The following is a 55,503-nucleotide window of genomic DNA, read 5'->3' as shown; positions in this document are numbered from 1 at the left end:
CGGTGACTCAAGTAGCAGACTGGGATGCACTGGTACAGCTCGCCCAGGCCCGAGGCCTGCTGCTGATGGAGGCAATGAAGGTGATGTGCTTCCCCGCCATGCGCGAATTGCTGCGGCGACTCGGCGCCTTGCCTGCCCCCAATCGGCTGCAGGCGGCCTTCGGCTCGGTGCAGGAGAGATCCGGCAAACTGTTTGATCCCGCCTTGGCCGGGGGCGCTGCCTGGGATGTGGGTGTCTATCCGCTCTGGCTCTACGCCGCCATCTGTCACCAGCTGGGGCTGGCTGCGGGTGAGCCGCAGGTTGCTCTTTCCCGCCAGACGGGCGAGGTGGACGAGGCTGCCAGCTTCCGCTTTGCCGGCTCCCTCGCGGCCGACTTGGATGCCTCCATCGTCCAGGATCTCGACAAGGCGGCGTATCTGGGCGGCGAGGGCTGGGCCCTGCAACTGGTCGGCAAGTGGTGGAACCCCCAGCAGGTACGCTGGGTCACGGGGGATCCCTTGCCCGCCTGGCCGGGAGACATAGAGGCGCAGGTAGCAGGCGGTGGCATGCAGCACGAGGCGGATCATTTCGCCGCCTGTGTCAGGCAGGGATTGAGGGATTCCCCCTGGGTGCCGCAGGCCCTGACCAGACAAGTGCTGGGGTGGGTCGAGCGCGGTTTGCAACCCGCACCCTGATAACGGATAGACAGAGAGGGCGCCTGGGCGCCCTCTCTTTTTTCTCTGCGCAAGGGGGAGTCCGATCATCTTATTGAGATTTTGTCCGAGTGGTTATGTCCGCCAGGGGTTGAGGCAGGGCCCCCTCTTGTGCGCGGCAAAACTGCAGAAAGCGGCGCAAGGTGGCGGAGTGGTATTTCTGCCGGTGCCAGATGAGGGAGAGCTGGCGGGGAAAACGCCGGGCAAGGGAGAAGGCCACCAGACGACCGGCCTGCAACCGATCCGACACCGCCAGGCGGGAGATGAAGGAGATCCCCAGCCCCTTTTCAACCGCCAGCATCACGGCCTCCAGGGTGTTGAGCTCCAGCCCTACCTGCCAGCGAGGCAGCCCGGGCTGGATCTGTTGCTCGAATTGCTCGCGGCTGCCTGACTGTGGTTCGCGCAGCACCCAGGTTTCATCGCTCAGCTGGCTGAGCGACAGGCGGCTGCGCCGGGCGAGGGGATGATCGGGATGAGCCACGATCAGCATCTCGTCATTGAGCCAGGGTTCACTCACCAGATCAGCATGGTGGTTCTGCCCCTCTATCAAGGCCAGATCCAGCTCGAAGTTGGCCAGCAAATGGCACAGCTGGTGGGTGTTGGTAATGGTGACCCTGGGGGGCAGGCCCAGCTCCTGTTTGCTGCTGGCCAGCAGGGTGGGGAGCAGGTAGTTGCCTATGGTCTGGCTCGCTCCCAGGCGCAGCTGGCCGCTCGGCTCGGTATCGGGGCTGAACAGGGTTTCGATATCCTGCATCCGGGTCAGCAACTCTTCGGCGGCCGGTTGCAGCAGGCGCCCCTCGTTGTTGAGCTGCAATCTGGGGTGGATGCGATCGAACAAGGGGGTGGCGAGCTGGCGCTCCAGTTCCTGCAATGACTGGGAGACGGCGCCCTTGCTCAGGCAGAGCTCGTTGGCGGCCAGCCCCAGATTGCCGTAGCGGGCTATGGTGGCGAAGACCTTGAGTTGTTGCAGGGTCAGTTTCATGTTTGGTTTACCTGAACAATTGATTCAATTCATTTAGATATCGTAAACGATAGCGGCGTTTTATCCTATGCTCATCGTCTCTCACAAGAGGTTTCAGCCATGATCGCAAGAACTCGTCAATCCCTAGCCGCGGCACCCACCCCCATGGCGGGCCTGGCACTCGGGATCGCCAGTCTCGGTTGGTGCTGGGAAAATGCCGGCCAGTTCGATGGTCGCCTGCAACTGCTGGGCGCCGCCGTTGCTGCCGTGCTGCTGGTGATCCTCACCTTCAAGTTTCTGCTTCATCCACGCCTGCTGTGGCAGGATCTGGCTCACCCCGTGGTGGGCAGCGTTGTGCCCACCTATGCCATGGCCACCATGGTGGTCTCCAAGGCGGTCGGCATGCTGGCCCCCGGTCTGGGCGAGGGGCTCTGGTTGTTTGCCGTTGTGCTGCATCTGCTGTTTCTGGCCACGTTTGTCTGGCACAGGGTCAAGCAGTTCGAGATCCATCACATGGTGCCGAGCTGGTTTGTGCCGCCGGTGGGCATCATAGTGGCTGACGTGGCCTTTCCGGGTGGCCAGTTTGCCGCGCTGGCCGACGGCCTGCTCTGGTTTGGCATGCTCTGCTACGGCCTGATGTTACCGCTGATGCTCTATCGCCTCATCTTCAGTCATGAAGTACCGGATGCCGCCAAGCCGACCATCGCCATTCTGGCGGCCCCTGCCAGTCTGTCACTCGCCGGTTATCTGACAGTGACCGAGGATCCTTCCTTGTTGCTGGTGGCCGTGCTGCTGGGGATCGCCATCCTGATGACCTGCATCATCTATCTGGCGTTTATCAAGTTGTTGCGCCTGCCGTTTTCACCGGGGTATGCCGCCTTCACCTTCCCGCTGGTGATAGGTGCCACCGCTCTGTTCAAGGTAAGCCACCTGCTGGCGCAGTGGCCACAAGCAACCCACTATGTGGAGCAGGTCAATCTGCTGGCCCACTTCGAACTGGGTGCCGCCACCCTGATCGTCGGCTATGTGGCCTTGCGCTATCTGATGTTTTTCCTGCCATTAAGGGAGATCAACATGGATCACGGCATCGCCCGACACGGCGCCCGCCGCTAGGCACGACTATCCTGGAGAGACTCGGGGTAAGGGGTCAGTCAACGAGAAGGGCATGCGTGCAGACATGCTCCACTGGCCAGAAATAGTGAGAGCGCTCCACCATGGGTGGAGCGCTTTTTTGTCTGCTGTTAAGTGTTGAAGGAGACTTTTTTTGCCGCGGGGAAATCCATTTTTTGAACCAGCGCTCACCCTGAGGTGCTCACGATGAATTTCACTGGTATTACCTGTCAGGACGAATACAATGCAACCCCATTTTCTTCGTTTGACCTCATTCATGTCTTCCCAAGATCCTGTGTTTGATTCCTCTTTTCAGACCCGTTTATTGCGACCGCGTTACTGGCCAAGCTGGTTGGCACTCGGCGCGCTCTGTGTGCTCGCCTTCGTGCCGCCCCGCTGGCGTGACAAGCTGGCAGAATGGCTGGCGCCGTTGGTAGTCAAGGTCTCCAAGAAACAGATCTACATCGCCAAAACCAACCTCGATATCTGCTTTGCCAACAAGAGCCAGGCCGAGCGTGATGCCATCCTGATGACCTCCATCCGCATCGGTCTCAAGACCTTGCTTGGATTTGGTGAATTTACCGTGCGCAGCCCCGCCTACCTGATGAAGCGCATCAATGTGAGTGGCTGGGAGCATATCGAGGCGGAGCAGGCCGCCGGCCGCCCCATGATACTGGTGGTGCCCCATAGCTGGCCGGTCGATGCTGCCGGCTACTACTTCACCCAGCGTGGCGTGCCCATGTGCGCCATGATGAAGAGTGCCCGCAATCCGGTATTTGACTGGCACATTAATCGGGAACGAGCCAAGAATGGTTGCCGTGTCTATGAACGCAGTGCCGGCATCAAGTCGGTGATCAGAACCGTCAAGCGTGGACACAGTTTCTTCTATCTGCCGGACCAGGATCATGGCCGTGAGGCGAGCATCTTTGCGCCCTTCTTCGGCTATCCCAAGGCAACCCTGCCGGCTCTGCCGCGGTTGGTGCAGGTCAGTGGTGCCAAGGCAGTGCCCATGCTGGCCTGCTACGATGAGGCCAAGTACTGCTACCGTCTGGAGATAGAGGCGCCGTTTGCTGATTACCCCAGCGCCGATCTGATGGCGGACACTTGCCGCATGAACAACATGATTGAGCAGCAACTGACTCGCGATCCTGGCCAATACATGTGGTTTCTCAAGATCTTCGATACCCGTGAAGAGCAGGAAGGGTCGGACGGCCTCTATGAAGAAGGGATCAAGCGGATCCGGGGTGATCTTCCTCCCGGCGCCTGACTTGTCATCGTGATCATGGCCCTGCGGGGCCATTTTTATTGGGTACGAGTCTGTGTGTTGGTAAGACCACTGCACCCCAAAGTGGAAAAAATTGTCAGGATAATTAAAATAACCGTTTATTTTCTATGACTTGATGGCGGCGATGTCTTCACACGATCCGGTTTTTGATACCTCATTTCATGCCCGTCTGCTCCATCCGCGCTGGTGGGGCAGTTGGCTGGCGCTTGGCTTTTTGTGTCTGCTGGCATGGGTGCCTCACGGCGTGCGCGGGCGTTTTGCCAATGCCGTGGCCCCGGCTTTGCTGCGACTTTCCAAAAAGCAGGCCTACATTGCCGAGACCAATCTCAAGATCTGTTTTCCCGAGCTGGATGCCGCCGGGCGCCGTACCCTCTTGCTCAAAGCGATCCGGACCGGCCTCAAGGCATTCATGGGCTTTGGCGAGCTGACCCTGCGCAGCGCAGCGCATCTCAAAAGCCGCATCAAGGTACGGGGCTGGGAGCATATAGAAGCGGAGCTGGCCGCCGGGCGCACCATGATACTGGTCGTGCCTCACACCTGGGCGGTGGACATGATTGGCCGCTACCTGACCGATGAGGGTCTTGCGCTCTGTACCATGATGAAGAGCCCGAAAGATCAGGTGTTTGACTGGTATATCAACCGCGAGCGATCCAAAGCCGGCAAGGTGTATGAGCGCAGTGTCGGCATCAAACCGGCCATCAAGGCCATCCGCAGCGGCTACAACTTCTTCTATCTGCCGGATCAGGATCATGGTCGTGAGAAGAGCATCTTCATCCCTTTCTTCGGTCACCCCAAGGCGACTCTGCCGGCTCTGCCCAAGCTGGTGAAGCTGACCGGTGCCCGTGCTGTGCCCATCCTCGCCTGCTATGACGAAGATGAAGAGTGCTACCGGCTTGAGATTGAACCCCCGTTTGATCCATATCCCACGGACGATTTGACCGCCGACGTCAATGCCATGAACCGCATGGTGGAGCAGCAGCTGAGCCAGTATCCAGAGCAGTACATGTGGTTTCTCAAGATCTTCGAAACCCAGGAACATCAAGAAGGGGAGGATGGTCTCTACGAAGAGGGAATTAAGCGGATCCGCAGCGGTCTGCCACCCGAACCCTGAAGGGAAAGACACTGGCTGGCGACCTGAGATGACAGCGGTGACAAGCGCTTGTCCTTTAAGCAGTTTGGTGAGTAAAGCAGCGGCAAATGGGGCACCGGAAGGTGTCAAGGAACAGGGATATGCAAGCCGGCCTCATAGGGGCTATCTTCTGAGGCGCAAATAGGGTAAAAGGGCGGCCATGAAAATTCCAAATCGAATCCAACCTCTGGTTGATGACGGCCTGGTCGATGACGTCATCAGCCGGCTGATGAGCGGCAAAGAGGCCGACGTCTATGTGGTGCGCTGCGGCGACGAGATCCGCTGCGCCAAGGTCTATAAAGAGGCGTCCAAGCGCAGCTTCAAGCAGGCCGTGGTGTATCAGGAAGGGCGCAAGGTGCGTAACAGTCGCAGCGCCCGCGCCATGGAGAAAGGCTCCAAGTACGGCCGCAAGCAGCACGAAGAGGTGTGGCAGAACACAGAAGTGGATGCCTTGTTCAAGCTGGCGGCGGCTGGCGTGCGGGTACCGCAGCCCTATGTCTGTCTCGACGGTGTGCTCTTGATGGAGCTTATCACCGACGAGGATGGCAATGTGGCCCCCCGTCTCAATGATGTGGCACTCTCACCCGATCAGGCTGTCATCGATCACGACAAGGTGATCCGCTATGTGGTGCGCATGCTCTGCGCAGGCCTTATCCACGGGGATCTTTCCGAGTTCAACGTGCTGGTGGATGCCCAGGGTCCCGTCATCATAGACCTGCCCCAGGTTGTGGATGCTGCCGCCAACAACCAGGCCAAGGCGATGCTGGAGCGGGACGTCAACAACATGCGCAACTATTACGGCATGTATGCCCCCGAGCTGCTCAATACCCGTTACGCCAAGGAGATGTGGGCCCTGTTCGAAGATGGCAAGCTGACCCCGGAGAGCGAGTTGACCGGCCTGTTCGAGGAGAGCACAGAGGCCATCGATATCGATTCCGTGCTGCACGAGATCGAGAGCGCCGAAGAGGAAGCCCATGCCCGTCTGGCCCGAATGAACGCCGAGCAGGAAGACAGCTACTGATCGCCACTCATCATCACGTCATCAGTCACAACAGGAGCGCCTTCGGGCGCTCATGTTGTTTATGGCTGCCGTTTGACGCGGCATCTGGCTGGCGGCTCAACGCAGGGGCGGGAGGCGGTAAAACCGTACCCAGCAGTCATCCCCTGCATGGTAGCGACGATCCAGCCAGTGTCCGTTGGCAGCTTCAATGATCTTGAGGGAGGCTGCATTCGTTTCGTCGCAGCTGATGAGGACGGGGCCGGTCAATACATGTTGTTGCAACCAGCGCAGCAGGGTGCGGGCAACGCCCTCACCGCGGCGGGAGGGGCGGGTATCGTAACCTATGTGGCCAAGCCATTGCGCCGTGGCCGGGTTGTCGCCGTGGCGTAGCCGCAGTGTGCCGAGTATCTCCCCCTCCTCAAGTGCAAAGTAGGTAGTGGTGGGCAGATACCCCATGGGCAGATGACGGCCCTCTGCGTGATCGAGCAGGCTTTGCAGCCAGCCGTCAGGGTCAAATTGCGCCACCTGATAGAGCGGCAGACCGGCTTCGCCGCACTCGGTCACATAGCTGCGATAGGCGGGGACATCGTCAGGTTGCGCCGGGCGGCACTCTATGGTCGACGGCCTGTTCACGAGCCAGTGACCAGGGGTTGTAGCAGTTGCGGCTCGCTGTGGTGGGGCTCCTGTATGCAGGTCCGTTGTCGCCCCCCTTGCTTGGCCGCATAGAGCGCTCTGTCCGCTCTGGGGTATGCCTGCTCGAAGCGCTCTCCCGGCTGCAGCGACGTCAGGCCTATGCTCATGCTTATGGGACCGCCAGCGAGCTGCGAGGTGGCCTGGGCGATCCGTTGCTGCAGGGTGTGGCAGTAATGTGGCAGCGTTTGCGGATTTTCCATCAAGAAAATGACCAGCTCGTCTCCCCCCAGTCGCCCCGCTATCCCCTGCCGTGGCAGGGTAGTGCGTATTACCTGACCTACCAGTCGCAACATGGCATCCCCGGCGGGATGACCGTGCCGGTCATTGATCTGCTTGAAGTCATCCAGGTCGATCAGCAACAGCTGACAGGGGTTGGCCCCTGCACTGACCTGCGCCTGTAACAGTTGCTGAAAATAGTGGCGGCTCAGCAGACCGGTCAGCTCATCCTGATTGGCCCGCTGCTCCAGCTCGCGCTGGGTCGCCAATAGTGCCTGCTGCTGGCGGGTATGGACAAGGCTGAGCAACAGATAGCTGCGGGCTATGGTAAAGAGCAGGCTGAGCAGGATCACGGGGCCGAGCAAGGGGTCGGTAAAGGTACTGGCGTTGAGTTCCGGCTGCCAGAGGTGCTTGGCTATCCTGAGTAGCTGCAGCAGCAACTGCAGACCGAGCAGCAGTATGGCAAAGCGCAATACCCGATAGAGGGGGGCCAGACGTTGATAACGCCAGAGCTGCCAGATCAGTACCGCGAATTGCAGGGAGAGCACGGCGGAGAGGACCATGATCCGGCTGTGTACGTCAGACAGGGGCCGCAGGCTGGCGGTTAGGGCAAACAGCATAAATCCGATGAGCGCTATGGCAGGGCAGAGCCAGCCAAGCTGGTCTGCCTCGCGTCGAAAGAAGTGGCGCAAGCCCCGCTCATACAGCAGGGGCGCGGCAAGCAGCAGCAGGTTGGTCAGCAGTATGTTGACAAGGGAGATATCCCCCTCGAGCGGCCGGAGCAGCAGGCCGCAGAACGAAGCGGCGATGGCCAGTTCGCTGGCAGACCAGTAGAGCAGGCCCCTGATGCGGCGCTGGGTATGCCACACATAGGCAAAAATGGCTGCGACCCCGACATGGGACAGCGTGACAAACAGTACCAGACTCAGCAATTGTGCGGAGGAAAACAGATTATGCATCAAGGGTCTCTCAGGGCTCTTCCACCTGTTAACCGCGTCCCGACGTATGAGGTCGATAGCTGGCAGTGCTGGATCACAGCATGAATCCAACCCATTATCAATGGCTTAAGCATCCAGCCATGCATCACTGTGAAGCGACCGCCCTGGCAGCCGCTGATGCATGTGTGGGGAAAAGCAGCCCCTGATCCGCTGCCCGTCACTCAGCCAGTACTGGCAGGATCATGACGGTGGCTTCTCGGCCCAGATGGGTCAGCAGGCGGCGTACATCGTCCAGCCTGATGAGCAGGGTGGCGGTATTGACCAGCGGATGACACTGCACCTGTTCGGCCTGCCACACTTGCTCATCCACCACCAGTTCAACCGCCTGCTCCGTATCACGCACCATGGCGAGCAGGGTGACGGCACCCGGGGTTAGACCGAGCGCGGCATGCAACCGCTCCGGGGAGCCAAAGCTCAGTCGCTTGACTCCGAGCTTGGCAGCCAGCGCCTTGAGATCGACCCGGCTCTCCTGTGGCGTGACCACCAGAAACAGCCGCTCGCTTTTAGGATCGCGTAAGAACAGGTTCTTGGTCCTGGCGGCTGGCAAGTCAGGCAACAGCTGACTCGCCTCCTCACAGGTAAAGACGGGAGGGTGATCGAATCGCTGGTAGGGAATGACCAGCCGATCCAGCAGGGAATAGAGTGCCACTATGGATTCCTTGTATGGGGTGAACCGGTGCAAGCAGGTATGCCAGTGACAGCACGCTTGCCCACGTGTGCGCGTCTTCGAGCTTACCAGCATGAGCCTTGCGGTGCAGCCTGGCATGACGATTGCGGGCAAGCACTGTATGAACGTACAATATTCCCATCCCAAAACCGGCCCCTTTATCCTGAATGATTGCGACCCAGCCCACCGTGACGACGACCTCTCCTGCAAACGCGCCCCTGGACGGCTTCATCCTGACCCGCCATGGTCGGGACGTGCGCGGACGCACAGAGATAGTGATGTGGCTCTGGAGCGAGCAGGGACCGGTACGGCTGGTGGTGCCCGGGCAGGAGCCTTTGTTCTTCCTGCCACAGAGCCACATGCAGGAAGCGGCCGAGCTGTTCAAGGGCTCAGGCGTGAGCGGGCGGTTTCGGCGCCTGCCCATGCACACCTTCGATGGGCGTGCCGTGGTGGCTTGCTATTTCTCCACCTTGAGCGCTTTTCACCGTGCCATCGAGTTGTTGCTGATCCGCGGGCTGGAGCACTTCGAGGCGGATATCCGGCTGCCGGAGCGGTTTCTGATGGAGCGCTTCATCACAGCCGGAGTCCGCTTTGGCGGCAAAACGGCGCGCAAGGGGGGCAAGCACGGTTACTGGGAGGTGAACGAGGCGCGCTGTGCGCCGCAGGCGGTGACGCCGACGCTCTCCTGGGTATCTCTGGATGTGGAGTGTGCCATGGACGGGGCCCTCTTTTCGGTGGGGCTCTACAGCGAGCAGGATGCCCGCGTCATCATGATAGGCTCCCCCGAGGTCGGCGCGGATGAGTGGAGTACGACCCTAGAGTGGGTGGCGGACGAGAATGCCTTGCTCGGGGCGCTGGAGCAGTGGTTCAGCCAGCATGATCCAGACCTGGTGATCGGCTGGAACGTGGTGAATTTTGACTTTCGGCTGCTGCTGCGCCGCGCCGAGCTCAACAAGCGGCGGCTGCGGCTCGGGCGGGGGCGGGAGCTCTGTTTCTGGCGCTCATCGCGTAACGATCCCCAGACCGGCAATGTCATCATACCGGGGCGCATGGTGCTCGACGGCATAGATACCCTGAAAAGCGCCACCTGGCAGTTTGCCAGTTACAGCCTGGATGCTGTAGCAAGCGAGCTGCTCGGCCGCGGCAAGGATATCGAGGATGTGGCCAATCGGGGGGAGAAGATCACCGAACTGTTCCACTCCGACAAGGAGGCGCTGGCCCGCTACAACCTGGAAGATTGCAGGCTGGTATGGGAGATCTTCGACTACTGCCACCTCATTCCCTTTGCCATCGAGCGGGCTTCCCTTACCGGCCTTGAGCTCGACAGGATCGGTGGCTCTGTGGCGGCGTTTACCAACCTCTATCTGCCGCGGCTCCATCGCGGTGGCTATGTGGCCCCCAATCTGCCTGCCGACGGCGGGCTGGCAAGCCCCGGCGGCTATGTGATGGACTCCAAACCCGGTCTCTATCGCCACGTACTGGTGCTCGATTTCAAGAGCCTCTATCCCAGCATCATCCGCACTTTTTGTATTGACCCCATGGGGCTGGTGGAGGGGCTGCAGCATCCTGATGAGGCGATCCCCGGCTTTCGCGGCGCCCTCTTCTCCCGTACTCGCCACTTCCTGCCGGATCTCATCGCCACCCTGTGGGCGGCGCGGGACAGGGCCAAGGCGGCCAGCAACAAGGCGCTTTCCCAGGCCATCAAGATCATCATGAACTCCTTCTACGGCGTGCTGGGCTCGGGGGGCTGCCGTTTCTACGACCCCAGGCTTGCTTCTTCCATCACCCTGCGCGGTCACAGCATTATGCAGCAGACCCGGGAGTGGATTGAGGCGCAAGGTTTCGAGGTGATCTACGGCGACACTGACTCCACTTTCGTCCACCTGGCCAGGGAGACAAGCTCGCAGCAGGCCGATGAGATTGGTCATGGCTTGGCGCGGATGATCAACGACAACTGGACGGCACTGATCAAGCGCGAGTTCGACCTGCCCAGTCATCTGGAGATCCAGTACGAGACCCACTACCGCCGCTTTCTGATGCCGACCATTCGCGGGCTGGAGAAGGGCAGCAAGAAGCGGTATGCCGGTCTGGTTGGCAAGGCGAGCGAGGGGACGGAACAACTGGTGTTCAAGGGGCTCGAGTCGGTGCGCACCGACTGGACCATGCTGGCCAAACAGTTCCAGACCCGGCTCTATGAGCTGGTGTTTCACGATGAAGATCCCAGCGGCTATGTGCGCACCATGGTGGATGAGACCCGGGCCGGCTTGCACGATGATCTGCTCATCTACCGCAAGCGGCTGCGCCAGAAGCTGGAGGAGTATCAGAAGAACGTCCCGCCCCATGTACGGGCGGCGCGGCTGGCCGATGAAGAGAACCTGCGCCGCGGTCAGCCCCAGCGCTACCAGCACAGGGGCACCATCTCCTATCTGATGACCCTCAATGGGCCTGAGCCGCTGGAATACAGGCGCAGTGCCATCGACTACGAGCACTACATCGACAAGCAGATCAGACCTATAGCGGATGCCATACTGCCGTTTATCGGCGAGTCATTCGAGCGGATCTGCGGCCAGCAGCTGGATCTGTTCTAGTCCCATCAGACAGTGTGTGGTGACAGGGCAACGAAGGGGAAGCAGAGAGGCCAGCAAGCTGGGTAGTGAGGCGGCTTATTCAGTACAGCATCAAGGGGAGGGCGCACGGGCCCGGCCTTTTGATCCTGTAGCGATGCAGGTGGCCCTGACATGCAAAAAGCCCGCTCATGGAGCGGGCTTTTTTAATCTGGTGCGTCCTAGTGGATTCGAACCACCGACCCCCACCATGTCAAGGTGATGCTCTAACCAGCTGAGCTAAGGACGCATACTCGGTATTCTGTGATGGTGCGTCCTAGTGGATTCGAACCACCGACCCCCACCATGTCAAGGTGGTGCTCTAACCAGCTGAGCTAAGGACGCATCACAGAAAAAGTGGTGGGTTTAATTGGATTCGAACCAACGACCCCTACCATGTCAAGGTAGTGCTCTAACCAACTGAGCTATAAACCCACTGCAAGAACCGGTAATGACCGCTTCATGACACCAGCACTGCTGACGTGGTCGGCATACTACCCATGCCCCCAAAGGCTGTCAACAGGCGGTATGCACAAAGGAGACCGTTTGCCGAGTTCTTGCGCAGCCTGTTGATTTTACAGGCACACCCTATCCGGACTTGGGTAGCAGGGGGGGCTTGCCAGCGGGTGCTTCACAGCGCAAAAAGACCCCTTGCCAGGCCTTGGCATGGCGCACTGTGGCGGCGCGAAAATCCAGCCAGACGCGGCTCTCAAGCCCGCTGGCGTAGCTTGTCTGCCATGCCTGCAGGGCTGGCGGGGATTCATTGTCAAACAGGGCGGTCAGGGAAGGGGAAATCTGGCGGAACTGGCGATCAAGCTGAGCCAGCCAGGGTTGCAGCCCCCTGGCATAGTAGTGCGTCATGGCCCCCCGCAGACGATCTTGTCGCTGTGGATCCGTGGCCGGGCAGAGTGTGGTGATGGGCAAGGGCTCCAGTTGTGCACTGATCTGGTTGAGCCAGGCCGTGGCCAGCGGCAGTGAATAGAGCAGCCGGGGCAGGGCATCCGATCGGTAGAGGCTCTCAAGCGCATCCGTCAACGGAGGCAGGGATGCCGTCACATGGTCGGGACTGGCCACCGCCTCTTGCCAGCGCTGCAACTGACCCAGTGCCTGGCGGGTCTCCAGCAGAGTGCTGGTCAGCGACAAGGGGGTTCGTCTGGGGGTCAGCACCCGGCGCAGTTCCGGGGTGCTGACCAGCGCATTCCAGAAGCGATCCGGCAACATGGCCGCTTTCTGTTGTCGCAGACTGTCCAGCCACTGTGCCACCTCGGGGTCCTGTGTCTTGCAGCGCGCCAGCCCCTGCACCAGTTGCCACTCATAGGCCAGCTGGCTGAAGTTATCCGTGCTGCGCCCGACAGGGCCGTTGCGTTCGGCCACCAGGGTGCCGAGGCCACACTGGTTGAGGGGCAAGATATCGAGCAGGCCAATGCGCAGATCTGGCAGTGGACGGGAGACTCAGTACATGGGCCACCCTGGTTTGATAGGTGGCAAATTGATCCTCTATGGTGGGGGTACAGCCTGCCAGCTGCATCCCCCACAGCCAGATCAGTCCGTTACGGATGGGCGCCGAAACGGCCATAGATCACCTTGAGACGGGCGCCCAGCATCAGGGCTGCACCGGTCAGGCCGACGATAAAACCGACCCAGAAGCCCTGCGGCCCCATGCGAGGTACGACCCAATCGGTCAGTCCCAGCAGCATGCCGGTAGGCAGGCCCAGACCCCAGTAGGCGACTATGGTGACGTAGAAAATCGCCTTGGTGTCCTTGTATCCACGCAGCGCCGCGGCCGCTACCACCTGTACCGAGTCGGAGACCTGATAGATGGCGGCGAAGAACAGCAAGGTAGCTGCCAGCGTGATCACCTGCATGTCATCTGTGTAGATGGTTGCTATCTGTTCACGCAGCAGCACTGTCAGGGCGGCGGTGCAGGCCGCGACCGCCATGCCCAGCATGAGGCCGGTACGGGCCGCGACCCGGGCGTGGTCCGGCAAGCCTTCCCCTATGCTGTGGCCGACCCGGATAGTCACCCCCACACCAATGGAGAGCGGCAGCATGAACACCAGGCTGGAGAAGTTCAGCGCTATCTGATGGCTTGCGACCGTTTCTGCTCCGAACGGGGCCAGCATCAGGGCTACCACGGTAAACAGGGTCACCTCGCAGAAGATGGCCATGGCAATGGGAAAGCCGAGTCGGAACAGGCGCCAGATCCGGCTGCCATTGGGGCGTGCCAGCTGGGCAAACAGGTTGATCTTCGTGAAGTGAGGGGAGAGTTTCACATAGATGATCATTGCCAGCAGCATGGCCCACAGCACGATGGCGGTGGCCACCCCACAACCGACACCGCCGAGTTTTGGCATGCCAAAATGGCCGTGGATGAAGATGTAGTTGGCGGGAATATTGACCGCCAGCCCGACGAAACCTATCACCATGGTGGGCATGGTGTGGGAGAGTCCCTCACTGAAGTTGCGCAGTACCTGGAACAGCACGAAGGCGGGCAGCCCCCACAAAATGGCATGCAGATAGCCGGCAGTCTTGGTGGCCATGACAGTGTCTACCCCCATGAATTGCAGGGTCAGCGGGCTGAAATAGAGCGCTATCATGGCGATGGGAGTGACCATGAGCGCCAGCCAGAAGCCCTGATGCACGGCCGGGCGGATCTCGTCCCGTTTGCGAGCCCCGTTGAGCTGGGAGACGATGGGGGTGAGCGCCATTATGATGCCCTGCACCAGCAATATGATCGGCAACCAGAAGCTGGTGGCAACCGACACGGCCGCCAGATCCACGGCGCTGACTTGCCCCGCCATCACGGTATCGACAAAGTTCATGGCGATCTGGGCCACCTGGGCGACCAGAATGGGGCTGGCTAAACGAACGAGCTGCCTCGCCTCGGACCAATAACGTTGCACTGACACCTCCGAGTGGATCAGATAAAAAGAGCAAGAACGGATAACAGGATGGGCTTTTGCCCCCTCACCGGGAGGAGACAAAATGCGGGGGTGTCATTCTAGCCTGAAAGTCGCCCGCCGCGAAACGGTTGGCGGCAGGCTTTCTGCCCGGCTCAGGCGTCCTGATGATCGCTGATCAGCAGATTGGCGGCGGCATAGGCGGCTTCCTGGCGCAGTTCGGCCGGCACCCGCTCGTCGGAGGCCACAGCATTGAGGGCTCTGATGGTCGCCGCTATGGCCTGCGGCACATAACCCTGCTCACCTGAGCCAATCTGGTTATAGGCGATGCGAATGGCCTCACAACATTGATATACCTGCATTATTTCTTCCTCATTAACCCGAATGTGAACGCCGTCACTATAGCGATCGAGGGCAAGCTTGTCAGCAGGCGTGCTTGTCTGGGTGGCGGGCCGGGGTTAACCTGCCTTTTTTCGTAGCAGGAGAAGAGACATGTTCACCGGCATAGTGCAGGGGACCGCCGAACTGGTGGCCATCAAAGCGCTTCCCAACTTTCGCACCCATGTGATCCGCATGCCAAGTCTGGCCTGGGGCGAGGGATTGGCGTTGGGGGCCTCCGTGGCCCATAACGGCTGCTGCCTGACAGTCACCCGGGTGGAAGGCGATCTGGTCAGCTTCGATCTGATCCAGGAAACCCTGCGTCTGACCAACCTTGGCACGCTGCAAGCGGGGGACAAGGTCAACGTGGAGCGGGCTGCCCGCTTTGGTGACGAGATCGGCGGTCATACCATGTCTGGCCATATCATGGGCACGGCGGAAGTGATCTCGGTCATCGACACCCCCAACAATCGTCAGGTGTGGTATCGCCTTGCCCCCACGCTCATGAAGTACGTGTTGACCAAAGGCTACATCGGCATCGACGGCATCAGCCTGACAGTGGGTGAAGTGCGAGAGAGTGAATTTTGCGTCAACCTGATCCCGGAGACCCTGGCTCGTACCAACCTGGGTTGGGTCAAAGCCGGTTGGCACACCAATATCGAGATCGATCCCCAAACCCAGGCCATCGTCGATACGGTGGAGCGGGTACTGGCTGCGCGCCAGTTGGGCTGATCTGGGCGAAAGCTTCCGACATGCCATGCAATCTTCGTAGAACTCCTGGTCCCCCTGGCTGGCATCCAGCTCGACCCGGGTATGATGGCCACAGTGGGGGCAGACGATACGCTTGCTGGTGTACTCGATCATGGTGACCTCCTCGGGCCCTCGGGCCGCCTATCTTCCCTGATTCTAGTTGGCCGGGAGGGAGTTAACCGCGAGCAAGCGCACGTTTATGACAGTGGTCAGGGGGATACGGCGATCTGGTCCCTTTAGTGCCCTCGCTGTCTGCGGGAGCCTATGCCACCCAGCTGGCCAGCGTGGCGGCATTCAACTCACCGAGGGATCTGAGCTGGTGATCGGCAATGGCCAGACGGGGATCGCCGACCAATGCCGGGTCCGGTACTATGAGCGCTCTCATGGAGGCCGCCTTGGCCGCCAGCAGGCCGGTGAAGCTGTCTTCAATGGCCAGACAGTGTACCGGTTCTACCCCGAGTTTTTCCGCCGCGTGTATGTAAACGTCCGGATGCGGTTTGCCGAAGCGCTCCACCTCGGCGGAGTGCACCGCCAGAAAGCGATCACGGATACCGAGCTTGCCGAGCACCCCCTCCTTGGGTTGGCCTTCACTCAGGATCAGGGCAATGACCTGATCCAGGATGCGTTGCATCACCTCTTCCTGGCTGGGGCCCACCCAGGGGCGAAGCCGATACCAGTGCGCTACCAGCTGGTCGATGCGCACGCCTATGGTGAAGTTGCAATCCTCCTCGCTGTGGGGATGACCCAGCCCGGAGAACACGGCCATCTGGGCCCGTTGCCAAAAGGGTTCCGAGTCGATCAGAACACCATCCATATCGAAGATCACGGCAGCTAACATCTTGTACTCCTGACAAATTTGAAGGGGGATTATAAGCCTGACGGGAAAATGCAAAAGGGGCATTGCCATGCCCCTTGCGCCTGATCACGTCAGCAACCGGTTTTGGTCAACAAATCACCTCGACCCGGGCGGCGACCGCCTTGGCTTTTTCCACCGCCTCTTCACACTGCTGACCACGGGCCAGGGCGACCCCGAGCCGGCGGCGACCGGCGATCTCGGGCTTGCCAAACAACCGCAGCTGGGCGCCCGATACCAAGGCCAGCGCCGCTCCAATGCCCTGATAGCGGATGTCCTGACTGTGACCATCCCGCAGCACCACGGCCGAGGCGCTCGGCCCGTACTGGGTGATGGTGCCGATGGGCAGCCCCAGGATGGCGCGCACATGGAGGGCAAATTCGGAGAGATCCTGAGAGATCAGGGTCACCATGCCAGTGTCGTGGGGGCGGGGGGAGACTTCGCTGAACCACACCTCATCGCCCCTGATAAAGAGCTCGACCCCGAACAGGCCATAACCGCCCAGCGCCCCGACCACCTTGGCGGCGACCTCCTTAGAGCGGGCCAGCGCCAGGGTGCTCATCGCTTGTGGCTGCCAGGATTCGCGGTAGTCGCCATCTTCCTGGCGGTGGCCTATGGGGTCGCAAAAATGAATGCCATCGACGGCCCGCACCGTGAGCAGGGTGATCTCGTACTCGAAGGGGACGAATCCTTCAACAATCACCTTGCCGCGACCGGCACGGCCACCCTCCTGGGCGTAAGTCCAGCTCTCGTCCAGTTTGGCGAGATCCCGCAGCACGCTCTGCCCCTTGCCCGACGAGCTCATCACGGGTTTTACCACGCAGGGCAGGCCGATGGCTTCGACGGCGGCGATGAACTCCTCCTTGCTCTGGGCAAAACGGTAGGGGGAGGTGGGCAGACCCAACTCTTCGGCGGCGAGCCGGCGGATCCCTTCCCGATTCATGGTGAGCTGGGTGGCGCGGGCGTTCGGCACCACCTTGACCCCCTCTTGCTCAAGCTGTGCGAGGGTATCGGTGGCGATGGCCTCGATTTCAGGGATGATGAGATCGGGTTTGACCAGGGTGACCAGGGCGCGCAGAGCATTGCCATCGAGCATGTCCAGCACGTGGGCTTTGTGTGCCACCTGCATGGCGGGGGCATTGGGGTAACGGTCGGCGGCGATCACCTCGATCCCGAACCGTTGCAACTCGATGGCGACTTCCTTGCCGAGTTCTCCCGAGCCAAGCAGCAAGGCGCGGGTGGCGCTGGGGCGGGTGGCGGTTCCAAACATACGATCTCTCCTGATGTCGATGGTCACAATGTCTCTGTCGCTATTGGCAGCAATAGCAGGCAAAAAAAGAGGCACGCATGGCGTACCTCAGGAAACAGATTGATGGGCGCGCTGCTCCAGATGGGTAAGCAGCGTGATGGCGCCAATGATGATGGCAGCGCCGAGCCACAATCGACCGGGGGGCGCCCAGCCAAACACCAGCCAGCCAGCCAGCACGTTCATGGGCAGCTTGGCAAAATCAAAGGGTTGTACGAACGAAGCCTCGGCCACGCTGTAGGCGCGGGCGATGGACATCTGGGCCAGTGCCGACAGTACCCCTGACACCGCCACCAGCAGCCACTGGGTTTCGCTCGGCCACTGCCACTCCGGCAGGGCCAGCATGGCATTGAAGGGGGTGCTGAAGATGAGCAGGTAGACCACTATGGTGTGGGATGACTCGCTTGCCGCCTGATAGCGCACCAGCAGAGAGTAACCGGCCCAGAACAGGGCGGCCGCCACCGGCAGCAGGGAGGCCCAGCTGAAATCATCGGTCCAGGGGGCTAGGATCACCATGGCGCCGACAAAGCCCGCCAGGGTTGCCAGAATGCGGGCCCGGCTCACCTGCTCTTTGAGCAGCAGGGCAGAACCCAGGGTCGCGAACAAAGGGGAGGTCATCAAGAGCGCTATCCCCTGCCAGATGGGCACGGGCACCGCCAGCGCCCACAGCCAGAACTGGATGCCGATCACGGCCAAGGCGACTCGCAGCAGGTGCAGGCGCAATTGGTTGGTCATCAGGGATTGACGCAGGCCGTGGCGCACCAGCCAGGGCAGCAGACACACCAGGGCGATCAGGTATTGATGAAAGGCAACCTGGGTTGAGGGGAGGCCGAGCTTGAAGCTGACATATTGGCTCAGACTGTTGACGGCGGCAAAGCAGAGGCCTGCCACCATCATCCAGACTGCACCGGCAAAAGGAGAGTGCCTGCGCGAGGGTGCCATGGGATCCGGGTCGCTGGAAAAAAGTGCGGCGGATCATAACGGCAATCGTTTGTTCTGCCAAGCATTGGGCGGTTGGCCATGGGGCCGTTGGCGATAGAATGAACTAAGGTCAAAATTTTTGAACAAGTTGAGCATCTATTTTCGCTATCCGCAGAGAAGCTCAATGTTTAGAGTGACCTCCATCGACAGCCAAGCTGTTCAACCGACAACCAAATGGAGTTTCACCATGGCCAATATCCTCGTACTCAAGTCCAGCATCCTGGGCCAATATTCCCAATCCAACGCCCTGATAGACGGCTTCCTGGCTGACCACCAGTCCGACACAGTCACGGTGCGTGATCTGGCGACCCTGAACCTGCCGGTGCTGGACGGTGAGCTGGCCTCGGGTCTGCGCGGTGGTGACAACCTGAACGAACGTCAGCTGGCAGTCATGGCACAATCCGACGAGCTGATCGCCGAACTCAAAGGAAGCGATTTGGTGGTGATTGCCGCCCCCATGTACAACTTCAGTATTCCGACCCAGCTGAAAAACTGGATTGACCTGATTGCCCGTGCCGGCGTGACCTTCCGTTACACCGAAACCGGTCCGGTCGGTCTGGTGGAAAACACCCGCGCCCTGGTGATAAGCCCCCGTGGCGGCATGCACGTCGGCAGCGCCACCGATCTGGTGACCCCTTACATGCGTACCGTGCTGGGTTTCATCGGCATCAAGGACGTGGATTTCATCTACGCCGAAGGCATGGGCATGGGGCCGGATGCGCAAGCCAAAGGCATTGAGCAGGCCAAAGGCCAGCTGGAAACCCTGGCACTCTGATCAAGAGACTGGCCATGGCGGGTACGGCATGGCGCAGTGCCATACCAAACAAAACAACGCAGCCCTTGGGCTGCGTTGTTGTTTCTGTGCAGGTATAACGACAGTGGCCAGTCGGGGCGGGTCAATCCTGAATGAAGTGACGACAGCCGCTGCCCACCATCAGGCACACGGCAACCAGAGAGCCCAGCAACAAGGTGCTGAGCCACTGCTCGGCGCTGTCAGGCAGGCTGGGGGAAAACAAACTGATCATGAGAATGGCGCAGAGGGTGATCAGGGTGGTCTGTCGGGTCAGGATCATCATGGGTCGTCCTTGGCTGGCGTGTCACGGGTCAGAGGCTAACCGCCGTGTATGACAGCTTGATGTATCCATACATGTCGCTGGGTGTCATTCCACGGTGTCATCATCACCATATCAGCTTTTAGCGCCGGGGCCAGTGCCGTTGGCCGGGTTGTGATCCGGATCCCTATCTGAACTGTTTCTGATCCGGCAGGTAGTGGAAATCGCCGCTGGCGAGTCTGGCGACCAGGGCCTCCTTGTCGAGATCCTGCGCCTTGCAGAGATCGTCCAGATCATCAAAACGATCACGCAACTGCATATTGACCAGGCTCAGCAGCATGTTGACATCCATGGTGGCGAAATTGTTCAGGTTCATGACTTGTGCTCGCTATCCAGCAGGTGCAGTTGTTCGATGGCATCGCTGACACTTTGCAGGTGCAGACGAATGGACTGACGTGCCTCGGCAGGCAGGTAATCGGTGAGGGTATGCTGCCAGCTGCCCGCTTCGGTCTTGAGCTGCTGGAACAGGGTGAGCCCGGCATGGGTGAGAGAGACCAGGCTGACCCGCTTGTCCTGTTCGCTGCTCTCGGTAAACAGTATCCCCTTCTCCACCAGTCGGTGGATTTCGCGGGAGATCCGCACCTTGTCCATCCCGCTTGCCTCCACCAGCTCTTTCTGACTGATGGGGTAGTTGGGGCCGAGCACCATCATGAGGCGCCATTGGGGCACCGTCAGCTGATAACGCTGCTGGTAAAACTGCTCAAAGGTATCGCGCACCATCTCGGCGGCGTGAACCAGCTGATAGGGGGGGTAGTGCGCAAGCAGCTCTATGATCTTTGACATATGACATCCTGCTGTGACGGCTGCATCGAGTGCAGTTTCTCTTGATACTTTGACCTTGATGATACGTAACACAAGGGCGTTTGTCTGAACATGCACCAGAGAAATGTGCGGTTGCGCACGTCATGCGCCGCAACCGGGTCTGTTCGAAGCTGATTTATACGACTGGCTGCTCAGCCTTTACGCAACCAGATCAAGGCGTTGTGCTTGAGCCAGGCCTCGCGGCTCTGCAGTGTGTATAGCGCAGCTTCATCGCGACTACCCGCCTGCCAGCTCTGGGGCTCCTGTTTGGGTAGCTTGCGCTGGCCCAGCAGACAGGCCGGAATATGGGCATTGGCCTTGATGGCGGCGTCCAGCTGCGGCTGAGCCGCCTCGGGGCCGTCACAGACAAATGCCATCAAGGCCCTGTTGTAAAGCAGCCAGCTGGAAGCCTCGTCGAAGCGCACCAGCAAGGCGCGCAGGGCGGCCCAATCCCCTTGCAGGGCATAGAGGCTGGAGAGGGGATAACGGCAGCCCAACTCATCGGCGATACACAGGTCGAGCAGCGCCAGATATTCCTGGCGAGCCTGCTCCAGCTGGCCGAGACGCAACAGGCAATCGGCGCGGCCTGCCCTGGCGGCGAGCAGCGGGCGTGCCTCGTGGGCACTCCAGCCGTGGCCAGCCATCTGCTGCCAGAAAGCGGCATTGAACAGCGGCTCGGCATCGTCAATCACCTTGTCAAACCAGCCGAGGCGAGCCTGGGGATCGCGGCAAGCATCGGCCAGCTCGAACCACTGCTGCCACTGTTCGGCCTGCTCGCTATCGAGGGCTGCCTGAGTGCCGGGCACAGCTTGATACTCATCCAGTTGCAGCAGCTGGTTGAGCGCCGCCTTCATGTTCTGGCGCTGGCGTTTGCAAAATTCCATGAAGGGCAGCTCACTGCCGGCGGCCGCGTACAGCATCTGGGCCATGGGCTTGTCGCGAAACAGACTGAGTTCGGCGGCGAGGCTGAAACGATACTGGGTGGTGGGATCGTTCAGATCCTTGGGCTTGGGCCAGCTGGCGAATCCCTGACTGAAGCCGTAGCACCACTGGCCGAGGGGGTGACTCTGCTCGAACACTTGCTCCGGGCCGTCGGTAGAGAGGCGGCACTGGCTTGGCAAGGCCAGCTGGGCCTCGTCGGCCTGAGCTTCCAGTTCGGCGATCAGATGGTGCAGCGCCTCTGCGCTCTTCTCATCCAGTTCTGCGTCATGTGGCAACAGACCGGCCAGCGGGGCCTGCCAGTCAGGTGCATCCGGCCCCACCAGACGGGCGCACAGAAAACCGTGCAGCGCCGGGTAGGTCATGTCCTGCCCACTGTGGGTCTGGATCCATTGATTGAGATGACGGGTACGAGTGGATGGATTCATCGACAGTTCCTCTGGATTTGAACAGCGGCGCAGTCTACCCAAAAGTGGGGGTATTTGCAGTAAAGCACCGGTCGAATGACGATTATATCGCCATAAACCGTGAAAACGGCCTCGAAAATCATGTGAGAGAAGGGCAAGGGGCTAGGCCCTGTTGCCGCTCTTGGGGTAACATGCGCGCCCATACGGGCAATGAAAAATTGACCATCCGGATAATGAAAGAAGAGATCAGCATGTTACAGATTGGCAAGATGAACACCCTCACCGTAATCGAGCTTGAAGACAGGGGTGCCTGGCTGGCGGCCGACGAATATGGCGAGCTGCTGCTGCCCAAGCGTCAGCTGCCTGAAGGGGTGGCTGAAGGTGACGGTGTGGAGGTCTTCCTCTATCTGGATGCCGACTGTGAGCCTGTGATCACCACCGACAAGCCGTTTGCCATGGTGGGCGACATAGTCGGTCTCAAGGTGGTCAATGCCAACAAGATCGGTGCCTTCCTCGACTGGGGCATGAAAAAAGATCTGTTTGTGCCGACCCGTGAGCAGAACAAGCCGATGCAGGTGGGCCACGTCTATCTGGTGCATCTGATGCTCGACAACGAAGGCCGCATGGTAGGCACCAGCCGGCTGGAGCGGTTCCTGCGCACCGATAACCCCCCCTTCAAGGCTGGTGACGAGGTAACAGCACTGCCGGGTGAGCACACGCCGCTTGGCATCAAGGCGATCGTCAACGGTGAATATTCCGGCATGCTGTTCAAGAACGAGGTATTTGGCCGGGTGATGACGGGTCGGCCGCTGACCGCCTGGGTCAAGCAGGTACGTGACGACGGCAAACTGGACTTGACCCTGCAAAAGCCGGGCATGGATCGGATGGACGATGCCGGTGGCCGGATCCTGACCCGGCTGATGAAGCAGGGTGGCAGTCTGGCTGTCGGTGACAAGAGCGAACCCGAGCTCATCTACAAGCTGTTCAACATGAGCAAGGGCACCTTCAAGAAGGCCATCGGCGGCCTCTACAAGCAGGGCAAAATCGTCATCGAAGACAACTGCATCACCCTGGTTGCCACAGATACCGACTCGGCAGTGGACAGCGAGTAAGTGCCGAGTCCCTGTATCGGCCACTGTCAGGCCAAGGACGGGCTCTGCCTCGGCTGTGGCCGTACCCTGACCGAGATTGGTCACTGGTCGGCCATGGAGAGCGACGCCCAGCTGGCCGTGATGGCAGAGCTGGACGGCTCGAAAAGCACCCATGCGTGCCCTGGTTGTGGCGAGCCGGCATTTTGCGCCGTGTCGGCCGGTGCAACAATCACACAGTGCTGGTGCAGCCAGTTGCCTGCTCTGCCCATGAGCGAGGCCAGCGCCTGCTGGTGTCGCCGCTGTCTGGCCAAGGCCATTGCAGCGCAGCCCTGAGCGGGGGCATACCAGAAAAGAGAAAGGCGCCGAGGGCGCCTTTTTTATGCCTGTTGCTGGCGATGCCAGCGCACATGGACATCGTGCTCGTTAAGAAAGCGGGGCAGCAGGAAGGTGGCGTAGATCACCTCAAACTCATCCTGATGGTCCAGCAAGCCAACCCACACCTCGACCCAGGACTCCATGTCGACCGGTACACCGAGTTCGGTTGACCAGTCTCCATTGGGCAGGGTCGCCTCGACGGCGCCACGCTGTTCGAACTCCAGTGTGATGTCGACGATTTGTTCGGGGGCCAGCATGTCTGCGGCCTGCTCAAGAAACTGATCATAGGCCCATTCGACCAGCTGATCCGGGGTACGTTGTTCCATGAAATCACTCCAGATACATCGAGGTTCGCTACTGTAGCAAGTATTGGCGGTGGCGGCCAGACCGGTGCGGATACCGATCCGCCACCTGTCCAACGGCGCGGGTAGAAGGTATGGTTGAAGGGGGATCCACTGGAGGGGTGTCATGAAGCGACGAGTGCGGCGACAGCAGATCAAGCGACGACGGGAGGCCTGGTGGTGGCACTATCTGCCGCTGCACCAGAGCACGGTGGGCGGTCATCTGGGCCCGCCGGCAGAGACATTGCCTGCTGACCCCGATCCCTGATAGATGACTCTGATGTGCTCAGGGGCGATGTACGGCTATCCGGGCATGCTCTGTGCCCGATCCTTAATCGTCCTTGTATACCTTGTTGAGGGTAGCCTGGCCAAGTTGACCCATCTGGCGACGGATCCAGGCCGAGCGTTGCTGAACATAGGGGGAGGGAGGCTGGACCCGATAGCGCCAGGGATTGGGCAGGGCGGCAGCCAGCAGAGAAGCCTCGTAACGAGTCAAGCGGGCGGCCGATTTGCCAAAATAGTGCTTGGCGGCGGCCTCGGCGCCATAGATGCCGGGGCCGAACTCCACGATATTGAGATAGACCTCGAGGATGCGGGATTTGTCCCAACCCAGCTCCATCAGCAGGGTAAACCAGGCCTCGATCCCCTTGCGCAGGAAGCTGCGATCGCTCCACATGAAGAGATTCTTGGCTGTCTGCTGGCTCAGCGTGCTGGCGCCACGTACCCGCTTGCTGCGCTGGTTGTGCTTGAGTGCCGAGCTGATGGCATCCATGTCAAAGCCGCTATGGTCGGCAAAGCGCTGATCCTCTGCGGCGATCACCGCCAGTTGCAGTTCCCGCGAAATACGATCTATGGGCACCCAGTCATGCTTGACCACGGCTATCTTGGCGGGCGGAAACAGGGCCCGTTCGATGCGCCAGGTCCACATGGGGGGATCGATGAAGCGCAGCAGCACCACCGAGACGATGGAGCTGAGCAGGACTGCCGCCAGCAGCTTGCCGAGCCAGCTCAGCATGCGCCGTCCCAGAGCCGGACGTGCCGGCTCGGGGGCATAATAGCGGGGACGCAGATCATCGGGATCCGGAATTATTGGGGCAACCATTCGATGTGGCAGAACTTCTCGTCAACACGGCGGGAGAGCAGCATGCGGGCAAACAGGTGCTCATATTCTTGTTCGGCATTACCAAGCCCGATCCAGATCTCGGCATACTCGGTATCGCTTACGGCAAATCCCACGTCCGCTTCCCAGTCATCGGCCGGATCGGTTTCCGCCAGCAGGCCGCGACTGTTGAACTCCCGGTTGAAGACGGCAATCTCCTGCTCCGGCAAGTTGTCGGAGGCCAGCTCCATGAAAAGTTCGAGTGCGGTGTCGAGCAGTTCCTCGACGCTGTGCATTTCATCGTTCAAAGACATAGATCGTCCGTTCCAGATAATAAAAATGAGACGCCCCGTCGGCGAAGCCGAACAGTGGCGCGCGGTATTCTAGCTGGCCCCCTCTTCCTTGGCGAGATCAGGCGTGTGACCCGCCCTGTTTGCGGCAATAAAAAACCGGATCCTGGTACAGGATCCGGTCTTCATTGGGGGAAGGGGTCACGCATGGGGCGTCAGCTCATCCCTTTTTGTCATCGGCGAAGGTGATGTTGAGCTCCAGCACAGACAGCTCATCACTCTTCTTGTCCAGCTGGACCGTGATCTTGTCAGGGTCGATCTGCACATACTTGCGGATCACATCCAGCAGGTCCTGCTTCAGCTGGGGCAGGTAATCCGGCCCCCCTCTGGATGAACGCTCGTGCGCGACTATGATCTGCAACCGCTCTTTGGCCAGTTGTGCGGTGTTTTGTTTCTTGTTGGAACGAAAATAATCCAATAATGACATGTTTAACTCCCGAACAGTCGGCTAAAGAAGCCCTTCTTTTCTTCTTCCAGAAAACGAAAATCCTTGGTGTCGCCCAACAGGCGGGCAACGGCATCCTCATAGGCCTGACCGGCATCGGACTCCTTGTCCAGAATGACCGGCTCCCCCGAGTTGGAGGCGCGCAGCACAGCCTGGGACTCCGGGATCACCCCGAGCAGCTTGATGGCCAGGATATCCTGTACATCCTGTACGCTCAGCATGTCGCCACGGTTGACGCGGGTCGGGCAGTAGCGGGTGAGCAGCAGGTGTTCCTTGATCGGGTCTTCGCCGCGCTCGGCACGACGGGACTTGGAGGCCAGGATGCCAAGGATGCGATCCGAGTCACGCACGGAAGAGACTTCCGGGTTGGTGGTGACGATGGCCTCGTCGGCGAAGTAGAGCGCCATCAGGGCACCCGCTTCGATCCCGGCTGGCGAGTCGCAGACGATGTAATCAAACTTCATTTCCGCCAGCTGATCCAGGATCTTCTCGACCCCTTCATGGGTCAGGGCGTCCTTGTCCCGGGTCTGGGACGCGGGCAGGATGAACAGATTTTCGCAGCGTTTGTCCTTGATGAGGGCCTGATTGAGGTTGGCCTCACCGTTGATCACATTGACGAAGTCATATACCACACGCCGCTCGCAGCCCATGATGAGATCCAGATTTCTCAGACCGATGTCAAAATCGATGACCACAGTCTTGTGGCCACGCTGAGCCAAACCTGTACTCAGGGCCGCGCTGGTTGTGGTCTTGCCAACGCCACCTTTACCCGATGTAACGACTATGATTCGCGCCATTCTCGCTTCCTTGTAACTCTATTTGATATGGTCTATTCGGAGTTGTTCGTTATCCAGCCGGACATGCACCGGCTGTTGTATCAGGCCTGCCGGCAGTGCATCGCTCAGTTGGAACGTGCCTGCGATGGATAGCAGCTCGGCCTGCAATTGCTGGCAATAGATCCGTGCCTGGGTGTTGCCCTTGGCACCGGCAATGGCCCTGCCACGCAGGGCGCCATAAATATGTATGCTGTCGTCGGCGATGACTTCGGCCCCCTGGCTCACCGAGCCCAGTATCACCAGCGAGGTGCCGGCGGCGTAGAGCTGTTGGCCGGAACGCACGGGGCCCACGTGCACCTTGCTCGGCACCAGAGGCGCCGGCGCGGCCTTCACCTCGGCCACCGGAGACGGGGTAGGTTCCGGCAGTGGCAGCGGCTCGACCTTGCGGCTCTTGCCAGAGGCCATTACCGCCAGCCCCGCGGCCTTGGCTGCCGTCTTCATCGCCTCATCCCTGGCGCCCGTGATCCCGACCAGCACGAAGTCCTCTGACTCGACCAGCCCTTTGAGCTGGTCAAAATCGGGGATATCCGCGAGTCGTTCCACATTGATGACGAGGGGGGCACAATTAAAAAACTGAGGCGCCTGGGCGACTTTTGCCGCCAGTAACTGACGGATCCGCTCAGGCTTGCCATCGCTGATATGCAACACAGAAATAGTGAAGGTAGTCCCTTTCAATTCGTTATCGCGCTCAACCATGATCTTCCCCGAGACAGAGACGGTAATCCGTTATTGTTATTCAATTCCTGATGTTATAGTTTGCCACCATCAGAGGCAATAAACCCGTCGGATTATATCAACTTCCATGTTATGTGCAGTCTATAAAAGTCGTAAAAAAGCCGAGACCTATCTTTTTGTTGAAAGAAGAGAGGATTTCTCCCGCGTACCCGAGGTGCTGATGAGTACATTTGGTCGTCCCGAGCTGGTATTGATGACCAAACTGGATCCAGCCAAGCCCCTGGGGATTGCCTCGACCAGCCGGGTCATTGAGGCGCTCGGCAGTCAGGGCTTCTACCTGCAGGTGCCACCGCCGCCCGAAAATCTGCTGGAACAGCACAAGGCACAATTAAAGGTCAGCCGCTGATGAAGGGTCAGCTGGCACTGTTATTACTGGGGGGACTGTTAAGTACTCCGTTGCAGGCCAGCCCCGATTTTGAGCGTTACGTGATTGGCCTCAAACAGGAAGCACTGGCGGCCGGTATCAAGGCCGAGACAGTGGCGGCTGCGTTTGCCGATATTCGGGTCATCGAGCCTGCCATCAAGCACGATAAAAATCAGCCGGAATTTAAAGTGACGCTGGACACTTATATTCCCCGTGCGGTCCCGCAGTGGAAAGTCAATCAGGCCAGGGCTCTATATCGTCAGCATTTGCCGCTGCTCACAAAAATAGGGGCAGAATATGACGTACAACCGCGCTTTATTGTCGCCTTGTGGGGCGTCGAAACCAATTTCGGTAAATTGACCGGTAAATTCCCGCTCATTTCTTCGCTGGCCACGCTGGCCTGGGATGGTCGACGTGAGGCATTTTTCAAAGGACAGCTGTTTGATGCCCTGCATATCATAGAGCAGGGACATGTGACCCCTGCGGCCTTCAAGGGCTCCTGGGCCGGTGCCATGGGGCAGGTGCAGTTCATGCCATCTTCCTTCCTCAAATACGCAGTCGATCAGGATGGTGACGGCAAGAAGGATTTGTGGGGCAATCTCGCGGATGTGTTTGGTTCGGCAGCCAATTATCTGCATCAGAATGGTTGGCACGGGGATGAAACCTGGGGCCGTCAGGTCAAGGTGCCCAAGACGCTGGATCCCGCCTTGCTCGGGCTGGAACAGTCCAGGCCGTTATCGGCGTGGCAGGCTCTGGGCGTGAGGCAGCTCGATGGCACAGCCTTGCCCCGCGCCAAGATGCAGGCCTCCCTGGTTCGCCCCGACGATGTGGAAGGGCGCGCCTATCTGGCTTATCCCAACTATCTGGTACTGCGCCACTGGAATCGCTCCCACTATTTCGTGGTGGCGGTGGGAACCCTGGCCGATCGCATCGTGGAGTAGCTGACTCAGGTCTTGGCACTTCTTCTGATTGGGCATTTCATACGATAAACAAGGGATGCGATTGCAGAGTGAATAAATCGCAGCGGTAATCCAGATGGCGGGCGTCTCCAAATAACAGGCAACAAAAAGGCGGGAATTCCCGCCTTTTTGTGTTTTTGGCAAACACTGCTTATTCGCAGGCAACCTGCATCACCTTGATGGCCAGGCCACCACGGGAGGTTTCACGGTACTTGGAGTCCATGTCCTTGCCGGTGATATACATGGTCTCGATGACCTTGTCCAATGACACGCGCGGCTTAGAGGTGCGACGCAGGGCCATGCGGGAGGCGTTGACCGCCTTCATGGCGGCGATGGCGTTGCGTTCGATGCAGGGGACTTGCACCTGACCGGCCACCGGATCACAGGTCAGACCCAGGTTGTGCTCCATGCCGATCTCGGCGGCTTCACACACCTGTTCCGGGCTGCCACCCATCAGTTCGGTCAGGCCGGCGGCGGCCATGGAGCAGGAGACCCCCACTTCACCCTGGCAGCCCACTTCGGCGCCGGAGATGGAGGCGTTCATCTTGTAGAGCATGCCGACGGCGGCGGAGGCCAGATAGAAGCGGGTGTATTCGTCACGGCCGACCGGCTGGATGAACTTGTCGTAGTAGGCCAGCACGGCCGGTATGATGCCCGCGGCGCCGTTGGTCGGCGCGGTCACCACGCGGCCACCGGCAGCGTTCTCTTCACTCACCGCCAGGGCAAACATGTTGACCCAGTCGACGATGCTCATCGGATCGTTGGAGAGATGTTCATTGGTGGTCAGCTGACGGTAGAGCGGGGCGGCACGACGGGGTACGCGCAGCGGGCCGGCCAGGATCCCTTCGGTACGGCAGCCGCGTTCGATCCCCTCCCGCATGGTGGTCCAGATCTTGCCAAGTTTCTTGTAGATCTCTTCCGGGGTGTTGAAGCACTTCTCGTTTTCCAGCATCAGGGCGGAGATGGAGAGACCGGTCTGGCTGCAGTGGGCGAGCAGCTCTGCCGCACTCTTGAACGGATAGCTCACCGACATGTCGCCGCTGTCGGCCTTGCCGAAGTTCTCTTCGTCGACGATGAAACCGCCACCGATGGAGTAATAGGTCTTGCTGTAGATAGCCTCATCTTCGATGAAGGCGGTCAGCTTCATGCCGTTTTCGTGCAGTGGCAGCGCCTCGTCATGGAACACCATGGCGCCCTGCGGGAAGCTGACGGTATGGCAGTGCAGGCCGATCGGCAGGCGGCCGGTCTGCTCGACACGGGAGATGAATTCGGGGATGCCATCGATGTCGACGTTCTCGGGCAGGTTGCCCGCCAGACCCATGATGATAGCGGTATCGGTGTGATGACCTTTGCCGGTCCAGGAGAGCGAGCCATAGACATCGACCTGGATCCGGGTGATGTCACGGATCTTGCCGCCAGCACGCAGTTCATCCACGAACTGTTTGGCAGCTTTCATCGGGCCGACAGTGTGGGAAGAGGAGGGGCCAACACCGATTTTGAAGATATCAAAAACGCTGATCATGTAACAATTACCTCAGGATAGAAGGGGGCGCCATGCCCACTCGCAGAAACGGGATGATCCATGGGACGAGGGCGTCGTCGCCGAGGTCAATGAACCAGATAACCCTAGTGTAACGATTCAAAGCCTAAAAAAAGTTGAAATAGATCTATTTTTGTTGAATCAGAGGCGCGAGTATAAAATTTATTTTGATGCTTATCCATTTTGTTAAGCACTTGGCAAACGTTTTGCAAAAAATACCCAGCCAGGCCGGGTATTGCGGGAAAAAATGGAGTCAATTGGCTGTTTTTAACATTCTGTAATGTTAACAGCCAGGCCGCCGCGGGCTGTCTCCTTGTACTTGGTCTTCATGTCGTTGCCGGTTTCCCACATGGTTTTGATCACCTTGTCCAGCGACACCTTGTGTTCACCTGTGCCACGCAGAGCGAGGCGGGCGGCATTGATGGCCTTGACTGCGCCCATGGCGTTGCGTTCTATGCAGGGCACCTGCACCAGCCCTCCTACCGGATCGCAGGTGAGACCCAGGTTGTGTTCCATGCCGATCTCTGCGGCGTTTTCGACGATGGCGGGGCTGCCGCCCAGGATCTCGGTCAGGGCACCGGCGGCCATGGAGCAGGCGACGCCCACTTCTCCCTGACAGCCCACTTCGGCTCCCGACAGCGAGGCGTTTTTCTTGTACAGGATGCCGATGGCGGCGGCGGTGAGGAAGTAGCTCAGCAGCAGCTCGTCATCCACCTTGCGCACAAAGCGATCGTAGTAGTGCAACACGGCGGGAATGATGCCGGCGGCGCCATTGGTAGGGGCTGTGACCACACGGCCACCGGCGGCGTTCTCCTCGTTGACGGCCAGCGCAAACAAGTCCACCCACTCGATCACCATCAGGGGATCCTTGTTGAAGTTGGTCTCGCAGTTGAGCTGGCGATGGAGGGCCGGGGCCCGGCGCTTCACTTTGAGGCCGCCCGGCAACACCCCTTCGCTGCGACAGCCGCGTTCGACACAGGCCTGCATCGCCTGCCAGATCTTGCGCAGACCGGCTTTGATTTCCTCTTCGCTCCGAAATACCTTCTCGTTGGCCAGCATCAGACCCGAGATGGAGAGACCGCTCTCCTGGCAATGGGCCAGCAGCTGGGCGCCGCTCTCGAACGGGTAGGGGACTGGGTGGGCTGCATCGAAGCGGGCTGCCTCTTCCTTGGCGTTGGCAAAATGGCTCTCCTCTATGATGAAGCCACCGCCGATGGAGTAGTAGGTCTGCTCAAGCAGCAGGGCCTTGCCTGCAAATGCGCGCAGCGTCATGCCGTTGGAGTGAGAGGCCAGGGTCTTGCGGCGATTGAAGATGATGGCACCGACCCGGGCGAACTGGCATGGCTGCTCACCCGCCAGCAGCAAGGACTGGCTGCGATCCACTTCGCTCAGGAAGGCAGGAATGGCTTCGATATCCACCGATTCCGGTTCAAAGCCAGCCAACCCCAGAATGATGGCCTTGCCTGTGCCGTGACCCTTGCCGGTCTGGCCGAGAGATCCGTAGCACTCTACTTCCACCCGTTCTGTGCCAGGCAGCAGACCCTGCTGCTTGAGCGCGTTAACAAAGGCGTAAGAGGCCCGCATCGGCCCCACCGTATGGGAAGAAGAAGGGCCGATCCCGATGGAAAACAGGTCGAAGACACTGATCATGACACCACTCCGATTATGGGTTTCGTCTAAACATTGTAAATTTTTTGTAGTCGATGGAAAGCGGGGAAGCTGAGGCGTGTGATGGCGGCATACAAATGAGTGGCTGGCAGCGGGCAAAGAAGGTTGGAATGAGCGCACTGACATCAAAGAGAAGGAGCGAGACCCGGGCCCGCTCCTTTGCACTGTTCAGTCAATCATCTGCATTCGGTCACTCAGTCGAGGAACTCGCACAGATAGGCGGTGGGCGTTTTCACTTCCAGCTTGAAAGAGGAGTGGCCGGCCACCTCGAAGGATTGGCCCTGACTGTAGGTGTGCCATTCGTCCTCATCGGCCAGCTGTATGGTGAGAGCACCCTTGACCACAGTCATCCGCTCGGGTGCGGCGGTATTGAACTGGTAGTCACCGGCTTCCATCACACCAACCGTCGCTTTGTCACCTTTTTGCTCGAAACCGATGGATTTTACATTTCCGTCAAAATATTCGTTAACTTTCAGCATGTTTTCATCCCTGTATGCACGTTTGCCCAGCAAAAATAGCACAATGTTTTGCCAGTTGTCATGAATAAAGCTGGAAAAATCGTCATGTTCCTTTTGAATCTTCACTTTGTCGCAAAGTTATCAATAAGTTCCGTTAACGATTTGTCGATTTAAAACAGCAGATAAATATGAGATAAAACGCGCGCTCAGGGGAATGAACAGGTGTTTTTACCCTGTCTGGTTAATTGCACTGGGAAAGTGTGAATTTTTGCTAATTAAAGGAACATTCTGTGTTAACAAAAGGACTCATTAAGAACATTGGCTTCCAGGTTGTGGTTGCCATGGTGCTGGGCGCACTGGTGGGGGCGTTCATGGGTGAACAAGCCAGCATCTTTGCACCGCTCGGTACCCTCTTTATCCAGCTGATCAAGATGCTGGTGATCCCGCTGGTGGCAGTTGCCATCCTGTCGGGGGCGGCCAATCTGGGCGCGAGCCCGGCTGCGGGCAAGATAGGCGTCACCACTCTGGTCTTCTTCCTCGGCACATCGGCACTGGCCGTGCTGCTGGCGCTGGTGATGGGACAAATCTTCAAACCGGGTGTCGGCGTCGAATTTGGCTCCATGGCCTCCATGTTCACCGGTGACTACGCCGACAAGGGCGCCCTGCCGGATGCGGTATCTACCCTGCTTGGCATGATCCCGACCAACGTCTTCCAGTCATTGAACGAAGCCAACATACTGCAGATCCTGGTGTTCTGCATGTTCCTTGGCATCGCGTTGGCCAAGCAGCCACGCGAGCGAGCCAAACCGCTGGTTGACGGGCTCAACACCCTGGTGGACGCCTTCGTCTGGATGATCAACAAGGTGATGCTGATTGCACCGCTCGGTGTGTTCGGCCTGATGGCCGAGGCCATAGGGACTTACGGCTTTGACGTGCTGACTCTGGTGCTCAAGTTGTTCGTGGTCTATGTGGCTGCCATCCTGATCTTCGGATTCGTGGTCTACCCGCTGCTCATCGTACTGTTCTCCAACACACCGGTACGCAAGTACTTCTCCGCCATGAAGAAGCCGCAGATCGTGGCCTTCTCCACCGCCTCTTCCATGGCGACTCTGCCGGTCAACATGGAAACGTGCGAACACGATCTGAAGGTGACCAACGCCACGGCTTCCTTTGTGCTGCCGCTCGGTGCCACCATCAATATGAGTGGCAATGCCATCTATTACGGTCTGGTCGCCATCTTCTTTGCTCAGGTTTACAACATAGATCTCTCCATGGGTGCCTGGGCTGCCATCATAGTGACGTCTACCCTGGGGGCGATTGGTCAGGCCGGTGTGCCTGGTCCGAGCTTCCTGGTGGTGGCTGTGTTGCTGGCCGCCGGTATCCCCATCGAGGGGCTACCGCTGTTGTTCGCACTGGATCGTCTGTTCGACATGATCCGTACCGCGCTGAATATCACAGGGGATGCGGCCTGCGCCGTCATCGTCGACCGTTATAGCCCGGATTACGATCCGGATCGCTGGTCAAAATAACAGGTACACAAACGAGTCAATGACAAAGGGGCCTGCCGGCCCCTTTTTTATGGTGTCTCACCCGTGTTTCGCTGCAACTGGGCCAGCGCCTGCTGGCAGCGCTGCTCGGCGGCGTCGAGCTCCAGCAACACCATCTTGATGTCTTCCAGCTGCTGTTGCAGTGTTTCCCGCTTGTCGGCCACCAGTCCCAGCATGGTTTGCAGCTGGGTACGGCTGCTCTTGTCTGCATCATAGAGATCGAACAGATCCCGGATATCCGCCAGGCTGAAGCCCAGACGCTTGCCGCGCAGGGTCAGTTTGAGGCGAACTCTGTCCTGCTTGCTGTAAATCCGGGTCTGTCCCTGGCGGGCAGGATTCAACAGTCCCTGATCTTCATAAAAACGAATACTTCGGGTCGTAACATCAAATTCACGGGCCAGTTCACTGATGCTGTAGGTCCGTGAGTCATCCTTGGTTCGGTTCATGGCGCTATCTTGACTGTCATTTTGTTGTCAATGCAGGCTGGCACCTTACCCAAACGTCAACTGCCCCGCAAGTCTTGTTCCAGAAGCGGGAGCAGCATATGTTATGTCCATGTAACAAGGAGAGTGCAATTGATGGATATTGTGATTGTTGCGGCCAAGCGTACCCCCATGGGGGCCTTCCAGGGAGCCTTGGCCAACCTGACTGCCCCCGAGCTTGGCGCTTGCGCCATTGCTGCCGCCATAGCACAAGCCGGGCTCAAGGGGGAGCAGATCGATGAAGCCTACATGGGCAATGTGCTCAGTGCCGGGGTGGGGCAGGCACCCGCCCGTCAGGCTGTGTTGAAGGCAGGTTTGCCGGAGAGTGTGCCATGCACCACTGTCAACAAGGTGTGTGGTTCCGGCATGAAGGCGGTGATGCTGGCGGCAGACAGCTTGCGTCTGGGTGACACCGACATAGTGATCGCCGGTGGCATGGAGAGCATGAGCCGGGCGCCTTACCTGCTCGACAAGGCGCGCAGCGGTTTTCGCATGGGGCATCAGAGCGTGCTGGATCATATGTTCCTCGATGGCTTGCAGGATGCTTACGAAGGCCAGTTGATGGGGCATTATGCCCAGTTGAGTGCGGATCGCGCCGGTCTGGCCCGCTCCGACATGGACGCTTTTGCCATCGCTTCCCTGACGCGTGCGCTGGCTGCCCAGCAGAGCGGTGCTTTCAAGGCCGAGCTGGCCCAGGTTACTGTCGGTGACACCCTGCTGCTCGCCGAGGATGAGCAGCCTGCCAAGGCCAGGCCCGACAAGATCCCTCATCTGAAACCGGCATTCAGCAAGCAGGGCACCATAACGGCTGCCAATGCCAGCTCCATCTCGGACGGAGCGGCGGCGCTCATCCTGATGCGAGCCGAGACGGCGGCGCAGCTGGGCCTGCCTGTGCTGGCCATGGCGGGTTGCAACCTGCCTCATGACAAGGTGAACGTGAACGGCGGGGCCTGCGCACTGGGGCATCCACTGGGGGCGAGTGGTGCCCGTATTCTGGTTACGCTCATTCATGCACTGCATGCGCGCAGTCTGAAACGGGGTGTGGCAAGCCTGTGTATCGGTGGAGGGGAGGCGACTGCCGTCGCCATCGAGTTGAGCTAATCTGTTTCCGCCATGGCCTGGAATTGCTGATTGACCCAGGCGGTGGCGGCCAGATAGAGCTGGCTGACCTTCTCTTCATTGAGCCCGAGTCGGGCCGTTCTGGCGGTAATGCGCTGCCAGTTCGCACTCTCATAATCTTCACAAAACGAGAGATAGAAACCCAGGTTGCCCTTGCGTTCCAGCAGGGCGACCCGGATCTCCTCGATCAGGGGGATAGTGCCGAGCAGCCTGTCCATCGGCTGCTCCATCAAGACATCCAGCAAAGAGAACAGACCCGTGATAAAGGCTTGCTGCGCCTCCTGGGTGGGGGCATGGGTGTGCGCCAGCAGCTCGCAAAAGCGGGCCCGGATCATGGACATCTGATAGAGCTCGGCACTCTTGCCATGGCCCGCGCTGGTGGCGGCGACCAGGGTCACGAAGCGCTTGAGCTGGGTGTGACCCAGATAAACGGCCGCCTGGCGAAACGAGGAGATGGGGTTGGCGTGGCTCTTCAGGTGATTGACGTAACGCAACAGCTTGAGGGATAGCGAGATATCCTGACTCAGCAGCTTTTCGATACGATTGAGATCCGGCTCCTCCTGGTTGACTACATTGAGCAGTTGCATCACCACCACCTGGGCGGGCTGCATTGTGGTCTGCCTCACCATCTCGGGCCGGCTGAAGAAGAACCCCTGGAACAGATCGATACCGAGCCGCTTCACTCGTTCAAACTCCGCCTTGTCTTCAACTTTCTCCGCCAGATAAGTGAGCTTGAGATGCTGGTGTTGCTGGATGAACACCTTGATCCGCAACAGCGAGGTGGCGCGCAGATCGAACTTGATGATGTGAATATAGGGCAGGAAGCGCTCCCATTCGTCCGACATGGTGAAGTCGTCCAGCGCCAGTTGATAACCAAGCTCATGCAACTGCTGCACTTTGGCCAGCAAGGCATCGTCAGGATCTGCATCTTCCAGGATTTCGATGACGACCTTCTCTTGTGGCAGACATTCCGCCAGCCCTTCCAGCAGCAGGGAGTGGGGAAAGTTGATAAAGCAGGGGCGCCCGCCAAGCAACTGATCGATGTTCTGTTGCAAAAACTGCTCGACCACCAGTCTGGCCGTGGCCTGCTGGGAGGAGATCACCGGAAACACATTATCCAGACTGTCGCGAAACAGCAGCTCATAGGCATAGGTGTTCAATTCCCGATCCAGAATGGGCTGCCTTGCTACGTATGAATACATGCATCTCTCCAGCGTGAGTACTGGATTGATTTTATTGTGAAGATGAGCACTATGCCAGCGCTGCGGGACCGGAAACAGTCAATAACTGGCATAGTGCTTGAATGGGAGGGGACCGGGGTTGGAAGAGCCGGTTAGAAGAGATAGTTCAGCTGCAGGCCAGCCAGCCAGGCATCCCCTTCCGAGGTGCCCTGGAAGGTAGAGGTGGTTTGCGGGATCCCTGGCTTGAGCTCCATGGTCTCGGACACATCCACTTTCTTGCCGTCGATCAGCGTCAGGCCCAGATCCAGCGAGAGGTTGCGATCAACCTGATAGCCCACACCGGCGCTGTACCAGACCCGGTCCGAGTCAGGGATGGAGATGGTGCGGCGATCGGCCGGGACCGGGCTGCGATCATAGGCAATACCTGAGCGCAGTTGCCATTGTGGTGCCAGCTGATAGGTCAGGCCCAGCGCATAGCGCCAGCTGTCTTCCCAGTGCTCATCCTTGATGTGCATGATACCGTGATTGTCGAGCTCGGATTCGAGCTGCACGAATTTGCTCCAGTTGGTCCAGTTGATGCTTGAGTGCAGCGCCAGGGTCGGGGTCAACTGATGGAACAGAGCCAGCTCGGCCGTGGCGGGCAGGGGCAGATCCAGGCTGCCGGTGTCGGTAAACGCCTGACCATTTTGCTCGATGCCGATGGCATCGCCGGAGAGTGTCAGGGTCACATCATGCCGGTAGGAGAGACCCAGGCGGGTTGTTTCTGACAGCTCCAGCAAAGTGCCAAGGTGCCAGCCCATGGCCCAGCCATCCCCTTTCAGGTGTTTGGCTATCTTGTTGTTGGAAGGGAAGGTGCCACCCACTTCTCCCTCACCCTGAATGGCGGAAAGGCCGCCGCCGACAGACCACATCTGATTGATGCGATAGGCCAGCGAAGCACTCAAATCCAGGGTCTTGATGTCCGAGATATTGCCGAAGTGACCGGCATTGTAGTTATCCGGCATCTCGACGCCGAGGCCGTAGTAGGAGGTGGCTGCCAGCCCCAGTCGCCACTGTTCATTGAGCGGCACTATCAGATAAGCGTTCGGGACCCAGGCATCGCCAGCAATATCGTGGGCTGCGGCATCCAGATTGACCGGTCCCATGGCGGTAGGCACCCGGGTGGTCCCCTCTATGTTGACGTCGGGGCGGACATAGATGAAACCACCAGAAAATGCCACTGTATCGAAACGGGTCATGGCGGCCGCATTGCGGGAGAGCACGCTGGCGTTGTCAGCGATGGCTGCCTCGCCTGCGAAGGCGCGGCCCATGCCGGTAGCGGATTGTTCGGCCAGCTGGAAACCTGCTCCCTGGGCCTGGCTTGACAGTACCAGCAGGGCGACAAGAGATGGCTTCATAAAGGAGTGCATTGCGTTGTCCTTGAAAATGAACGCTGGGTTCAATCGGTCTTATGGTCGGGTGCAGGATTTTATATGGTATGACCAGCAAGGCAACGGGCTCAGCCCTGTGGGGTGTAAAACAAGATTAAATGCTGAGAAGTAGGGGGCTAATGGCTTGATAAAAAAGGAAATGTGAACAGGTGTTTGCTACAGCTGTACGCTGAAAACAGGATATTGAATAAAAAAAGAGCGCCCGTAGGCGCTCTTTTGGTTCTGCAGATAATCAGAATTTCATGTTGAACTGAGCGGAGGCCAGAAAGGCATTACCGTGAGAGGTGCCTTTCCAACGGAGTACATCGTCGTGGCTCCGCAGGCCTTCGTTCACGTCCACTTCTTTGCCATCCAGATAGGCCATGCCGAAATCGACACTCATGTCCTTGTCGATGTTGTAGGTGGCACCAGCGCTATACCAGACGCGGTCGGAGTCCGGAATGCTCAGGCTGCGATATTCTGGCTCGATGGGGCTGTTGTCATAGGCGAAACCGATACGAGCTTCCCAGGACGGGCTGATGTACCAGGTGCCGCCCAATGCGTAGCGGGTGGAGTCCTTAAACTTCTCAGGTTTATTGAGGCATACACCCGGTTGACCGGGCATATTACATCCTGAACTCGTTGCTTTCAGCTCCTGGAAGGCGCTCCAGTCAGTCCAGTTGACGGAGTAGTGCACGGCGAACTGCTGATTCAGGCGGTGGTAACCGGCGAACTCGGCCTGGGCCGGCAGATCCAGTTTCAGGTTGCCATCGACGGTTTGGAAATTAGAGGTACTACCCTTGAAGTCGCCGTCAAAGCTCAAATCCACCTGGGAGCGATAGGTAAGAGCGAAACGATGATCCTCGTTTACTTCGTACAGGGTGCCGACGTTCCAGCCAAAGCCCCATGTATCGCCCTTTAGGTGCGCGATTGCGGTGTCGCTATTAAGAGGGGGACTGATTGCGAGAGCACCGGCATAGCGGTTTAGCTCAGCCTTGGCGTAGACAGCGTTGATGCCGGCACCGACGCTGAAGTTTGAGTTGATGCGATAGGCGATATTCGGGTTGATGTTGAAGGTCAGCAGCTCGGTATCACCGGCACCGGCACCGGCTGCGAAGTTCTTGGAGTACTCGGTCGCCAGACCATAGTTGGAGAACATGCCGATGCCCCAAGCCCACTGATCGTTCAGCGGCTGGATAAAGTAGCTGGCCGGTACGAAGGCGTCGGGGGCGATATCGCTCTCGCTGGCGGGTCTCTTTGTTGGGCCAGTATAGAGCTCACCTGACACGTCTACGTCGGGCTTGATATAAGTACCGGAAACGGAGAGTGCCATCTTGTCAAAACGGGTCATGGCTGCCGGGTTGCGTGACAACACGGAGGCGTTGTCGGCAATGGCGGCTTCCCCTGCATACGTACGACCCAGACCGGAGGCCGAGTGTTCGTTCAATTGGAACGCGGCAGCGAAGGTTTGGGTACTGGCCAGAGTAACGGCGGCCGCGATCAGGCTTTTTTTGAAAAAGGCAGTTGTCATAGTGTTCTCTCTTGTAGGCAGATTTTCTGTCAGCATCAGGGCTTTTTTGCCACCGTATACGACAAGATCTGTTGTTATTTCAGCTTCTTCCCATTCAATTCTGGCGTGATTCTATGGATCTGGTAGGAGGTAAGAAATCAGACCAGTGACAGCAGAATACATAAAAGTGTCTATTGTGTTAATCATTTGTTTTAACTTGGCATTTAAACAGTCTCTTTTGCCAGTTATTGAGTAAAAATTGAACGTTGATGCTGATCTGCATCACAAAAATAATTTTGGCTATTTGTGGTGATTGGGCGCTAATGGGTGAGGATTGTGGCGTTAAAGGAGAAGAACAAGCAGACAACCGGATTGTCTGCTCGTATAACGGACACGACGCCGCCTGAGTCGGGATCGCGTTAAACCCGGTTAAATCGACCAGTGCAAACGGGACGCCAGTTCCTGCGCCACCGGGTTCAGTGACTCCTGCATATCCCCGATCAACACCATGTTGGCTCCCTTGAGCGGCACTATCTCTCCCTTGAGCTGGCCATCATCGAAGTTAGGCTCAAGGGTCAGTGGCACATGCTTGGGTACCAGAAACAGGGTGACAGGCCCCATCTTGCCCTGGATCACCATGTGCAGCGCCGGCCCCTGGTAGAAAGCACAGTGATTGACATAGGTTACTTTCATGCCGTCCATGCCCATCAGGGTGGCGCCATATTTTTCCATCTTGGCGTTGATGGTACGCAGGCTTACCTTCTCATCCACATCCTTGATGAAGGGCTCCTCCCCATAGACGTGAGCCATGGCGACCTGACCGAGGGAAAGCTCTCCCGGTGTTGTCAGTGGCCAGCTTAACCAGCGGGTACTCATGCCAAGCAGGAAGGCGACCGACGCGGCTATGGCCAGCATACGCCAGCTGGTGCGTGGGCGAGATGGCAGCGGGACAACCGTTTCTGGCTCTGCCTCCAGCGCCTGCCTGAGCAAAATACGCTCGGCCAACCCTGCCGGCACCTCGACCTCCATGGCCTGATGCAGGTGACGATCCAGCTGCTTCATGTCGTCCATGTGCTTGCGATTGGTAGGGGAAGCCTGCGCCGCTTCGAGAAACTCGGGAGTCTGTTCCAGTGGATGGGTGATGGCTCGACGGCGAAATTCCAGCTCATCCATGGGTATGTCCTCTTTGTTGTGTCTTTGACTCCATGGCCTCTTTGATCTGGTTGCGGGCCCGAAACAGGCGAGTCATGACGGTATTTTTGTTCAACCCCAGCTGCGTCGCTATCTCGTCGCCGCTGAATCCCCCCAGCACCTGCAGCAGCAAGGGTTCCTGATATTCGGCGGGCAGACGGGCGATATGGCGTCTAAGCCATTCGTGCTCCATCTCCTGCTCGCTGTGCAAGGCATCCGGATCGCTCTGGGGATGCTCGTCGAGATCGATGAGATCAAATTGCCTGCGCTCGAAACGACGGGCATTTTCCCGCCGCAATATGGTGATGAGCCAGGCCTTGGCGGCTTTGTCATCGACCAGAGTATCAATGGCCTTCCAGGCGCGCAGGAAGGTCTCTTGCACCAGATCTTCCGCCACCTGGGGATCCCGGCACAGCCAGTAGGCGTAGCGGTAGATGTCCCCGTGCAGGGCATGCACCAGAGCCTCGTATTTGGTTTGTTTGTCTGCCATGCCTTCATAGACCGGAGAAGCCGTTGGATCCTTTCCGACCGTGGCACCTTTTTTTCTGAAAAAACCTAACGCCATCGCTGGGCTTCCTTTTAAATGGGGGATCCTGAGGGATCAGTGGCCTCGTCGTGCCAGCTGCCAGCTGCCTGAGGCCATAGGCTATCGCAAATGTCTCGTACGCGCACAGCGGGCCGGCGAGCCCTTGCCAACAAGCCAGGTTGTCAAGTGAAGTCCCATGGGCGGTGAAACAGGCCCGTTCCAGCGCGGCAAGTCTGGCTGCCAGGTGGGGATCCTGGCGACAGGGCAGGGTGGTGAGGTGGGCATGACGCCGGTGCCAGCGCAGACCGGCCCACTTTAGCAGAGCCTGTCTGGCATGGTTTGCATCTGCGCGCTGCAGTGTTTGTTGCAAGCGGTAGAAGGCGTGCCAACGTGGCCACCCTTGCCAGAGTGCGCGCAGCAGCAGAGCCCAGATAACCCAGTAGAGGCTCTCATCACTGGGGCCAACAGGTCCGCGCTCTGCAGGCGTGGTCTCATCCATGTGCACCGATATGGCAGGTAGCCGAGCATGTTCGATGCGCCCGTTTTGAGTGTTGAACCAGGGCACTTCTATGGCTGGCAACAGATAGTCGCCAGGCTCGGTGGCAGTGAGGGCCTGACGCCACTGGCGCTCGAAACGCAGCGCCCCTTTGGCCAGAAAACGCTCCTGTTGTTGCTCTCCGTCCGGTTTTGCCTGCATGCCAGCAGGCATATTCGCAGAGATCCCCGCCAGTTGGGACAAGGCTCGCGTGCCATCACCCCCTTCCATTATCAGCGTCAGCGTGCGGATCACCGGCTCACCGGCCTTGGCGCCCGAAGCCGGACTCAGCTGCTGACTCAGGGTCAGTTGGCTTGCCACGGGTTGCACCGGCGCCTTGTCAATCTTCACAAACAGGGTAGCGGCTCTGGCCGAGAGGGGGTCGCTGGTGCCGTTATCCTGCGGCAAACGGCCCTGAAAACGCGGCGAGGCCAGTGGGTGAAGTCCGGGGGCTCGGGCCTGCAACAGCCAGCTGCGGGTCAGCCTACCCGGCAATCCCGGTCCTGCCGGGGCTTGCCATTGATCATCCCCGAGTCGACGTATGGTAAAAGCGTCACTGTCGGGTTCGGTGAGATTGGGGGCCTCCATGTTGGCTGGCAACCAGAGGCTGAGCTCATAGATGAAGGGCTGACCGGGATAGAGGGGCCCCTGATGCAGCACCCTGGCCTGCAATTCGATGGGAGAGAGGGCTGCTTGGCTGGGTGCGGATACAAGAGTCCCGGTCTGGCTGCGTTGTGGCAACGGTACCTCAGGTGTCTGTTCCGATCCCAGTGACAGTGCGGGAACAATATGGGGACCGTCATCCAGGGTATGCAGCGGGATCTGCCAGCGGGTCAGGCTGTGGACCGGCGTTGTGACCCGGCTGATGGTCACCTTGCCCACCGCGAACTGGCGCAGCAGGGGGGTGATGATGAGCTCGTTGCTCTGACGCTCCCCGTCCGCTTCTATGATAAGCAACCAGTCGCGGCTGTCGGCACCCGGCAGCAGCTCGGTCCGTGGCGGCGCTGCCAGCACTGGGTGTGCAAACAGCCAGAGCAGCAGCCAGCAAGGGAGCAAGAAGCGAATAAGAGGCGCGCTCTTTACCAAGGCTCTTCTCCTTTGTACTCCTGGCCCCATTCTGTCTTGAGCAACTGACGGCGCTGAGCCTCTTTGCGCAGCCGCTGCTCCAGCAGCAACACTGGTGGCGAGGGGGGGAGCTGGCTGTCTGGCGAGGCCGCTTGCTCGGGAGCGTCTATGGGGTCGGGATCCTGCGCCTGTGGGGTCGCTTGCGGTGGCTGAGCCCGCAGCAGCGCAAGGTTGTAGCGTGCATCCTCGTGATTGGGCTCCTTCGCCAACGCAGCCAGATAGGCTTGCTCGGCAGCGACAAGGTTACCGAGTTGCACCAGTGCGTTGCCCCGGTTGTAGTGAGCAGTGGCACTGGTTGCACTCGCATAGGCGGCGGCGGCCTGGGCATAGTCGCCGGCTCTGTACCAGGCATTACCACGCCAGAGCGGATCTTTGAAGTCGCGTGCCGCAGCCAGATAGCGTCCCTGCTGATAGGCTTGCCAAGCTTGGCTCTCCTGTACTGATAAAGATGAGGTGGGAGCGGCCTGCAAGGGCTGCGGGTTGAGGATCCCGAATCCGGTCCCCAGCAACAGCAGCCAGAGTGTGCCGACGCGGGCCAGCAGAGCCAATGGCAGCAGGGGCAGCAGCAACCAGGGGCCGAGATCCTGCGACTGATTGGCCGTCAATGTCTGGGTCATGGGGAGCGGGGCAAAGCGTGGAAGCCCCGCCTGCAACCACTGCAACTGGCCACCCAGCTCGCGGACAAGCTGTTGCATGATCGTCACATCGGGGGCTGGCAGCTCGCGGCCGAGCGCTGCACCAAAGCCCTGCACTTCGCCGGAGACGGGGGGCAACCGGCTGGCTTTGCCGCCGCTGGCGAGCAATATATCCAGGCGTGGCGCTGCACCTTCATGGCAAAACAGCTCGCCCTGGCAGGGCCAGAGTGCGCGGATCCGGTCAGCCTGTCTTGCCGAGAGGCCGTCGCTGATCAGCAGCAGTCGTGCACGCTGGCCTGGGGCGATCTGGCTGAGGGCCAGCGCCACGGCGCGCTCGGGGGCGCTCCCCTGTTTGGGCATGATGGCCGGACGCAGGTCGGGCAACAGCAGCGCTATGGCCTGATGATCCCGGGTGGCAGGCATGGCGAGGTAGGCATCACCGGCAAACAGAATAAGGGCGATGGGGCGCCCCTCTTTGTTCGGGAGGGCCTCGGCCAGCATATCTTGCAGCAGCAGGCGCACCCGGGTTGCCCGGTCCGGCAGCAGATCGGTGGCCAGCATGGAGCGGGATAGATCCAGCAACCAGATGTCGAGGGCGGGGGATGCAATGGACTGGCTCTGCTGGCGCAGGGCGGGGCCACTCAAAGCCAGTATGACGGGCAGACAGGCCAGCCAGAGCCAGGGATGGGGGTGGTGGTGTCCCGGCAGCAGGTAGGCCTGCATGGCGGGGGCGAGCAGAGGAGCCTGTTTGCGACGACGCCAGCCCTGCCACAACCAGGGCAAGAGGGCCAGCAGCCAGAGCGGGCGTAGCAGTATCAGCTCCATGATAGCCATCCGGGGCCATGGCGATCAATCATGGGCGTCTCCCCGTTGCAGTTGGGGGCGCAAGCGCAGCAGGCGGGGCCAGTGCAGACGGTCAGGCCACATCAGCAACAGCCAGGCGAGTGCCAGGGGCCAGGGATAGAGCTCCCGGTTCGGCAGATAGCGGGTCCGGGCCGTAGCGGCAGGCTCCAGGGTATCCAGGGTCTGGTTGATGGCATCGAGATCGCCCTGGGTCCTGGCACGGAAATAGCGGCCCTGACCCACCTTGGCCAGCTGTTGCAGCAGGGCCTCGTCCAGCTCTGCGCTAGGGTCGCTTTGTGCCGGTTGCAGCGCTTCGACGAAGGTATCGGGGTCGGCACCCACCCCCAGGGTGTAGAGGGTCATGCCGCTGGCGGCAGCCCGCCGGGCCTCACTCAGGGGATCGGCGCTGCCCGCTGTGTTGCGGCCATCTGTGACCAGCAGCAGGGCAGTGGGGCGTTTGGGATCTGCATGCTGGCGAGCCAGCAGTATGGCTTCTCCCAGCGCAGTGGTGCGGCCAACCAGATCAAAATCGAGCTCACGGGTCAAGGTCAGCAGGGCCTTGGTCTCCTGGGTCAGGGGGGAGAGCAGGTAAGCGTGATCGGCGAAGACAACGAGGGCGATGCGATCGCCGGGGCGGGTTTCGATCAGTCGGCTTATCTGCTGGCGCACAGCGCTGAGCCTGTCCCGCTGCTCCCCCTCATCCAGCATGTCCTGGGTGCGCATGCTGTCGGAAAGGTCTACCGCCAAAATGAGATCCCGGCTGCTCTGGTAAGTGACCAGGGGGGGCTCCTGCCATTGAGGACGGCACAGGGCCAGCACCAGGGCGCACCAGCACAGCGTCATCCGCCAGAGTGGCTGGCCGGCATGGGGCCGCAGCAGGGGAAAGCCGTCGTGCAACAGCAGGGTTCGGTTTTGTTTGTCAGCAGAGAGCGGCGGCAGGCCGAAGCGCACCAGCAATGGCAGCACCAACGCCAGCGCAAACCAGGGCCAGGCGAGGATCATGATGGCCTCCGGTCACGCAGGTGTCTGCGGCCCTGTTGCCAGCGGCTGAGCAATGCGGCCATCCCGGATGGCAGCCAGATGCAGGCTCGCCCCCAACTCAGGTAGGCGCAGTGCAGTGACTTGAGTTGCCTGGCGTTTGGGCAAATTCACAGAAGCAGCAGCCCCCTTTGCTGTCCAGAAACGCGAGCCAGGCATCCCCTTTCAAGGTACGCACCTCGGGCCAGCGGCGCAGGGCTGCCTCGCGCAGCACGGTTTGCAATCGGGGCACCAGATCCGGCGCCTCCCAGTCAATTTGTCGCTGCCAGCGGCGATAGCGTCCAAGGTTTATCAGCGTCATGCCGATCAGCACGGCAATTAGAAGCGTGATCAGCAGCCCCCACCAGCCCTGAATACGGGGATCTGATGCTGCGACCAGCATGGGGCCCGGGTGTATGTCACGCAGTTGCGCCGCCAGAGGAGAGAGGGGCGAGATTGTGGCCACGGCAGTGGATGCGCTAGCGAGCAACATGCTTAAAACAGACGACATGCGCCCTCCTGCCACTGCTGTTGCAGCGACTGGCCGTTGTCGAGCCGGTAGAGGCGTTGTACCAGCGGCAGTAATTGCTGGTGGCACTGGCGGGCCAGACGTTCGGCAGCCAGCTGGTAGCGATGAGCAAAGCCAGGCTCAGTGGCATCGAGCCAGCCGTTCTGTCTGCCTGCCTGCACGGCCAGCCGTCCCTGGCTTGGCAGGCTCGCCTCCAGCGGATCCCGGATCTGCCAGCAGTGGATGTCGTGGCGCCGCCCGAGCAGTTGCAACTGCTGGCTGAGCGACTCATCGCAGGGCTGGTGGTCGGTGATCAGTGTCAATCTGGCGCCGTGAGGCAGGCTGAGTCGCGCCAGCGTCCGGGCCAGGGATTGGGATTGCAACGGCGTGCGATCCAGCCCCTCGTCATAGTGATGGCAAAGCGCTTCCAGCAAGGGCACCAGAGAGCCCCGCTGGGGGTGGATATGAAGCTCGGCGCCGTGGCAGATCAGGGTGTTGGCCTGTTTCTCTCCCTGCCACAGCAGGGCTGCGGCCAGCTCACATCCCAGCCGGGCCTTGAGTTGTATTCGTGAGCCAAAGTACATGGCAGGTGAGAGATCAATCAGCAGCCAGTGGGCCTGATCTTGCTCCTCGCTGTAGAGTCGGGTGTAGGGGCGACCGAGCCGGGCTGTGACCCGCCAGTCGATGTGACGCACCTCATCCCCCGCCTGATAGGCGCGCAGCTCGCGAAAGGTGAGCCCCGGCATGCGGCCAAGTCTGCCCTGCTGGGCCGGTTGGACGCGAGCCCTCGGCCCCTGTCTCGCCCACAGCCTGATGGCCAGCAACTGGGCCAGGGTGAGGGCAATATCGGGGTGTGCGCGGGGCTCGTCAGGTCTGGTCATGGGCATGGGGTTGCTAGGGGCATGGTATCGCGTCCAGTAGCCGGGCTATCAGGGTGTCGTTATCAAGATTGTCGGCCAGTGCCTGATAACTGGGAATAAGACGGTGGCGCAGTATGGCGGGGGCCAGTTGCTGTATGTCCTCCGGCAGCACGAAATCCCGTCCGGCGAGCCAGGCCTGGGCGCGGGCGGCGCGGGCCAGGCCTATGCTGGCCCTGGGGCTGGCACCGACGGCGATGAAGGGTTCAAGCTCGGGGCACAGGCCGCTACCCGGGCGGGTGGCGCACACCAGTTGCACCAGATAGTGCTCGAGCCGCACCTGCATCAGTACCTCTTGAACGCCGGTGCGGGCTGCCAGTAGATCGGCCTGACTCAGGGTCACTGGCGGGGGGGCTAGTTGCTCGCCCCGGGCGTTGAGCTGCAAGATGGCGAGCTCCATGGCGGGGCTCGGGTAATCCACCATCAATTTAAGCAAGAAGCGGTCGAGCTGGGCCTCCGGCAACGGATAGGTCCCCTCCTGTTCGATGGGGTTCTGGGTCGCTGCGACCATGAACAGCGGCGGCAGGCGCCAGCTCTTCTTGCCTACCGTTATCTGGTGCTCGGCCATCGCCTCCAGCAACGCGGATTGCACCTTGGCGGGAGCCCGGTTGATTTCATCGGCCAGCACCAGGTGATTGAACAGGGGGCCGGGCTGGAACACGAAGCTGGCATCTTGCGGGTGAAACACCTCGCTGCCGGTGAGATCGGCAGGCAGCAGATCGGGGGTAAACTGGATACGGGCGAAGCGCCCCTCCACCGCACTGGCCAGCGCCTTGACGGCGCGGGTTTTGGCAAGACCGGGCGCCCCCTCGATTAACACATGTCCTTCACATAGCAGGGCGATCAGCAGCCCCTCGATGAGGGCGCCCTGTCCCAGGATCTGGCTTGCCAGATAGTCTCTCAGTTGTCTGAACTCGGCCGCTGCCATGGGATGAACCCGTTGTTTTTATGGACGTTGTTCTTTTTATACTCCAGTTGTTCCAAGAGGGCGAGGGAGGGGGCCAAGATGACGGCAATTTAGTTTCAATCAGCCGTATGAAATTTGTGAGTGGATTGTTAAGATGTGGCCCAATGAGGTCAGACCTCTGCCTTTTAACCCAAGGAGCCAGGATGAAACAGCCATTGAAACTGACGACTCGCCAGGGCGAACGGATTGCCGTCGTGGCGGGTCTGCGAACCCCTTTTGCCAAACAGGCCACCGCCTTTCACGGCGTGCCTGCGGTGGATCTTGGCAAGCTGGTGGTGAGTGAACTGCTCGCCCGTACCAGCCTCGATCCCAAGCTTATCGACCAGCTGGTGTTCGGTCAGGTGGTGCAGATGCCGGAAGCGCCCAACATAGCCCGCGAAATCGTGCTCGGTACCGGCATGAGTGTCACCACGGATGCCTATAGCGTGTCCCGTGCCTGCGCCACCAGTTTCCAGGCAGTGGCCAACGTCACTGAATCCATCATGGCCGGCACGGTCGACATCGCCATTGCCGGTGGTGCCGACTCTTCTTCCGTGCTGCCCATCGGGGTCAGCAAGAAGCTGGCCCGCGCCCTGGTGGATCTCAACAAGGCGCGCAATCTGCAGCAGCGCTTCAATATTCTGCGTGCACTGCGACTCAAGGACCTGATGCCGGTTCCCCCTGCCGTGGCTGAATACTCCACCGGCCTCTCCATGGGACAGACCGCCGAGCAGATGGCCAAGAGCCACCAGATCAGCCGCGAGGCGCAAGATGCGCTGGCCCATCGCTCCCACACCCTGGCGGCGCAAGCCTGGGCCGATGGCAAGCTGAGCGGCGAGGTGTTCACCGCCCACGTGCCCCCCTACAAGTCGCCGCTGGAGCGGGACAACAACATCCGCGAGAGCTCGGATTTGGCGAGCTACGCCAAGCTCAAACCCGTGTTTGACCGGGTGCATGGCACAGTCACTGCGGCCAACGCCACCCCGCTTACCGACGGTGCCGCCGCCGTGCTGTTGATGCGGGAAGGGCGAGCAAAAGAGCTGGGGCTGGAACCACTCGGCTATATTCGCAGCTTCGCGTTTTCCGCCATCGACGTATGGCAAGACATGCTGATGGGCCCCTCCTATGCGACGCCGCTGGCGCTGGAGCGCGCTGGCATCACACTCGCGGATCTGACCCTGATCGACATGCACGAAGCCTTTGCCGCCCAGACCCTGGCCAACCTCAAGATGTTTGCGAGCGCCGAGTTTGCCCGTGACAAGTTGGGGCGCAGCCAAGCCATCGGTGAAGTGGACATGGACAAGTTCAACGTCCTCGGTGGCTCCCTGGCCTATGGTCACCCTTTTGCCGCGACCGGTGCGCGCATGATCACCCAGACGCTTCATGAGTTGCGTCGTCGGGGTGGGGGATTGGGGCTCAATACCGCCTGTGCGGCGGGCGGGCTCGGTGTGGCCATGGTGTTGGAGGTGGAATGATGAGTGCGAAGACTTTTTCCCTGACGGTACGTCAGGATGGCATCGGTATCCTCACCATGGACGTACCGGGCGAGAGCATGAATACCCTGAAGGTCGCCTTCGTGGACGAGATCCGTGCCGTGCTGGCCGAGGTGAAAAATAACAGCGAGCTGATCGGGCTGGTGGTGGTCTCCGGCAAGAAGGACTCCTTCATCGCAGGTGCCGACATCAGCATGCTGGCGGCCTGTACCAGTGCCGAAGATGCCCAGACCCTCTCTCGCGAAGGGCAGATCATCTTCGCCGAGATCGAGTCGCTGGCTATTCCGGTGATCGCCGCCATTCACGGCCCCTGCCTCGGTGGCGGGCTGGAGCTGGCACTGGCCTGCCATGGCCGTGTGGTGACCGACCACGGCAAAACCGTGCTGGGATTGCCGGAAGTACAGCTCGGCCTGCTGCCGGGCTCTGGCGGGACCCAGCGTTTGCCGCGCCTCATTGGCGTGGCCAAGGCTCTGGATCTGATGCTGACCGGCAAGCAGGTGCGGGCCAAACAGGCCAAGAAGTTGGGGCTGGTGGACGATGTGGTGCCGCCTTCTATCCTGCTGGATGCTGCCATCAAGTTGGCCAAGCAGGGCAAACCCCGCCATCAGTTGAAACGGGATCTGCAGGGCAAGGTGCTGGAGACCAATGCGCTGGGTCGCAAGGTGCTGTTCGATCAGGCACGCAAAGGCGTCATGAGCAAAACCCGCGGCAACTATCCGGCGCCTGAGCGGATCCTGGAGGTGGTGCGCATCGGCGTGGAAGAGGGGATGCAGGCCGGTCTGGCCGCTGAATCCCGCCACTTTGGCGAGCTGGTGATGACGGCGGAATCCGCCGCCCTGCGCTCCCTCTTCTTTGCCACTACCGAGATGAAGAAAGAGGTCACCTATCAGGGGGCCGAGCCACGCAAGGTCGCCCATGCCGCCGTGCTGGGCGGGGGCCTGATGGGGGGCGGTATCGCCTTCGTCACCGCCACCAAGGCGGGGGTGCCGGTGCGGATCAAGGATGTGGCGAGCGCCGGTATTGGCAATGCCATGCGTTACAGCTACGACATTCTGGCCAAGAAGCTCAAGCGCCGTCACATTCTGCGCAGCGAGCTGGAAAAACAGATGAGCCTGCTCTCCGGCACCCTGGATTACTCCGGGTTCCATCGGGTAGACATGGTGGTGGAGGCAGTGTTTGAAGATCTCGCTCTCAAACACCAGATGGTGAAAGAGGTAGAGCACGAATGCGGTGAACACACAGTGTTTGCCTCCAACACCTCCTCCCTGCCCATCCATCAGATAGCGGCAGAAGCGGCGCACCCGGAGCGGATCGTGGGGCTGCACTATTTCAGTCCGGTGGACAAAATGCCGCTGGCCGAGATCATTCCCCACGCCGGCACCAGCGCCGAGACGGTGGCCACCACGCTGGCGTTTGCCCGTGCCCAGGGCAAGACCCCGATTGTGGTGAAAGACGAGGCCGGTTTCTACGTCAACCGCATCCTGGCGCCTTACATGAACGAGGCGGCCCGCCTTGTGCTGGAAGGGGAGCCGGTGGAGGTACTGGACAGTGCCCTGCTGGACTTCGGCTTCCCGGTCGGCCCCATTACCTTGCTCGATGAGGTGGGGATCGATGTGGGTGCCAAGATCGCCCCCATCCTCGAGAAAGAGCTGGGTGGCGAGCAGTTCCAGGCACCCAAGGCGTTCGACAAGCTGCTGCAAGACGATCGCAAGGGGCGCAAGAACGGCAAAGGTTTCTACCTCTATGGCAAGGCTGCACCACGCAATCGGCTTACCGGCAAAGAGGGCAAGAAAAAGGTCGATGAGAGCGTTTACGCCGTGCTCGGGGTCAAGCCTGCGCCCAAGCAATCCAGGATGGAAATTGCCGAGCGCTGCGTGCTGATGATGCTCAATGAAGCAGCCATGGCGCTGGACAGCGGTGTGGTAGCCTCGGCGCGAGATGGCGACATTGGTGCCATCTTCGGCATCGGTTTCCCGCCCTTCCTCGGTGGCCCGTTCCGTTACATGGACACCCTCGGCATCGACCATCTGGTGGAGCGTCTCGAGCACTACCAGAAACGCTATGGCGACCGATTTGCTCCCTGCGATCGCCTCAAGGCAATGGCTGCGGAGCAGCAGCGTTTCTACGGGTAACGCTTGCCGGAAACCTGATCCATGCTCTGCCTAATGGCCCGAGCAGGATGAAAGTGGTGGCCTGTTGCCCCGGATAACAAAAGACCCCCCTCAATGACATGAGGGGGGTCTTTTTGTATTGCTATCCCGCTAGGGTGGCTTGCACGGGATGTGACTGCGATCGGCTAGATCCTCAAGCCGAGGAGTCAGGCCTTTTTCAGGTAGGCGGCGACCAGCACTATCTGTACGCCGTTGACCTTGCCTTCGATGTGCAGCGGGTTGTTGGTCAGGCGGATGCCCTTGACCAGGGTGCCGCGTTTGGCGGTGAAGCCGCCGCCCTTGACGTCCAGATCCTTGATCAAGGTAACAGAGTCCCCTTCGACCAGCACGGCGCCGTTGGAATCCAGAGTCGGTACGCTGTCGTCATCGTCGCCAGCCTGGCCAGCTTCGGCCCAGGTCTTGGTCTCGTCTTCCATGTACATCATGTCCAGCATGTCCTGAGCCCACACTTCGCCTTGGCCGGACAGGGCTTTCAGCTGACGCCACGCCATGACCTGCACGGCAGGAACCTGGCTCCACATGCTGTCGCCCAGGCAACGCCAGTGATTGACCACTGTGGTGTCCGGCTGTTCCAGCTGGCCACGGCAGGTATCACACAGGGCAAGGCTGTGATCATCATCGCTGGCCGGTGAGTGGGGCACAGCGAAGGCAGTCAGTGCCTGTTCGGCGCCGCACAGTTCACACTTGGCGCCTGCGCGCGCTTGCAGGATGGCATTGATGGTCATGTTTTGGTTCCATTCATGTTGGTAAAATGGCCCGCCTTGAGCGAACCAGGGTAAAGAGGGGGCGGAATATAGCATAAAACCCCTCTCTTTGTCAGGCCAACGCCCGGGCTCCGGGTTGTTTGCCTGGTTGACGCCTGTGCTTATAGTTGCCTGCCGGGGCAAGGCCAGGGTTAATGACCGCAGGTCAGGCTCAAGCCCGGTCTCATGGCGGCCGATCCGCATTGGCGAGTGCTTTTTGGGAAGGGATCGCTAAAATGAGCCTCTTTTTTGACTGCAAGGCAGGGGCAAGCGTGCTGGCTCAACGTTTTCAACAACTGGATCGATTGCTGACCGAGACCCGGCGCTGGTGGCAATATCAACCCTATCATCACCTGAATCTGGCTTTTGCCGACGAGACTCCCGCGCTGGCCGCACTGCTCAACGCCATGCCCCTCGAGCAGATCAATCGGCTCGATGGTGACATGGGGGCCCTGTGCGACCTGCTCGCCCCCTGGATCCCGGCGGGGGAGACGCTGCACACCCTGAGTGAACTTGCGCTATTTACCCCGGAGCCCATCCAGTGCGCCAAGGAGATGGCGCTGCACATGCCGGGTCGCAAGCAGGCGCAGATAGAAGCCTTTACCGGTTGCCTGCCACCCCATCAAGGCCCCTATCTGGAGTGGTGCGCAGGCAAGGGCCATCTGGGGCGGCTGGTCTCCCTGCATCGCCAGGCAGAGATCCTGAGCCTGGAGCTGCAAGGCCCGCTTTGTGAAGAGGGACGTCGGCTGGCGGCCCGCGACGGGGCTCGCATGCATTTCGTGCAAGCGGATGCCTTTGCGGCCGATGCCGGCCAGTTGCTCGTCACGGATCACCACGCCATGGCGCTGCACGCCTGTGGCGAGCTGCACACCCATCTGTTGTCGCTGGTGGCAGAACGTGGTGCCCAGGGAGTGACCATATCCCCTTGTTGCTATCACCTGATCCGCGGCACCCACTATCGCCCCTTGTCTGCTGCTGCCAAGGCCAGCGCGCTTGCGCTTGCCAAGGCGGATCTGCGGCTGCCGCTGCAGGAAACAGTCACGGCCGGCGCGCGCATCTCCCGCCTGCGCGAGCAGGAGGTGGTATGGCGGCTCGGCTTTGACTGCCTGCAACGCCAGGTGCGCGGGGTGAACGAATACCTGCCGGTGCCCAATATGCAAAAAAGCCTGCTCACCGGCAGCTTCGAGGCGTTTTGTGAATGGGCGGCCGAGCGCAAGGGGATAGCCCTGCCTGTGGGGATGGATCTTGCCGCTTTTCTGGCCATGGGGGAGGCGCGTTATGGGGATGTCGCCCGCATGGAGCTGGTGCGCCATCTGTTTCGTCGTCCGCTCGAGATCTGGTTGGTGCTCGATCGGGCGCTCTTCCTGCAAGAGCATGGCTACCGGGTGGAAGTGGGCGAGTTTTGCGACAAGCCCATGACGCCGCGCAATGTTTTGATCCGAGCCGTGCGATCCTCGCTCGCATGAACCTCTGAGTAGCCTGCCCCGGATTACCCTGCTGCCAGCGGGGCAATCCGGGGATCATCAGACAAGTCATTGTCATGGCTAGTAGCCAGGATAAAAGGGTGAGGCAGGGCGATTATCATGCCGCTCTTGTCTTTCTCTATCCTGTTTCGACATCCCAGTGGTATGCCCACGTATCAGGCCGACATTCAGTGTCTCTTTTTATATGCTTTTCATGGCCCACGGCCACTAAGTGAAATGGCTCACAGATCCGTTTTATTTCTTAATTTTTGATGAGAATTTAGTTATGAAAAGGCCTATTCTCGGGATGAACTTTTCCGAGACAAGGACTGTGCCCCATGTTCAAACCCACGCAATGTGCCTGGCTGGTTGCTGCTGCCTGCGCATTGCCAAGCTATGCCGCCATGAATATCCAGCCCGATCCAAAAAATGCTGGTGGATATGTGATTGCCGCACCGGATCTTGCGGCAGTTGAAAAAGCAAAGACAGCCAACCCCATGTACGGAGTCTGGTCAAAAGCATTGGCGACTCGGCCCAATAATATTGTCGATGCCATCACGCCAAGAGCGGCCAGCAACCCGGATAATGTCAAACGGGTCGAGCGGGTGTTCACGGAGTCTGACTGGGAATATTTAACCCAGATGGCAGCGCCGGAATATACCTATGAACGATTCTTGCGGGCCATAGGTAAATTCCCTGCTTTTTGTGGTGAATATACCGATGGTCGGGATTCGGATGCCATCTGCAAAAAATCCATAGTGACCGCCTTCGCCCATTTTTCCCAGGAGACGGGTGGTCATATCAGCAAAGACAATATTTCTGATAATCCGCTGGCGCTGGAGGAGTGGCAACAGGCACTGGTGCATGTGCGTGAAATGGGCTGGTCAGAGGGGCTGGCGGGTTACACCACTGGGTGCGGGCAAAATGACTGGCAGAACAAGAAGTGGCCCTGCAGTACGGGGCAGGGCTATTTCGGTCGCGGCGCAAAGCAGCTCTCTTATCACTTCAATTACGGCGCCTTCTCCGAGGCGATGTTTGACGGCGATGCCTCTGTGCTGCTCAACAACCCGGGGCTGGTGGCCGACTCCTGGTTGAACCTGGCATCCGCCATCTGGTTTTTCCTCACCCCCCAGGCGCCCAAGCCCGCCATGCTGCATGTGATTGACCGCACCTGGGTGCCCTCCCAGCGCGAGATAGCGGCCGGCATCGGCTATGGCTTTGGCACCACCATCAACGTCATCAATGGTGGCATAGAGTGTGGTGAACAAAACAAGGACAAGGGGCAACCGGTCAGCCGGATCCGTTATTGGGAGGGGCTGGCCGAGCATTACCAGATCCCCGTCAAGGCCGACGAGAAGAACACCTGCTGGCAGCAGACCCCCTACGGCAGCCTGAATCTGAACGGCGCCACTGATGTGCTTTATACCAACTGGGATGGCAACTGGAAGTACTACCCAGACAGACCCGGCGGTTACTCCTTCGAATGTGAGCTGGTGGGTTTTCAGACCGCCTATTCGGCCCTGGTGCCGGGAGACTACGAGAAGTGTGTGACCAACTTTTACGGCTCCCATGCCAACTGGCCGAAAGTGCGTATTGTCGCCAAGCTCGATCCCGCACCGATCGATCCGGTTGACCCGCCCGTTGACGGCCATGCAGCCTGGGGTATCACCAAGGTTTATACGGCGGGGGCCAAGGTCAGTCATAAGGGTGCGGTTTATCAGGCCAAATGGTGGACTCAGGGTAATGAACCCGGCAAGGGCGATCCCTGGGCGCTGGTGCCGGCCAAGTAATAAGGGCTCGGCTCCGTCACTGGAGCTAACGAGATCAATACAAGGGATCCTTTATATATCTGGTCAGACGGCAAGAGGGAGGCATATTGCCTCCCTCCTTTCATGATATAGAGGCCATTTATTCATCCGGGAGGGAGATGCATTACCATGCTTGCATATCCTGTTTATCAGGATATAACCATCATCTGATGGGGACTGTTCATTTATCCTCTGTTCATACCCAGCATATTATGGTTGTTTCGTGTTGTGAATATATGTCTGGCGGGACGCCATTTTCCTATTTGGTGATGGGCTCTAAATAACTGATCCT

At 59.7% G+C, this 55,503-nt stretch carries 55 protein-coding genes, 3 tRNA genes and 1 pseudogene (1 of these 59 only partly in view); 19 read left to right on the top strand and 40 right to left on the bottom strand.

From position 1 onward, the window contains the following. Positions 1–674: the 3' portion of a Gfo/Idh/MocA family protein gene (locus AXW79_RS14930; RefSeq protein WP_005311211.1), read on the top strand. Its footprint begins 319 nt before the window's first position; only the last 674 of its 993 coding nucleotides appear in the window; its start codon lies off the left edge, out of view; its stop codon occupies positions 672–674. A gap of 70 nt (positions 675–744) precedes the next feature. Here the strand turns inward: AXW79_RS14930 and AXW79_RS14925 are convergent, their stop codons facing one another. Beyond that, positions 745–1,674: a LysR substrate-binding domain-containing protein gene (locus AXW79_RS14925; RefSeq protein WP_005311213.1), complete on the bottom strand. Its 930-nt coding sequence runs from the start codon at positions 1,672–1,674 to the stop codon at positions 745–747. A gap of 99 nt (positions 1,675–1,773) precedes the next feature. Here AXW79_RS14925 and AXW79_RS14920 point away from each other — a divergent pair, with 99 nt between their 5' ends. From AXW79_RS14920 to AXW79_RS14905, 4 genes are all read left to right on the top strand, one after another. Further along, the gene (locus tag AXW79_RS14920; RefSeq protein WP_017412087.1) at positions 1,774–2,766 is read left to right on the top strand and encodes a TDT family transporter; all 993 of its coding nucleotides are present in this window, start codon (positions 1,774–1,776) and stop codon (positions 2,764–2,766) included. A 274-nt stretch (positions 2,767–3,040) separates the two neighbouring features. Beyond that, the gene (gene lpxM / locus AXW79_RS14915) at positions 3,041–4,030 is read left to right on the top strand and encodes a lauroyl-Kdo(2)-lipid IV(A) myristoyltransferase (RefSeq protein WP_011898754.1); all 990 of its coding nucleotides are present in this window, start codon (positions 3,041–3,043) and stop codon (positions 4,028–4,030) included. Positions 4,031–4,163: 133 nt separating this feature from the next. Beyond that, on the top strand, positions 4,164–5,159 hold the full coding sequence (locus AXW79_RS14910) for an LpxL/LpxP family acyltransferase (protein ID WP_011898753.1): 996 nt from the start codon (positions 4,164–4,166) through the stop codon (positions 5,157–5,159). Positions 5,160–5,337: 178 nt separating this feature from the next. Further along, entirely contained in the window at positions 5,338–6,198 is an 861-nt protein-coding gene (locus AXW79_RS14905) for a PA4780 family RIO1-like protein kinase (protein ID WP_005311220.1), read from the top strand. A 96-nt stretch (positions 6,199–6,294) separates the two neighbouring features. On the opposite strand, the gene AXW79_RS14900 is transcribed toward AXW79_RS14905, so the two are convergent. From AXW79_RS14900 to AXW79_RS14890, 3 genes are all read right to left on the bottom strand, one after another. Further along, complete coding sequence (locus tag AXW79_RS14900) at positions 6,295–6,810, bottom strand: GNAT family N-acetyltransferase (protein WP_011898751.1); 516 nt, start codon at positions 6,808–6,810, stop codon at positions 6,295–6,297. Then, complete coding sequence (locus AXW79_RS14895) at positions 6,807–8,045, bottom strand: GGDEF domain-containing protein (protein WP_011898750.1); 1,239 nt, start codon at positions 8,043–8,045, stop codon at positions 6,807–6,809. The genes AXW79_RS14900 and AXW79_RS14895 overlap by 4 nt, the downstream gene beginning before the upstream one ends. A 196-nt stretch (positions 8,046–8,241) precedes the next feature. Beyond that, complete coding sequence (locus tag AXW79_RS14890; protein ID WP_005311224.1) at positions 8,242–8,733, bottom strand: prolyl-tRNA synthetase associated domain-containing protein; 492 nt, start codon at positions 8,731–8,733, stop codon at positions 8,242–8,244. Positions 8,734–8,918: 185 nt separating this feature from the next. Here AXW79_RS14890 and AXW79_RS14885 point away from each other — a divergent pair, with 185 nt between their 5' ends. Next, the gene (locus tag AXW79_RS14885; RefSeq protein WP_042468364.1) at positions 8,919–11,339 is read left to right on the top strand and encodes a DNA polymerase II; all 2,421 of its coding nucleotides are present in this window, start codon (positions 8,919–8,921) and stop codon (positions 11,337–11,339) included. A 188-nt stretch (positions 11,340–11,527) separates the two neighbouring features. On the opposite strand, the gene AXW79_RS14880 is transcribed toward AXW79_RS14885, so the two are convergent. The 6 genes from AXW79_RS14880 to AXW79_RS14855 all read right to left on the bottom strand — a co-directional run bounded on the left by AXW79_RS14880 (position 11,528) and on the right by AXW79_RS14855 (position 14,616). Next, positions 11,528–11,604 (bottom strand) — tRNA-Val (locus AXW79_RS14880). 18 nt (positions 11,605–11,622) lie between these two features. Beyond that, a tRNA-Val gene (locus AXW79_RS14875) sits at positions 11,623–11,699 on the bottom strand. A 13-nt stretch (positions 11,700–11,712) separates the two neighbouring features. Next, a tRNA-Val gene (locus tag AXW79_RS14870) sits at positions 11,713–11,789 on the bottom strand. 153 nt (positions 11,790–11,942) lie between these two features. Next, the gene (locus AXW79_RS14865; protein ID WP_256592948.1) at positions 11,943–12,794 is read right to left on the bottom strand and encodes a DUF3080 family protein; all 852 of its coding nucleotides are present in this window, start codon (positions 12,792–12,794) and stop codon (positions 11,943–11,945) included. A gap of 110 nt (positions 12,795–12,904) precedes the next feature. Further along, the gene (locus AXW79_RS14860) at positions 12,905–14,257 is read right to left on the bottom strand and encodes an MATE family efflux transporter (protein ID WP_005311230.1); all 1,353 of its coding nucleotides are present in this window, start codon (positions 14,255–14,257) and stop codon (positions 12,905–12,907) included. Between the two features lie 152 nt (positions 14,258–14,409). Continuing rightward, positions 14,410–14,616, bottom strand: coding sequence for a YaeP family protein (locus AXW79_RS14855; protein WP_005311233.1), 207 nt, complete (start codon positions 14,614–14,616; stop codon positions 14,410–14,412). Positions 14,617–14,746: 130 nt separating this feature from the next. On the opposite strand from AXW79_RS14855, the gene AXW79_RS14850 reads away from it, so the two are divergent. Next, positions 14,747–15,364, top strand: a complete 618-nt coding sequence (locus AXW79_RS14850) for a riboflavin synthase (RefSeq protein WP_005311235.1) — start codon at positions 14,747–14,749, stop codon at positions 15,362–15,364. Between the two features lie 18 nt (positions 15,365–15,382). Here AXW79_RS14850 and AXW79_RS22370 read toward each other — a convergent pair. From AXW79_RS22370 to AXW79_RS14835, 4 genes and pseudogenes are all read right to left on the bottom strand, one after another. After that, positions 15,383–15,496, bottom strand: a pseudogene (locus AXW79_RS22370) (CPXCG motif-containing cysteine-rich protein); the annotation flags it as partial. A gap of 148 nt (positions 15,497–15,644) precedes the next feature. Continuing rightward, the gene (locus AXW79_RS14845; RefSeq protein ID WP_005311237.1) at positions 15,645–16,220 is read right to left on the bottom strand and encodes a hexitol phosphatase HxpB; all 576 of its coding nucleotides are present in this window, start codon (positions 16,218–16,220) and stop codon (positions 15,645–15,647) included. Positions 16,221–16,326: 106 nt separating this feature from the next. After that, complete coding sequence (gene purT / locus AXW79_RS14840; RefSeq protein WP_005311240.1) at positions 16,327–17,505, bottom strand: formate-dependent phosphoribosylglycinamide formyltransferase; 1,179 nt, start codon at positions 17,503–17,505, stop codon at positions 16,327–16,329. Positions 17,506–17,592: 87 nt separating this feature from the next. After that, positions 17,593–18,483, bottom strand: coding sequence for a DMT family transporter (locus AXW79_RS14835; RefSeq protein WP_011898747.1), 891 nt, complete (start codon positions 18,481–18,483; stop codon positions 17,593–17,595). Between the two features lie 226 nt (positions 18,484–18,709). Here AXW79_RS14835 and AXW79_RS14830 point away from each other — a divergent pair, with 226 nt between their 5' ends. Then, complete coding sequence (locus AXW79_RS14830; protein WP_005311244.1) at positions 18,710–19,297, top strand: FMN-dependent NADH-azoreductase; 588 nt, start codon at positions 18,710–18,712, stop codon at positions 19,295–19,297. 121 nt (positions 19,298–19,418) lie between these two features. Here AXW79_RS14830 and AXW79_RS14825 read toward each other — a convergent pair whose 3' ends face one another. The 4 genes from AXW79_RS14825 to AXW79_RS14810 form a co-directional block, all read right to left on the bottom strand. Beyond that, positions 19,419–19,598 (bottom strand): hypothetical protein, encoded by a 180-nt coding sequence (locus AXW79_RS14825; protein ID WP_005311246.1) that lies wholly within the window; start codon positions 19,596–19,598, stop codon positions 19,419–19,421. Between the two features lie 163 nt (positions 19,599–19,761). After that, a complete protein-coding gene (locus AXW79_RS14820) occupies positions 19,762–19,950 on the bottom strand; it encodes a DUF4250 domain-containing protein (protein WP_005311248.1) in 189 nt (62 codons plus the stop codon). Then, positions 19,947–20,417 (bottom strand): MarR family winged helix-turn-helix transcriptional regulator, encoded by a 471-nt coding sequence (locus tag AXW79_RS14815; protein ID WP_005311250.1) that lies wholly within the window; start codon positions 20,415–20,417, stop codon positions 19,947–19,949. Before AXW79_RS14815 ends, AXW79_RS14820 begins: the two co-directional genes overlap by 4 nt. Before the next feature lie 170 nt (positions 20,418–20,587). After that, entirely contained in the window at positions 20,588–21,802 is a 1,215-nt protein-coding gene (locus AXW79_RS14810) for a UPF0149 family protein (protein WP_005311252.1), read from the bottom strand. Positions 21,803–22,014: 212 nt separating this feature from the next. On the opposite strand from AXW79_RS14810, the gene AXW79_RS14805 reads away from it, so the two are divergent. Both AXW79_RS14805 and AXW79_RS14800 read left to right on the top strand, forming a co-directional pair. Next, the gene (locus AXW79_RS14805) at positions 22,015–22,893 is read left to right on the top strand and encodes a CvfB family protein (RefSeq protein ID WP_005311254.1); all 879 of its coding nucleotides are present in this window, start codon (positions 22,015–22,017) and stop codon (positions 22,891–22,893) included. Further along, entirely contained in the window at positions 22,894–23,205 is a 312-nt protein-coding gene (locus AXW79_RS14800) for a DUF1289 domain-containing protein (RefSeq protein WP_005311256.1), read from the top strand. Positions 23,206–23,249: 44 nt separating this feature from the next. Here the strand turns inward: AXW79_RS14800 and AXW79_RS14795 are convergent, their stop codons facing one another. Beyond that, on the bottom strand, positions 23,250–23,573 hold the full coding sequence (locus tag AXW79_RS14795; protein ID WP_005311259.1) for an HI1450 family dsDNA-mimic protein: 324 nt from the start codon (positions 23,571–23,573) through the stop codon (positions 23,250–23,252). A gap of 142 nt (positions 23,574–23,715) precedes the next feature. Here AXW79_RS14795 and AXW79_RS23355 point away from each other — a divergent pair, with 142 nt between their 5' ends. Then, on the top strand, positions 23,716–23,856 hold the full coding sequence (locus AXW79_RS23355) for a hypothetical protein (RefSeq protein WP_162829730.1): 141 nt from the start codon (positions 23,716–23,718) through the stop codon (positions 23,854–23,856). Between the two features lie 63 nt (positions 23,857–23,919). On the opposite strand, the gene mtgA is transcribed toward AXW79_RS23355, so the two are convergent. The 5 genes from mtgA to minC all read right to left on the bottom strand — a co-directional run bounded on the left by mtgA (position 23,920) and on the right by minC (position 27,014). Beyond that, the gene (gene mtgA / locus AXW79_RS14790) at positions 23,920–24,690 is read right to left on the bottom strand and encodes a monofunctional biosynthetic peptidoglycan transglycosylase (RefSeq protein WP_005311261.1); all 771 of its coding nucleotides are present in this window, start codon (positions 24,688–24,690) and stop codon (positions 23,920–23,922) included. Beyond that, positions 24,675–25,001, bottom strand: coding sequence for an HI1450 family dsDNA-mimic protein (locus tag AXW79_RS14785; RefSeq protein WP_005311263.1), 327 nt, complete (start codon positions 24,999–25,001; stop codon positions 24,675–24,677). The genes mtgA and AXW79_RS14785 overlap by 16 nt, the downstream gene beginning before the upstream one ends. 196 nt (positions 25,002–25,197) lie before the next feature. Continuing rightward, positions 25,198–25,464 carry a cell division topological specificity factor MinE gene (minE, locus tag AXW79_RS14780; protein WP_005311265.1) on the bottom strand — a complete coding sequence of 89 codons (267 nt, stop codon included), beginning with the start codon at positions 25,462–25,464 and terminating at the stop codon, positions 25,198–25,200. Positions 25,465–25,466: 2 nt separating this feature from the next. After that, positions 25,467–26,279 carry a septum site-determining protein MinD gene (minD, locus tag AXW79_RS14775; RefSeq protein ID WP_005311266.1) on the bottom strand — a complete coding sequence of 271 codons (813 nt, stop codon included), beginning with the start codon at positions 26,277–26,279 and terminating at the stop codon, positions 25,467–25,469. 18 nt (positions 26,280–26,297) lie between these two features. After that, positions 26,298–27,014, bottom strand: coding sequence for a septum site-determining protein MinC (gene minC / locus AXW79_RS14770; RefSeq protein ID WP_005311268.1), 717 nt, complete (start codon positions 27,012–27,014; stop codon positions 26,298–26,300). A 106-nt stretch (positions 27,015–27,120) separates the two neighbouring features. Between minC and AXW79_RS14765 the strand changes: the two genes are divergently transcribed. Both AXW79_RS14765 and AXW79_RS14760 read left to right on the top strand, forming a co-directional pair. Further along, positions 27,121–27,399, top strand: coding sequence for a YcgL domain-containing protein (locus AXW79_RS14765; RefSeq protein ID WP_011898745.1), 279 nt, complete (start codon positions 27,121–27,123; stop codon positions 27,397–27,399). Further along, complete coding sequence (locus tag AXW79_RS14760) at positions 27,399–28,358, top strand: lytic murein transglycosylase (RefSeq protein ID WP_005311273.1); 960 nt, start codon at positions 27,399–27,401, stop codon at positions 28,356–28,358. The genes AXW79_RS14765 and AXW79_RS14760 overlap by 1 nt, the downstream gene beginning before the upstream one ends. A gap of 169 nt (positions 28,359–28,527) precedes the next feature. Here AXW79_RS14760 and AXW79_RS14755 read toward each other — a convergent pair whose 3' ends face one another. From AXW79_RS14755 to ppnP, 3 genes are all read right to left on the bottom strand, one after another. Continuing rightward, positions 28,528–29,898: an L-serine ammonia-lyase gene (locus AXW79_RS14755; protein ID WP_005311275.1), complete on the bottom strand. Its 1,371-nt coding sequence runs from the start codon at positions 29,896–29,898 to the stop codon at positions 28,528–28,530. Between the two features lie 285 nt (positions 29,899–30,183). Further along, positions 30,184–31,566, bottom strand: a complete 1,383-nt coding sequence (locus AXW79_RS14750) for an L-serine ammonia-lyase (protein WP_005311277.1) — start codon at positions 31,564–31,566, stop codon at positions 30,184–30,186. Positions 31,567–31,778: 212 nt separating this feature from the next. Continuing rightward, on the bottom strand, positions 31,779–32,063 hold the full coding sequence (gene ppnP / locus AXW79_RS14745) for a pyrimidine/purine nucleoside phosphorylase (RefSeq protein WP_005311279.1): 285 nt from the start codon (positions 32,061–32,063) through the stop codon (positions 31,779–31,781). Between the two features lie 269 nt (positions 32,064–32,332). On the opposite strand from ppnP, the gene AXW79_RS14740 reads away from it, so the two are divergent. Continuing rightward, on the top strand, positions 32,333–33,571 hold the full coding sequence (locus AXW79_RS14740) for a dicarboxylate/amino acid:cation symporter (RefSeq protein ID WP_005311281.1): 1,239 nt from the start codon (positions 32,333–32,335) through the stop codon (positions 33,569–33,571). Positions 33,572–33,618: 47 nt separating this feature from the next. Here the strand turns inward: AXW79_RS14740 and AXW79_RS14735 are convergent, their stop codons facing one another. After that, positions 33,619–34,035, bottom strand: coding sequence for a MerR family transcriptional regulator (locus tag AXW79_RS14735; protein WP_005311283.1), 417 nt, complete (start codon positions 34,033–34,035; stop codon positions 33,619–33,621). A gap of 132 nt (positions 34,036–34,167) precedes the next feature. Between AXW79_RS14735 and AXW79_RS14730 the strand changes: the two genes are divergently transcribed. Continuing rightward, on the top strand, positions 34,168–35,172 hold the full coding sequence (locus tag AXW79_RS14730) for a thiolase family protein (RefSeq protein ID WP_005311285.1): 1,005 nt from the start codon (positions 34,168–34,170) through the stop codon (positions 35,170–35,172). On the opposite strand, the gene AXW79_RS14725 is transcribed toward AXW79_RS14730, so the two are convergent. From AXW79_RS14725 to AXW79_RS14675, 11 genes are all read right to left on the bottom strand, one after another. Continuing rightward, positions 35,169–36,392 carry an EAL and HDOD domain-containing protein gene (locus tag AXW79_RS14725; protein WP_011898744.1) on the bottom strand — a complete coding sequence of 408 codons (1,224 nt, stop codon included), beginning with the start codon at positions 36,390–36,392 and terminating at the stop codon, positions 35,169–35,171. The two genes, AXW79_RS14730 and AXW79_RS14725, sit on opposite strands and share 4 nt — an antisense overlap. Positions 36,393–36,523: 131 nt before the next feature. After that, complete coding sequence (locus AXW79_RS14720) at positions 36,524–37,780, bottom strand: OmpP1/FadL family transporter (RefSeq protein WP_005311289.1); 1,257 nt, start codon at positions 37,778–37,780, stop codon at positions 36,524–36,526. Positions 37,781–38,033: 253 nt separating this feature from the next. Further along, the gene (locus AXW79_RS14715; protein WP_005311291.1) at positions 38,034–39,311 is read right to left on the bottom strand and encodes an outer membrane protein transport protein; all 1,278 of its coding nucleotides are present in this window, start codon (positions 39,309–39,311) and stop codon (positions 38,034–38,036) included. A 408-nt stretch (positions 39,312–39,719) separates the two neighbouring features. Then, positions 39,720–40,463, bottom strand: coding sequence for a DUF3379 domain-containing protein (locus tag AXW79_RS14710; RefSeq protein ID WP_005311293.1), 744 nt, complete (start codon positions 40,461–40,463; stop codon positions 39,720–39,722). Next, entirely contained in the window at positions 40,456–41,046 is a 591-nt protein-coding gene (locus tag AXW79_RS14705) for a sigma-70 family RNA polymerase sigma factor (RefSeq protein ID WP_011898743.1), read from the bottom strand. Before AXW79_RS14705 ends, AXW79_RS14710 begins: the two co-directional genes overlap by 8 nt. Then, complete coding sequence (locus AXW79_RS14700) at positions 40,976–42,628, bottom strand: BatD family protein (protein WP_005311297.1); 1,653 nt, start codon at positions 42,626–42,628, stop codon at positions 40,976–40,978. Before AXW79_RS14700 ends, AXW79_RS14705 begins: the two co-directional genes overlap by 71 nt. Continuing rightward, positions 42,622–44,127: a VWA domain-containing protein gene (locus AXW79_RS14695; protein ID WP_005311299.1), complete on the bottom strand. Its 1,506-nt coding sequence runs from the start codon at positions 44,125–44,127 to the stop codon at positions 42,622–42,624. The genes AXW79_RS14700 and AXW79_RS14695 overlap by 7 nt, the downstream gene beginning before the upstream one ends. A 24-nt stretch (positions 44,128–44,151) precedes the next feature. Continuing rightward, entirely contained in the window at positions 44,152–45,147 is a 996-nt protein-coding gene (locus AXW79_RS14690; protein ID WP_005311301.1) for a VWA domain-containing protein, read from the bottom strand. A 97-nt stretch (positions 45,148–45,244) separates the two neighbouring features. Beyond that, positions 45,245–45,673 (bottom strand): DUF4381 domain-containing protein, encoded by a 429-nt coding sequence (locus tag AXW79_RS14685; protein WP_011898740.1) that lies wholly within the window; start codon positions 45,671–45,673, stop codon positions 45,245–45,247. After that, entirely contained in the window at positions 45,658–46,557 is a 900-nt protein-coding gene (locus tag AXW79_RS14680; protein WP_005311305.1) for a DUF58 domain-containing protein, read from the bottom strand. Before AXW79_RS14680 ends, AXW79_RS14685 begins: the two co-directional genes overlap by 16 nt. Before the next feature lie 7 nt (positions 46,558–46,564). Further along, on the bottom strand, positions 46,565–47,515 hold the full coding sequence (locus AXW79_RS14675) for an AAA family ATPase (protein ID WP_005311307.1): 951 nt from the start codon (positions 47,513–47,515) through the stop codon (positions 46,565–46,567). Between the two features lie 182 nt (positions 47,516–47,697). Between AXW79_RS14675 and fadI the strand changes: the two genes are divergently transcribed. Next, positions 47,698–49,008, top strand: coding sequence for an acetyl-CoA C-acyltransferase FadI (fadI, locus tag AXW79_RS14670; protein WP_005311309.1), 1,311 nt, complete (start codon positions 47,698–47,700; stop codon positions 49,006–49,008). Further along, positions 49,008–51,158 carry a fatty acid oxidation complex subunit alpha FadJ gene (gene fadJ, locus AXW79_RS14665; RefSeq protein ID WP_005311311.1) on the top strand — a complete coding sequence of 717 codons (2,151 nt, stop codon included), beginning with the start codon at positions 49,008–49,010 and terminating at the stop codon, positions 51,156–51,158. Before fadI ends, fadJ begins: the two co-directional genes overlap by 1 nt. A gap of 185 nt (positions 51,159–51,343) precedes the next feature. Here the strand turns inward: fadJ and AXW79_RS14660 are convergent, their stop codons facing one another. Next, positions 51,344–51,922 carry a PhnA domain-containing protein gene (locus AXW79_RS14660; protein WP_005311314.1) on the bottom strand — a complete coding sequence of 193 codons (579 nt, stop codon included), beginning with the start codon at positions 51,920–51,922 and terminating at the stop codon, positions 51,344–51,346. A 254-nt stretch (positions 51,923–52,176) separates the two neighbouring features. Here AXW79_RS14660 and AXW79_RS14655 point away from each other — a divergent pair, with 254 nt between their 5' ends. Continuing rightward, positions 52,177–53,406 carry a methyltransferase gene (locus AXW79_RS14655; protein ID WP_005311315.1) on the top strand — a complete coding sequence of 410 codons (1,230 nt, stop codon included), beginning with the start codon at positions 52,177–52,179 and terminating at the stop codon, positions 53,404–53,406. A gap of 335 nt (positions 53,407–53,741) precedes the next feature. Further along, on the top strand, positions 53,742–55,193 hold the full coding sequence (locus AXW79_RS14650; protein ID WP_005311317.1) for a chitinase: 1,452 nt from the start codon (positions 53,742–53,744) through the stop codon (positions 55,191–55,193). Positions 55,194–55,503 lie beyond the last annotated feature (310 nt).

Source organism: Aeromonas salmonicida subsp. salmonicida (assembly GCF_001643305.1).
Lineage (GTDB): Bacteria > Pseudomonadota > Gammaproteobacteria > Enterobacterales > Aeromonadaceae > Aeromonas > Aeromonas salmonicida.
This window is presented reverse-complemented; position numbering and strand designations above follow the sequence as displayed.

Bases quoted from the DNA above. Each gene is read 5' to 3' on its own strand.
- AXW79_RS14925 (WP_005311213.1), bottom strand. From the start codon at position 1,674: ATGAAACTGACCCTGCAACAACTCAAGGTCTTCGCCACCATAGCCCGC.
- AXW79_RS14920 (WP_017412087.1), top strand. From the start codon at position 1,774: ATGATCGCAAGAACTCGTCAATCCCTAGCCGCGGCACCCACCCCCATG.
- lpxM (WP_011898754.1), top strand. From the start codon at position 3,041: ATGTCTTCCCAAGATCCTGTGTTTGATTCCTCTTTTCAGACCCGTTTA.
- AXW79_RS14910 (WP_011898753.1), top strand. From the start codon at position 4,164: ATGGCGGCGATGTCTTCACACGATCCGGTTTTTGATACCTCATTTCAT.
- AXW79_RS14905 (WP_005311220.1), top strand. From the start codon at position 5,338: ATGAAAATTCCAAATCGAATCCAACCTCTGGTTGATGACGGCCTGGTC.
- AXW79_RS14895 (WP_011898750.1), bottom strand. From the start codon at position 8,045: ATGCATAATCTGTTTTCCTCCGCACAATTGCTGAGTCTGGTACTGTTT.
- AXW79_RS14885 (WP_042468364.1), top strand. From the start codon at position 8,919: ATGATTGCGACCCAGCCCACCGTGACGACGACCTCTCCTGCAAACGCG.
- AXW79_RS14855 (WP_005311233.1), bottom strand. From the start codon at position 14,616: ATGCAGGTATATCAATGTTGTGAGGCCATTCGCATCGCCTATAACCAG.
- AXW79_RS14850 (WP_005311235.1), top strand. From the start codon at position 14,747: ATGTTCACCGGCATAGTGCAGGGGACCGCCGAACTGGTGGCCATCAAA.
- AXW79_RS14845 (WP_005311237.1), bottom strand. From the start codon at position 16,220: ATGTTAGCTGCCGTGATCTTCGATATGGATGGTGTTCTGATCGACTCG.
- purT (WP_005311240.1), bottom strand. From the start codon at position 17,505: ATGTTTGGAACCGCCACCCGCCCCAGCGCCACCCGCGCCTTGCTGCTT.
- AXW79_RS14835 (WP_011898747.1), bottom strand. From the start codon at position 18,483: ATGGCACCCTCGCGCAGGCACTCTCCTTTTGCCGGTGCAGTCTGGATG.
- AXW79_RS14830 (WP_005311244.1), top strand. From the start codon at position 18,710: ATGGCCAATATCCTCGTACTCAAGTCCAGCATCCTGGGCCAATATTCC.
- AXW79_RS14825 (WP_005311246.1), bottom strand. From the start codon at position 19,598: ATGATGATCCTGACCCGACAGACCACCCTGATCACCCTCTGCGCCATT.
- AXW79_RS14820 (WP_005311248.1), bottom strand. From the start codon at position 19,950: ATGAACCTGAACAATTTCGCCACCATGGATGTCAACATGCTGCTGAGC.
- AXW79_RS14815 (WP_005311250.1), bottom strand. From the start codon at position 20,417: ATGTCAAAGATCATAGAGCTGCTTGCGCACTACCCCCCCTATCAGCTG.
- AXW79_RS14810 (WP_005311252.1), bottom strand. From the start codon at position 21,802: ATGAATCCATCCACTCGTACCCGTCATCTCAATCAATGGATCCAGACC.
- AXW79_RS14805 (WP_005311254.1), top strand. From the start codon at position 22,015: ATGAAAGAAGAGATCAGCATGTTACAGATTGGCAAGATGAACACCCTC.
- AXW79_RS14795 (WP_005311259.1), bottom strand. From the start codon at position 23,573: ATGGAACAACGTACCCCGGATCAGCTGGTCGAATGGGCCTATGATCAG.
- AXW79_RS23355 (WP_162829730.1), top strand. From the start codon at position 23,716: ATGAAGCGACGAGTGCGGCGACAGCAGATCAAGCGACGACGGGAGGCC.
- mtgA (WP_005311261.1), bottom strand. From the start codon at position 24,690: ATGGTTGCCCCAATAATTCCGGATCCCGATGATCTGCGTCCCCGCTAT.
- AXW79_RS14785 (WP_005311263.1), bottom strand. From the start codon at position 25,001: ATGTCTTTGAACGATGAAATGCACAGCGTCGAGGAACTGCTCGACACC.
- minE (WP_005311265.1), bottom strand. From the start codon at position 25,464: ATGTCATTATTGGATTATTTTCGTTCCAACAAGAAACAAAACACCGCA.
- minD (WP_005311266.1), bottom strand. From the start codon at position 26,279: ATGGCGCGAATCATAGTCGTTACATCGGGTAAAGGTGGCGTTGGCAAG.
- minC (WP_005311268.1), bottom strand. From the start codon at position 27,014: ATGGTTGAGCGCGATAACGAATTGAAAGGGACTACCTTCACTATTTCT.
- AXW79_RS14765 (WP_011898745.1), top strand. From the start codon at position 27,121: ATGTTATGTGCAGTCTATAAAAGTCGTAAAAAAGCCGAGACCTATCTT.
- AXW79_RS14760 (WP_005311273.1), top strand. From the start codon at position 27,399: ATGAAGGGTCAGCTGGCACTGTTATTACTGGGGGGACTGTTAAGTACT.
- AXW79_RS14755 (WP_005311275.1), bottom strand. From the start codon at position 29,898: ATGATCAGCGTTTTTGATATCTTCAAAATCGGTGTTGGCCCCTCCTCT.
- AXW79_RS14750 (WP_005311277.1), bottom strand. From the start codon at position 31,566: ATGATCAGTGTCTTCGACCTGTTTTCCATCGGGATCGGCCCTTCTTCT.
- ppnP (WP_005311279.1), bottom strand. From the start codon at position 32,063: ATGCTGAAAGTTAACGAATATTTTGACGGAAATGTAAAATCCATCGGT.
- AXW79_RS14735 (WP_005311283.1), bottom strand. From the start codon at position 34,035: ATGAACCGAACCAAGGATGACTCACGGACCTACAGCATCAGTGAACTG.
- AXW79_RS14730 (WP_005311285.1), top strand. From the start codon at position 34,168: ATGGATATTGTGATTGTTGCGGCCAAGCGTACCCCCATGGGGGCCTTC.
- AXW79_RS14725 (WP_011898744.1), bottom strand. From the start codon at position 36,392: ATGTATTCATACGTAGCAAGGCAGCCCATTCTGGATCGGGAATTGAAC.
- AXW79_RS14720 (WP_005311289.1), bottom strand. From the start codon at position 37,780: ATGCACTCCTTTATGAAGCCATCTCTTGTCGCCCTGCTGGTACTGTCA.
- AXW79_RS14715 (WP_005311291.1), bottom strand. From the start codon at position 39,311: ATGACAACTGCCTTTTTCAAAAAAAGCCTGATCGCGGCCGCCGTTACT.
- AXW79_RS14710 (WP_005311293.1), bottom strand. From the start codon at position 40,463: ATGGATGAGCTGGAATTTCGCCGTCGAGCCATCACCCATCCACTGGAA.
- AXW79_RS14705 (WP_011898743.1), bottom strand. From the start codon at position 41,046: ATGGCGTTAGGTTTTTTCAGAAAAAAAGGTGCCACGGTCGGAAAGGAT.
- AXW79_RS14695 (WP_005311299.1), bottom strand. From the start codon at position 44,127: ATGGAGCTGATACTGCTACGCCCGCTCTGGCTGCTGGCCCTCTTGCCC.
- AXW79_RS14690 (WP_005311301.1), bottom strand. From the start codon at position 45,147: ATGATCCTCGCCTGGCCCTGGTTTGCGCTGGCGTTGGTGCTGCCATTG.
- AXW79_RS14685 (WP_011898740.1), bottom strand. From the start codon at position 45,673: ATGTCGTCTGTTTTAAGCATGTTGCTCGCTAGCGCATCCACTGCCGTG.
- AXW79_RS14680 (WP_005311305.1), bottom strand. From the start codon at position 46,557: ATGCCCATGACCAGACCTGACGAGCCCCGCGCACACCCCGATATTGCC.
- AXW79_RS14675 (WP_005311307.1), bottom strand. From the start codon at position 47,515: ATGGCAGCGGCCGAGTTCAGACAACTGAGAGACTATCTGGCAAGCCAG.
- fadI (WP_005311309.1), top strand. From the start codon at position 47,698: ATGAAACAGCCATTGAAACTGACGACTCGCCAGGGCGAACGGATTGCC.
- fadJ (WP_005311311.1), top strand. From the start codon at position 49,008: ATGAGTGCGAAGACTTTTTCCCTGACGGTACGTCAGGATGGCATCGGT.
- AXW79_RS14660 (WP_005311314.1), bottom strand. From the start codon at position 51,922: ATGACCATCAATGCCATCCTGCAAGCGCGCGCAGGCGCCAAGTGTGAA.
- AXW79_RS14655 (WP_005311315.1), top strand. From the start codon at position 52,177: ATGAGCCTCTTTTTTGACTGCAAGGCAGGGGCAAGCGTGCTGGCTCAA.
- AXW79_RS14650 (WP_005311317.1), top strand. From the start codon at position 53,742: ATGTTCAAACCCACGCAATGTGCCTGGCTGGTTGCTGCTGCCTGCGCA.